This window comes from Aquimarina pacifica, from assembly GCF_000520955.1.
Lineage (GTDB): Bacteria > Bacteroidota > Bacteroidia > Flavobacteriales > Flavobacteriaceae > Aquimarina > Aquimarina pacifica.
In genome coordinates this window covers 1-57,671 of the sequence record NZ_JACC01000010.1, presented here as the reverse complement: position 1 = coordinate 57,671, position 57,671 = coordinate 1, and the positions used below count along the sequence as shown (strand labels likewise).

Below are 57,671 nucleotides of genomic sequence, written 5' to 3'. Positions count from 1 at the left end.
TTGAGTATTCAAATCTTTCCCGCTTACAGAACGAAAAAGAGAAGAAGAAATACGTATTGCATCTTTTCCAGAAACTCGTATCACAGCTATAGCTCCTGCTCCAGAGGGAGTAGCTAAAGCAACAATGGTGTCTTGTAGTATCATACTTTTAGTAAAAGAAACACAAAAGTAGACATTATATATGTCTTACTTTTTAATTTAGACTCCAAACTTTTTGTAGAAGAAGTTTTCTTTCTTACATTTAATATTGGGTTTAAAAAAAACAGATATAATTTTTTATCAAGTAAAGTTCAAAAAAATAAAAGGGAAATAGAGTAAAAAAAGGAGTTCGATGATATATCGAATTTACTTTTTATGGGATTTATGTTTTGATCATTTGTGATCTTGACAGTGGATTTAGTAACTAAATTTAATTTCTATATACTAAACTTTTATTTTTATGTATTATCACAACACAAACTCAATTCATAGTAGGGCGCTACTCTTGAAACGCAAAATTATTATCTTAAGCTGTGCCATGTGTATGGCGTTTCCTTTTATTAATTATTCTCAGACTAATGATTTGGCAAGGCATGAAATTTCTTATGACCTACAATTGACATCTTCTGGTATTACTACTAAAAGTGGAACTGAAACGATTACTAAGGAGATTTCTGAAAAAGGAGCTACTTGGTTACGTTTGTTTTTTAAAGATGTTAATTTAGGAAACAATAGTACAATTACGATCACCTCTCAATTAGATGGCGCTACTCAAACTCTAAATGCCAAAACCATTTCTGAGTGGAATAATTCATCGGCGTACTTTAACGGAGATGCAGTAACTGTAACTCTAAATGTAGCTTCTAATGACAAATCAATAGGAGTGCATATTTCAGAATTAAGTATAGGGGATATAGACCCGTTGATTAAGTCTCAATGTGGTTCTAATGATGATAGAGTCGACTCAAGTGATGCAGCAATAGGAAGAATGGTGCCTGTAGGGTGTACCGGTTGGATTATTACTAATGGAAAATTGGTTACTGCTGGGCATTGTGTAGTTAGTAGTGCTGAGTTAATCGAATTCAATGTGCCTAAATCGAATTCTAATGGAAGTATTGTGCATCCAGGACCAGAAGATCAGTATCCAATTGGTAATTTTGTATCTCCTTATCCAAATAGTCCTAGTCAGGCGAATGACTGGGCGGTTTTTGAGGCAAGCGCTAATTCACAAACTGGTCAAACGCCAATTCAGGCGCAAGGTAAATCGTTTAACGTGGTTCAGAGTGTTCCGGGAAGTAATATAACTATTACAGGCTTTGGTACAGATACTGGTATAGATAATCAAACACAACAAATTCATACAGGACCCCTTAGTTCTGTGACCAATACATTTGTTAGGTACAGAGCAGATACAACACCAGGAAACTCGGGTAGTCCAATTATTGATTCAGCTACAGGAAATGCTGTCGGAGTTCATGCCTATGGCGGTTGTAGTACAAGTGGAGGATCTAATTCTGGAGAAAGAGCAACGATTACTGCATTTTGGGATGCTATGGGATTAGGGGCTACACCACCACCAACAGATGAGTGTTTAGGAGATATCAATTCTTTTCCTTACGAAGAAAGTTTTGAAGGATCTATAGGAGCATGGAGTCAGTCAACGGGTGATGATCTTAATTGGACGGTTGATTCTAACGGAACACCGTCTACAGGAACAGGTCCTAGCAGTGCAATTGATGGTTCTTCTTATATATATGTTGAAGCGTCGGTTGATGGTGTAGGATTTCCTACTAAACAGGCAATCCTTAATTCGCCTTGTTTAGATTTTAGTACAGTGCAATCTCCCAGTCTTAGTTTTCAATATCATATGACGGGTAATGCTGTTGGTACATTAAGTGTAGAAGCCCGAACTAATAATTCTGGCAATTGGGTAAGTATCTTTAATCGATCAGGTGATCAAGGAACAGATTGGAACTTGGCAAGTATTGATCTTTCTTCATATGCTTCAAATGGAAGCGTACAATTAAGACTAAATGTTGTTACAGGTAGCAGTTGGCAAGGAGATATCGTTATTGATGACTTAAATATTACAAATGGTTCGACACCTCCACCGCCACCAACTTGTGAGGCACTTAACTTTAATGACTTTGTAATTAGCCCTTTTTCTAATCAGGATTCCAATACAAGCGGAAACTTTGTGATCGGAAACGGAGGAGCATCAATATCTTTAACAAATAATGCATGGAAATTTATTTCACTTGATTATTCTGTAACGTCTAGTACAGTTGTAGAGTTTGATTTTAGCAGTACTTCTCAAGGAGAAATTCACGGAATTGGTTTTGAAGATGATAATACATTAACCTCTTCTAGGTATTTCAAAGTTCATGGTACTCAAGATTATGGAGTGACCAATTATGATAATTATTCTAATGGAACAACTACATATGTAATTCCTGTAGGTAATTTCTATACAGGAGATATGGACAGATTAGTATTTATTAATGATAATGATAGTGGTTCTGGTAATACTACGGTTATCTCTAATGTAAAGATTTATGAAGGTTCTTGTGATGAATCGGTAGCTACAGAGAGTTTAATGGCTAGTTTAGAATCTGTTGAGCCAAAATTAGGGAAAGAACCTGAAGGTATCTTGGCAGATCTAAAAATTGCACCGAATCCAACAAGTGGTTCTTTTACTATATCACTTAATGCTAATGTGAAAAGAGCCAATGCGGCTATATTTTCTATACTAGGTCAAAAGCAAGCTCAAGTTGAATTACAACCGGGTGTCAATAGTATTTCTACAAAAAAATTATTGCTTGCCAAAGGGATCTATTTGATCAACATAGAAAGTGATGGAGAAACCACCACCAAAAAATTAATAATCAAATAATAACAACTATTTATAGATATTAAATTTAGTAACATAAGAAAGCATCTCAGAAAATCTGAGATGCTTTTTTTAGTAGTAATACCTACTAATTTATTGATTTGGTTCGAGGCTATGTACTCTTTTCTATTTCATCATAAAAAATCACGGGTGTTATTTTGTGGTAAATACAAAGTTTAATAGGTATAAGTAGGTAAGGTTTAGTAAAAGATGTAACAAAAATTAGATGTTTGCGTCATATTAAGTATATAATGCTAATTTTATTAGCAATCATTCATCATCAATCAAAATCAAAAATAAAATGAAAGACAACAGACAACTTTTAGTAATGACTCATTTATCTCAATTATTAGACTTAATTATGGGATTCGGTGGTTTTATTGTTCCCTTAGTAATGTGGTTAAGTCAAAGAGAGAAAATTTATGAGATGGATTCGCATGGTAAGGCTATTATGAATTTTCAAATAAGTATGTTCATATACGCTGCTATCTGCATCCCGTTAACACTTATCTTCGGTTTGGGGTTACTTGGTTTGGCGGTGATAGGAGTGTTATGTGTAGTGTTTCCTATTATTAACGCAGTAAAGGTGAATAAAGGAGAAGAACCCTCTTATCCTTTGGCAATAGAAATTATCAAATAAAAAAAAGCGGGTGATTTAATTAATCACCCGCTTTTCAAAATTTTATATAAAAGAATTTATAAAAATTCTATACTTATATTTTAGTGCTGATTAGTTCTAAAATCAGGGTATGCATCCATACCATGCTCATGACCATCTAATCCATCTATTTCTTCTTTTTCAGAAACTCTTAGTCCTATTGTTTTCTTAAGAGCAAATAAGATGATAAATGAGCTTACCAAACAGAAAACTCCGATAGAACCAACACCGATCAATTGAGAAACAAATTGATCCATTCCTGCTAATTCTCCAAAGATTCCAACAGCTAATGTTCCCCAGATACCACAAATTAAGTGTACTGCGATAGCTCCTACCGGATCATCAAGTTTTAATTTGTCTATCAAAGCAACACCAAATACAATAATGATACCTGCTATAAGTCCTATTAATACAGAATCTGTAGGGCTCATTTGATCTGCTCCTGCAGTAATTCCTACTAATCCACCAAGAATACCGTTTAAGAACATAGTAAGGTCATAGTTTTTGTACATGATTGTAGATACTATAAATGCAGATACACCACCAGCGGCTGCTGCAAGACAAGTAGTAACAAGTGTCAAAGATGTTAAACCTGCATCAGCAGAAAGAACAGAACCACCGTTAAAACCAAACCATCCTAACCAAAGAATAAGTACCCCTGCAGCTGCAAGAGGAATATTATGTCCTGGGATTGCTTGTGCTTTTCCTTCGCTATTAAATTTACCGATTCTAGATCCTAATAAGAATACAGCTACTAATGCTGCCCATCCTCCTACAGAGTGTACAAGAGTTGATCCAGCAAAATCATAGAATCCTAATTTATCTAACCATCCGGCTCCCCATTTCCAAGAACCTACGATAGGATATACAACACCTACATAAATAACGGTAAATATCATGAAGCTACCAAGCTTGATACGCTCAGCAACTGCTCCAGAAACGATGGTTGCAGCAGTAGCGGCAAACATTCCCTGAAACAAGAAATCTGTCCAGTAAGTATACCCTTCGCTATATGCAAGATCAAGAATTTGTTTTCCTGTCTCTGGATCAGTAACTAAGGGAGAGGTTAATCCAAAACCTGCAAAACCAAAGAAACCTGCAGAACCTTCTGCAAATCCTGGGTACATTAAATTAAATCCTACAAGGCAATAAAGTAGCAAGCCTACGCAGATTATAAATACATTTTTAAAAAGTATGTTAATTGTGTTTTTTTGACGCGTTAATCCTATTTCTAAAAAAGAGAAACCTAAGTGCATGAAAAATACAAGTGCTGTACACACCATCATCCATACATTGTTTATAGTTAACATTTCCATTGTGAATTGACTATTAAATTATTTTTTCTAGTTATTAGTGTTTGTGAGGTATATCAATTAATTGTTATGATAATGTTGCCCCACCTTTTTCTGCTGTTCTGATACGATATGCTTCTTTGACATCAGAAACAAATATTTTACCATCTCCAACTTCACCAGTTTTTCCTGCTTCTAATATTGCAGAAATAGCTGCTTCTTCGAATTCGTCGTTAACAACAATAGATAAATAACGTCTCTGGATATCAGTTGTGCTATAGGAAACGCCACGATATACACTTCCTTTTTTTTCATTTCCTACCCCGGTTACATCCCAGTACGAGAAAAATGTAATGCCCTGCTCATGTAAAGCTTCCTTTACCACACGGTATTTTGATCTCCTGATGATTGCTTCTATTTTCTTCATAAAGATTAAAAGTTAAAATTAATGTTAATTGTAGTTCAAAAGTATGTTAATTTGTTTTTTGCATCCAAATTTTCTAGGGTAATTCGGAAATTTTTATGATTTTATAATATTTACCCCCTAAAAAATCAGGGGTATGTATTTTTTTTAAAAAAAACTAATAATTCAATACTGCGGAGTTGCAAAAAATGAATTCTTGCATTTTTTTTAAAAACTGCTTGATAATGAGGGTGATGTAGGTTTCTGCATCCCCTTGTTTTATTAGGTTTTTTAATAAAAAAGCGTATTATCAAATTCGTAATGATTAGAACATTTTTTGTGATTATTACATCCAATTTAAACTTTTTTTACAAAGCCAAGAAAAGTTACACGGAAAGATTCTATTTTCTTCTTCATTCCTTAATCATTTGTTAATTTTACTAACTCGAAACACTTAGATAGGATAAAAGTATGAAGAAACAAGGAATGTATCTACCAGAATTTGAGCATGACGCATGTGGTGCTGGATTTATATGTAGTTTGGAAGGAAAAAAATCTAACGATATTATTCATAAAGCTCTTGAGATTCTCGAAAAATTAGAGCATCGTGGAGCAGTAAGTGCAGATGGTAAAACAGGAGATGGAGCAGGGATTCTTATTGATATTCCTCACGATTTTTTTGTTGAAAAATGTAGTTTTGATTTACCAGCCGCAGGAGAATATGCCGTGAGTAACGTTTTTCTTCCTAAAAAAGATAATCAAAGACAGTTCTGTATAGATACTTTTGAGAAAAATATTACAGACCAAGGTCTTGTTGTATTAGGATGGAGAGATGTTCCTGTTGATCATATACATTTGGGAGAAATTGCAGCTACTACAGAGCCTTTTATCAAACAAATATTTATTGGTAAAGAAACCAAAGATCAAGATTACTTCAACTTTAATCTAAGATTGTTTACTGCAAGAAAAATTACCGAACATACTATATATAGTTCTAAGCTTTCTGAGAGTAAATTCTTTTACTTACCAAGTTTGTCTACCAAGACCCTTATTTTTAAAGGACTTTTGATGCCAGAGGATATTAAGTTATACTATACAGATCTTATGGATCCAAAAGTGGTAACAAGATTAGCATTGGTACATCAGAGGTTTTCTACCAATACATTTCCTACTTGGGACCTTGCCCAACCTTTTAGATATATGTGTCACAATGGTGAGATTAATACCTTAAGAGGTAATGTATCAAGAATGCGATCAAGAGAAGAGTTGTTAGAAAGTGATTGGTTTGGTGAGGATATCAAAAAAATACTTCCTGTAGTTCTTAAAGGAAAATCGGATTCTGCATCTATGGATATGGTAGTAGAATTACTATTAATGACAGGAAGATCATTACCAGAGGTAATGATGATGATGGTACCAGAGGCGTGGGAAAAGAATACGCAAATGTCTGAAGTTAAGAAAGCGTTCTATGAGTACAATTCTTGTGCAATAGAACCTTGGGACGGTCCGGCTTCTATTCCTTTTACAGATGGAAACTATATCGGTGCAGTATTAGATAGAAATGGTTTAAGACCATCGCGATATACCGTTACAAAAGATGGATATGTGATTATGTCTTCTGAAACCGGTGTGGTCGATATAGAACCAAGTAATATCGAATATCATGGTAGATTAGAGCCAGGTAAGATGTTTCTTGTAAACATGGATGCCGGGAGAATAATTAATGATGAAGAAATTAAGGAAGAAATTGCGGCAAAATATCCGTATAAAGAATGGTTAGATACTAATTTAGTTCACCTAAAAGATATTCCTTATAACGATTGTCCATTATTCTTAGGCGAAGAAACCATCGCAAAGCGTAAATCTGTTTTTGGGTATACGCAAGAAGATATCGATACGATTATTGCACCTATGGGGCAATTGGCAAAAGAACCAATTGGTTCGATGGGATCTGATACTCCTATTGCTGTGCTTTCTGAAAGACCACAACTTCTTTATAATTACTTCAAGCAATTATTTGCACAAGTAACAAACCCACCATTAGATGGGATTCGTGAAGAGTTGATTACAGATATTAGCTTAACATTAGGATCAGATCATAATATATTTGATATCAATGAAAAGCATTGTAATAAATTAAAAATACAAAACCCAGTAATATCAAAAGAGGATCTCGATAAAATCAAAACCTATAGTGACAAAGGCTTCAAAGTAACTTCGGTTTCGATGTTGTACAATGTTAATAGAGGTCTTAACGGTTTAGAAGATGCATTAGAATCATTACTTACTAGTGTGTCAGAAACCATCGATGATGGTACTAATGTTATAATTCTTTCTGATAGAAATATTAGCAAACATAAAGCACCGATTCCTGCAATTTTGGCCTGTTCTTATGTTAATAGTGGATTGCAAAGATTAGGTAAGCGTTCAAAAGTGAGTATTATTATCGAGTCTGCAGAGCCAAGAGAAGTACATCATTTTGCATTATTATTTGGTTATGGAGCAAGTGCTATTAACCCATATATGGTTAATGAAATCATTCGAGAGGAAATCGAAGATGATAATATTACAGGACTTACAAGTGAAGAGGCTGTTTCTAACTATAATAAGGCAGTTGGTAAAGGCGTACTAAAAGTGATGAATAAAATTGGAATTTCTACGTTGAATTCCTACAGAAGTTCTCAGTTATTCGAATGTATTGGTATTAACACGAAAGTAGTTGATCAATATTTCCCAAATACTGCGACTCGTATAGAAGGTATCGGATTATACGAAATAGAAAAAGAAATCTCTAAAAGACATAAGAAAGCGTACGTAGGGCAAGAAGTAGCTGCTAATTTAGACCTCGAAACAGGAGGGCAGTACAGATGGAGACGTAATGGAGAGAAACACCAGTTTAATCCATTGTCAGTTGCCAAACTGCAAAAATCAGTTAGGGATAATGATCCTACTACCTATAAAGAATATGCAGAATTGATCAATGAACAATCAAAAAGTTTGATGACAATTCGAGGATTATTAGAATTCTCTAATTATGATCCCATTCCGATAGATGATGTAGAACCTTGGACAGAAATTGTAAAGCGTTTTAAAACAGGAGCAATGTCTTATGGTTCTATTAGTAAGGAAGCACACGAAAACCTTGCAATAGCAATGAATCGTATCGGTGGTAAAAGTAATTCTGGAGAAGGAGGAGAAAATCCATTGCGTTTTTATAAAGATGTAAACGGTGACTGGAAAAATAGTGCGATAAAGCAAGTAGCTTCTGGTAGATTTGGGGTTTCTTCAAATTATCTAACAAGTGCTGCAGAGATTCAGATTAAAATGGCTCAAGGAGCTAAGCCCGGAGAAGGAGGGCAGTTACCAGGACCCAAAGTAAATCCTGAAATTGCAAAAACACGTAACTCTACACCTTATGTAGGGCTGATTTCTCCGCCACCACATCACGATATTTACTCAATAGAAGATTTGTCTCAGTTGATTTATGATCTTAAGTCAGCGAATCGAGATGCAAGAATTAATGTTAAGTTAGTGTCAGAAGTAGGTGTAGGTACTGTTGCTGCTGGGGTTGCCAAGGCAAAAGCTGATGTTGTTTTAGTTTCAGGTTTCGACGGAGGAACAGGAGCATCTCCATTAACATCATTAAAGCATGCTGGTTTACCATGGGAGCTAGGTATAGCAGAGGCGCAACAGACATTAGTAGGTAATAATCTTCGTAGTCGTATCGTGTTAGAATGTGATGGACAATTAAAAACAGGAAGAGATGTAGCAATAGCATGTCTGTTAGGAGCCGAAGAATTTGGTTTTGCAACAGCGCCGCTTGTAGCATCAGGATGTATTATGATGCGTGTTTGTCACCTTAATACATGTCCGGTGGGTATCGCAACTCAGAACCCAGAATTACGTAAAAAATTCAAAGGGAAACCTGAGCATGTAGTAAATTACATGTATTTTATAGCACAGGAACTACGTGAGATAATGGCGCAACTTGGTTTTAGAACTATCGATGAAATGGTAGGGCAAGTAGGTAAACTGAATCATAAAAAAGCTATTGATCATTATAAAGCGGCAGGAATTGATCTTACACCAATTCTTCACCAGGTTGAAGTACCTGAGGGAGTTGCGTTATGTAATACAGAGAGTCAAGATCATGGTTTAGGTAAGTCAATAGATTTTGAAATCATAGAACAAGCACACCCTGCATTGTTCCGTAAAGAAAAAACCACACTTAATTTTGATATTTGTAATACAGATCGAGCAGTTGGTGCAATCCTTAGTAATGAAATTTCTAAAATTTATGGTGCACAAGGATTGCCAGAAAACACTTTGAAACTTAATTTTTCGGGATCTGCAGGACAAAGTTTTGGAGCATTTGCTACCAAAGGATTGACCATGGTAGTTAACGGAAATACCAATGATTACCTAGGTAAAGGTCTTTCTGGAGCTAAACTGGTGATAAAAGTTCCTTATGAAGCCACAATAGTACCCGAGGATAATGTAATTACAGGTAATGTTACTTTATATGGTGCTACCGCCGGAGAAGTATTTATTAACGGAAAAGCAGGTGAACGATTTTGTGTTCGTAACTCAGGAGCTAAAGCTGTAGTAGAAGGAATTGGTGATCATGGATGTGAGTATATGACCGGAGGTGTTGCTGTTATTCTGGGAGAAGTAGGAAGAAACTTTGGGGCAGGAATGTCAGGAGGTATTGCTTATATATACGATGCGAATAATACATTCGAAGCTAATTGTAATAAAGAAGCTTTGAATTTGGACCCACTTGTAGAACAAGAAGATATACAAGAGTTAAAAACTTTAATAGAGAAGCATTATAATGCTACTTTGAGTCCTTTGGCTCAACGAATACTTGAAAACTGGGAAAAAGAATTGCCAAAATTTATTAAAATATTCCCAGAAGAGTATAAGCAAGCATTAAAACGATTAGAAGAAGAAAAATTAGCACAAGCATAAATTACAATTTCAATTAATACTTCTGTTATACCTTTTGTAGGTACATCGGGATATTAAAATTGTAATAAAAAAATAGGTAAATATAATGGGAAAGATAACTGGATTTTTAGAATTTGAAAGAGAGATTGAAAACTACCAACCTGTTGAAGATCGTGTAAAAGGATATAAAGAGTTTACGGTAGCAATGCCAGAAGAAAAACTCAAAAATCAAGGAGCACGTTGTATGGATTGTGGTATTCCATTTTGTCACAGTGGATGTCCATTAGGAAATCTAATTCCAGATTTCAATGATGCAGTATACAGAGGTAAATGGGAGAAAGCAGCTCATATTCTGCATTCTACAAATAATTTCCCTGAGTTTACAGGAAGATTATGTCCTGCTCCTTGTGAAGAAGCTTGTGTTTTGGGGATCAATGAAGACCCAGTAACCATAGAAAATATTGAAAAAAATATTGTAGAAGAAGCTTTTAAGAATGGTTGGGTTAAAGCAACCCCTCCTTCTGACCGAACAGGAAAAACCGTTGCGGTTATTGGTTCTGGTCCTGCAGGGTTAGCAACAGCACAACAATTAAATCGTGCTGGACACCTAGTGACAGTTTTTGAGCGTGACGAAAAAGTAGGAGGTTTACTTCGATATGGTATTCCTGATTTTAAGATGGAAAAACATGTCATTGATCGTCGTGCAGAGGTTCTTGAAGAAGAAGGGATTATTTTTAAAACTAGTACACATATAGGAAAAGATATTACAGCGAATCAGTTAAAAGAAGAGTTTGATGCTGTTGTATTATGTACTGGAGCCACTGTAAGACGTAACTTACCTGTAAAAGGGTCGGACCTAAAAGGTGTGGTGCAAGCAATGGACTTTTTGCCACAAAACAATAGAAGAGTAGATGGTATTAAGGATTTAGGAGAAGAGATATTGGCGACCGATAAAGATGTCATTGTTATAGGTGGAGGAGATACAGGGTCTGATTGTATCGGGACTTCTGTTCGTCATGGGGCTACATCTGTAACTAATTTTGAGATTATGGGCAAAGGAACAACAGAGCGCCCGCAAAATCAACCATGGCCATTCTGGCCTATGCGTTTACGTACAAGTTCTTCTCATGAAGAAGGCGTAGAGCGTAATTGGAGCATTTCTACAAAAGAGTTTATAGGAGATAAAGACGGAAACCTAACGGGATTAATTACTTCTCAAGTAGAATGGGTAAAGGAGAATGGTCGTTTTACTCTAAAAGAAGTTCCTAATACAGAGAAAAAGTGGAAATGTGACCTTGCTTTGCTAGCACTTGGTTTCACGGGTTCTGAGCCAACAATTGCAGAACAATTAGGAATTACTATGGATGCGCGAACAAATATTGAAGCAACCGAAGATAATTACAAAACCAATGTTGCAGGAGTTTTTGCTGCAGGAGATACACGTAGAGGACAATCTTTAATTGTTTGGGCTATTGCCGAAGGTAGACAAGCTGCTTATCATGTTGATACATATTTAATGGGATCATCTAATCTTCCGTTAAAAGGAGATGGTGATTTGCCAAGAGTATAAAAAGAACCTATTGTAATTTCTTCTAATTATTTAGAGAAGTTATAGTATTATTTACAAGTGTTAAGAAAAAAAGAGCTGCTAATATGGGAATTAGCAGCTTTTTTTGATTGGTGACATTAAATACGTTTAATAAAGCTATTATTTATTCGCCATATATTTTTTCTTTTCTCGTTTAGAAAACTCAGAAAACAAGATTTCTTCTGTAAAATCCGAAGTATATTCTTTTTTAGGCTCAAGCTCTAGGATACCCTCTGTTGTTAAAAATTTCGGCGTTATATATGTGTAATGTGCAACTTTGTCCTTCAATTTTGTTGGAGTCTTACGAAACTCTGAACTAGAAAGGTAGGAGATCGTTAACTTTAGCATATTTTTATCCGTCTTTTTTGGGTCTGGCATTATTCCTATTGGTGTATTAGGCAATACCTTATCTCCTGGTTGAACAAGAACGCCATTTTTAATAAAACCACTATATCTCGCAATTGTTCCGTCCTTATGCTCAATATATACTTTATTAGATTCAGAAGTATATGAACTTATTGAATCTAATTCATGATGATGATCTTCTTTTATGCGAACTACCGTTCCTTTTCTGATCGATACTACAGTATCTGTATCTTTTGCTTTAAACCCATATGCTTTCCAATTGGTTGGGAGCTTACTACCAAAGTATTTTTTTGATACGTTACTCAGGTTATAGGATTTAACTGTTTTTCCTTTTTTGAAAGGAAGATTGTATATATAGTCTTTATTAACTTTAGGTTTAAGTCTTCCGCGTATATATACAGTTCTATACGAATCATAGGTAATACTTTTTTCGGGGTCTTTAGCTCTTAGTTTTAGAAGTAATCCTCTTTGACCCTTAATCTTACAGATATGTCTAGCTTGTCTATCTGATACATTTTCTAAACCTGTAAATTCAACAATTGCTGTATAGTTGCCCTCAACAGATTTCTCATATATAATATCTAAGCTTTTATCGCTATTCTTTTTAGTTTTAAATATGACTGCCTTTGTTTGGCAATAAAGATTCATACAAGAGACGATACAGAGTAGTAGCGTAATTTTTTTCATATATAATAGTTTTCTTTTTTTGTTAAAAATAGTTAATTTTTTTAACATAGTTTTTTTTAGTCTAAAAAGAATGAAGATGCATTTTGTTTTTAATGAATCCTATGTCTTAAAAAAGTTTTTGTTTTTTTAATAAGGTATTGGGTGTTTTTTTAATATGTTGTTTCTTAGTGTTTTGAAGTAAAAAGAGCTGTTTTGTTTGTTGCACAAAACAGCTCTTTTATTTTTTTTCGTCAAAAAGTCAGTTAAATAATTTTTACACTATCCAGACTTAATTTACACACTCACCATTATCAGTGATGGTCCAATTATTTTGATTAATTAGCTTTAATCTTGCTGCTATTGCCTCTGTCGAACAATATGTAGAAAGTCCTGCATTAAAACTTATGCCAGATTGTTTTTCCTGTGCCGAAAAATTAATTAATACGTCATCATAATCTACGATTGCGAATGTGGCATCTTGAAACATACCATTCATTTTTTCAACGTTTGTAATTTTCCAGTCTTTGATTTGTGGTTGCGCCATGGCCGCATTTAGAAACATATATGACATATCCTGAACTTTACCTGTATCCCAATTACTAGTATCTGGATTGGCAACGGTAGTATTCTCAAACATATTTCTCATTAGTAAAACATTACTAGTATCCCAATCACTAGTATCTGGATTTGCAACAGGAGCGTTAGCAAACATAAATTCCATAGTTCGAACCATTAAAGTGTTCCAACCACTGGTATCAGGATTCGCGCTTTGTGCATTAGAAAACATGCCATTCATATAAATTACTTGAGATGTGTTCCAATCGGTAGTATTTGGATTTGCCATCTCAGTATCAGCAAACATACTTCTCATCTCTGTTACATTGCCAACATTCCAATTACTAGTATCTGGGTCTGCGATTAGAGCATTAGAGAACATAAAACTCATATTTTCTACTCGAGATGTATCCCAATTGCTCGTATTTGGATTTGCAGCATCAGCAAAAGCAAACATGTTTTCCATCGTTGTTACGTTTGATGTATTCCAGTTTGTTGTATTAGGATTTGCCATAGCAGCATATAAAAACATATCAGATAGATCACTTACTTTAGATAGATTAGGAGCATCTTCTGCAGGTACTTCAAGTTTTGTACATCCAGAAAAAGCTGCTTTCATGGTACTCCACACAATATTTCCCCACTGATTAATAGCGATAATTTTTTCGCGTTCTGTAGTTTCTTCAAAACTAATAGAGGAAAGATCACCTGTAATACGGATGGTATATGTGTCATCGCTTCCAAAATCATGGCTTACAGGTCCTTCTATTCCTGTTTGGTCAATAAACCCATCATTATCCCAATCAACCTTATAGCCATTAGCTCCAGCTGTTGCAGGAATAGTGATTTCTGATCCAGACCATGTGGTTATAAATTCGGTTCCTGCGACTATTTCTTCCTTGTACCCAACAGATATCGTATAGGTATTTGTGTCACCATTTTCTGCAGTTACAATATAGGTTACTGGGTTGGTAAAGTTTTGAGCAGTATTCTCAGAAGGAGAAATACGCTCTCCGTTATGGTTAATAACAGGTGTAAGGGCTGTTAGGTTTGTACCAGGAAACAGTAATATCTGTATGTTATTATCCGTAATATTACCTTCAATTCCATCTATTGTAAATGATATGATTTCGGCGGTAGAATCTTTGAAACCATCTGAGCTATTAGTATCATCATCTTTGCTACACGATACTAACACAATAGTTAGGAAGCCCAATAAGGTATTTGTAATTTTTAAATTTTTCACTTTGACTAATTTTGCTGGCAAAAATAGTAAAAAAAATACTTTTCGTTCTGTTCACTTTTCTATTCTCATACAACACTATTCGTTTGATTATAAATTGGTAATACTAATTTAATTTTAAACGGTTGTATCGAAGTTGTTGTTATTTTTTTTCTCTAAAAATACTGTGATTTGATGGCTGTAGGTAATATGAATAAAAAAAATCGAGGTAAAAAAAGAAGTATCTCTTATGTAATATTTTAGAGTTAATTTAAATAAAACAAGGTATCATCTGTAAAAATTTACTAGCTAGAGAGTATGAGATCAAAAGATTTTAGAAAGGCAGTTTTTCTAAATCTACATTACCACCAGAGAGAATTATGCCTATTTTTTTATTCCTGAAACGTTCTTTTTCTCTTAATAGTGCTGCAAACGGAACTGCGCACGATGGTTCTATGATAATTTTCATTCGTTCCCATATGAGTTTCATGGCTACAATAATTTCACTTTCTTCAACCCGAATAATTTCTGATACATGTTTTTGTATGATAGGAAAATTAACATCACCTAATGGCATTTTGAGACCATCTGCAATGGTATTGGTAGTTTTATTAGTTTCTAGACGACCGCTTAGTAATGAACGGTAAGCATCATCAACTTCAAAAGGTTCTCCTCCTATCACATTACATTCATTTCCGAAATAGTGAGTGTAAATTCCTGTTCCAGCGATCAATCCGCCACCACCCACAGGACAAAAAATATGGTCTAAATCAGGATGGTCTTCTAATAATTCTAAAGCCGCTGTTCCTTGCCCTAATATTACATTAATGTCATTATAAGGGTGTAAGAAGGTGGCTCCTTTCTCTAATTCGATTCGTTTAGCAGTTTCTTCTCGGTCTTTATGTGTCGGGTCACATTCAATAATATGTCCGCCATATCCTTTTACGGCATCTTTTTTTACCTGAGGGGCATTAGAAGGCATCACGATATAAGAGGTTATACCTAGGCTTTGAGAAGCAAGTGCAACTGCTTGTGCAAAATTACCTGATGAGTGTGTAACAACCCCTTTATTGCGTTGTTCGATCGATAATTGAAGAATTGCATTGGTTGCTCCTCGCATTTTGAAAGCCCCCATTTTCTGGAAATTTTCGCACTTAAAAAAAAGGGTGGTACCAGATATTTGGTTAAGCTGACTAGAAGTGAATATTGGAGTTTTGTGTATATATGGTTGAATTCTTTGACTACAGTTTTTTAACTCCGAGATATTCATAATTTTGATAGTTTTTATTGATCTAAATATAAGTCTAATTTTGACTACTTTGGATATTCAAAATTAGAGCTTTCTTCCTACCAAAATTGTATTCGCACCTTCTACTTTTTGATATTCTGTAAATCCTATCTTTGTTTCGAAAGCCAATATTAGATGTTTTATTTTGTTTTGATCGGTTAGGTTTATGCCTGCGTTAAATAGTATGTAGCCTGATGGCGAAAGACGTTTCATTAATTGATTCCAGAATTGTAACGAATAAAATTGTTCTGGGACCTGAGTATCAATAAATATATCAACAATGATAATCTCGAATTGACCTTTACTTTGATGAATATAAGCAAAAGCATCTTCACATATGATTTCTAGAGTGTTTGAATTTGTGATGTTAAATTCAGTTTTGGCAAGTTTTATGATAAGTTCATCAATTTCAACAGCAGTAATCTTTCCATTAAAAATAAACTTTTCTCTAAGTGATCTTATAATACTTCCTCCACCAAGACCTAACAATAGAATTTGATCGTTATTATGAATTTCGATTTTTGAGAGTCCAAAACACAAGAGTTTTTGCAAGGAACCATATGAATAGTTGGCATTCTGGCTATCTAGTACTTTTTTTCCATTGATCCATGTAAGTTCTAAAGTGCCATTGACTTGTGATTTAACCTCTTTGGTAAAAGGCCATAAATAACTAAGCAATTTTTTCATAAAGGCATATTTGACTAATCTAGGGTTTACTAATTCTTTGCAAGGTTTTAATATTATAAATCACAATTAGTAATTCAGTTCCATGTTAATTGTTTTCTTTCATTCCAATACACTTTGGGTTCTGTTTTGTATAAAGATAATAGATGTATTTCTTCTGGATTTAGGTTAAACTCTAGTGCTTTGAGGTTATCCTTAATGTGATTTTCGTTAGAAGCTCCGCTAAGTACTTTGTATGGTTTTAGGCTGTCAATACAAAATCGAATGGCGACTGCATCAATACCTACATTATATTTATCGGCTATTGTTTGTAATAATTTATAAAGCGGAGCATATTTTTTGTATCTCGGATTGGGTAATAGGCGACCATTTGCTAGTGCTTCTTTTACTATAACTTTTTTATTATGCGTATTAAGTATATTGGCTATTTGTAAAATACTATTGTCTAAAATGTTATAAGTAACCTGAAAAGTATCAAATAATGGATCTCCTGATACGGTAATTTGCAATGCTTTCTGTAGTATATCGACTTGGTTGTAACCACTTGTGGTGATACCAATGTCTATATTATATTTTGATTTTAGTTCAGCAAGTCGTTCTAGGACTTCAATATTAGTAAGGATGTTTGACTCAAAAGTAGCAGAATGAACTTGATATATTTTTAGGTTGGATAAAAACTTTTTTGATTGTTGCCATTGCTCATTTAGTTTAGAAAGGCTATGTTCTTTTACTTCATGAATGGTAGCATTTGGGTCAAAATTAGCGGTATAGGTATATCCCCATTTTGTCCCTATTTCTATTGTTGGATCTTGTTTAGATTTTGCCCAATCTATTAGTAGTTCTTCTGCTAGTCCATATCCGGGAGCTGTATCAAAATATCGAATCCCTTTTTTGTAAGCATATTCTATAGTACTCAGACTTCTTTTTCGAAAATCAGCAACAGGCTCAAGTATCTTTTTTTCTTTACGAATATTAATATATTCAGGGCGTCCTAATGCCGCAGTCCCAAGACCTATAGAAGATAGTACCATTAGTTATTTTTTATAAAATCAAAAAAGTCTAAATCCGATCAGAAAAAAATCCAGCTATAAAGATTTGTAGCTGGATTTTATTAATATGCTTTATGTTACCTTTTTTAGCTGTTAAGCATTACAGGCATAACTAACATTGTAACGTGTTCTCCTTCGTCTAATCCATCAATAGGAGTAAGGATTCCTGCTCGATTAGGAAGTGACATTTCTAGTTGTACTTCATCTGCATTCAGATTATTTAACATCTCACTTAAGAAACGAGAATTAAAACCTATTTGCATGTCATCACCTTGATAATCACAAGTTAGTCGTTCTTCTGCTTTGTTAGAATAATCTATATCTTCTGCAGATATATTCAATTCTGCACCTGCTATTTTTAAGCGAATTTGGTGTGTGGTCTTATTTGAGAAAATCGATACTCTTCGCGCAGAGTTTAAAAATTGTGTTCTTGCTATAGTAAGTTTATTTGGATTTTCTTTAGGGATTACCGCTTCATAATTAGGGTATTTACCATCAATTAATCTACAGATCAATTGAGTTTGATCAAAAGAAAATTTTGCATTTGATTCGTTGTATTCTATGAGTACTTCTGTATCACTTCCTGCCAAAATTCCTTTTAATAAGTTCAAAGGTTTTTTAGGCATAATAAATTCTGCCGATTGCGATGCCTGTATATCTTCTCTTGTATATTTGACAAGTTTATGAGCATCAGTGGCTACAAATGTAAGTCCTTCTGTAGAGAGTTGAAAAAACACACCACTCATTACAGGTCTTAGATCATCATTACCAGTGGCAAAAATTGTTTTACTCACGGCAGTAGCCAAAATATCTCCTAAAATATTTGTGGCACTTGGGTCTTCTAATTCTACTGCTTTGGGAAACTCCTCTCCATCTGCATATGCCAAAGCGTACTTACCATGGTTAGAACTAATCTCTACGGTGTTGTTGTCTGAGGCAACAAAAGTTAGTGGCTGCTCAGGAAATGTTTTCAACGTTTCTAGTAAGAGCTTAGCAGGTACGGCCATAATTCCCTGATCACCTGATTCTACTTCCAGTTTTGCAGACATAGTTGTCTCAAGATCAGAGGCAGAAACTGTAAGTGAATTGTTATCTAATTCGAACAGAAAGTTGTCTAAAATCGGTAGGGTATTACTATTACTAATTACCCCGCCTAATACCTGTAATTGCTTAAGTAAGTATGAACTGGATACTATAAATTTCATCTATTTTTTATTTTCTGGTTTTCAGACTGAATTAGCTATCGTTTGTTATTAAGTGCATTTTTATGCATTATTAATGCTTGATTTATGCACTTATATAGCTAATTACTGTACTAGTTTCACGCAAATATAATTGTAATATACTAGGATTTTGGTATGCCCAAAACCATAGTTATTAACAAACAACTAGGAGTTATTGACTATTTTATTAATTCTTAATTTTAGGGTTGATTTCCTTTAATCTGTTTGTCTGTATAATGTGCTTTGTGCTTTGGTTTGGCAAAACTTTCTTGATTATATTCAGAAGATTTTCCTTTTGGGATTGATAAACTTTGCCATTTAGAGGAAGCCATCATTTTGCCTAAATATACAATTTGCCCGATGTGATATGCATAATGCGCCAATTGTCGATTGACTGCTTCTGTAATGCTGTGCTCGATATTTCTGATATATACAGGTTGATCAAAATTAGTTTCATCAATACTCTCTAATGCTTTAAAAAGGCAAGTCCATCCTTCATTCCACTCAGTTAGGATTTCGTCTTTGGTGGTTAGTGTGTTTTCAAATTCAGCATCGCGCTGTCTCCATTCTTTTTCACCATCACTCGTTAGAAAGTCGGTCCATCGAGATAGCATGTTTCCCCATAAATGATGCACGATAATAGCGATACTATTACTCTGGTCATTAAATTGCCAGAAAAGTTTTTCTTCTGGGACTTGAGCAATTGTTTTTTCTCCTAAGACTTGATAATATAAAAACTGTTTTTTAATTCCTTCAATATATGCTATAGACTCCATGATTTTATCTTATTTATATGGTATCAGTATTAAAGACAAACTAGACGTAGCGTTGCAAGCTATACAGTGTTCTTTAGTTCACTTTAAGAATAAATATAAGAAATTTTGGGGGTAGTAACATTTTTATCTAAAGCACTTCTAAAACAGCATTTTTCTTTTTCTAACTAATAACCAGATTACTACAGGAGCACCGATTAGAGAAGTAATTGCATTAATAGGTAGTGTATATTCGCTAGAGGGTAATTGTGAGATACAATCACATATAAGCATGATAACACTTCCTAATAGCATTACTGCCGGAATCAGTGTTTTATGATCAGAAGTGTGAAATAACTGTCTTGTTAGATGAGGAGTTGCCAAGCCAATGAAGGCTATAGGTCCTGCAAAGGCTGTGATACTACCTGCCAATAATCCTGTAGCCGAAATAATTAGGAAACGACTTAATTTGATATTGAGTCCCAGACTCCGGGCATAATTCTCTCCTAACAGTAATGTATTTAGTGGTTTTATGGCAATAATAGATAAAAGGATTCCTAAAAAGAATATTGCAAAAAGTACGGCTACTTCTAACCATGATAGATTTCCTAGGCTACCAAATCCCCAAAAAACATATTGCTGTAACTGATCCGCTGGAGCAAAATAGGAGAGTACACTTACAATGGCTGAGGTAATACTGCCAAACATAAGTCCTATGATCAAAATAGCCATAGTGTCTTTCACTTTTACAGAAACTACCATTGCGGCAAACAATATTAACATGCTTCCTAAACTGGCGGCAATTACAAGCCCCCATTTCGAAATTAAAAATGTAGCGGCGGCGGCTCCCATAAATGTACTTCCTAAAATGAGTAACGCCACTCCCAGAGTAGCTCCAGACGTAATCCCTAAAACAAAAGGCCCAGCTAGTGGGTTCCTGAATAAAGTTTGCATCAGAAGTCCAGAAACTCCCAATCCGCTACCTACGATTATAGCTGTGAGCGCCTTGGGTAATCTATAATCTAGAATAATATGTCTCCATGATTCTTTTTCGACCGAACCTCCTACTAGACTTGCTAAAGTATCTAACCAAGGGATTACAACTGAACCCAAGCTTATATTAGTGATGAAGCAGAGTACTAGAAGTATAGTAATACCAATAAAAACTCGTTTGTATGATTTTGTTGGGGTCAATTAGTTAAGTTTTTCAAAAAAATATGGTTCATATGCTGTTAACAGTTCTGGGTGTGCTATCCGAATAATATCTTTCAGAATCAAATCCGGACGCATTGGACCCAATTCATAATATAGCAATCCACCTGTTGGTCCTGTTTTTAATGCAGAAGAATATACGCTTTTATTTTTAAATGCGTCGAATAAACTATATCGATTGTTTTTTTCTTGTAACTCAGACAATGAAGAGGCTACACCAGATCCAATCCATAATTCTGCCTGTTGTGCCTTTTCAAAAACACTCTCAAAACTCAGTGCTATACTTCCTGTTTTTTTTGTGTCTTCCCATATATAAGTGGTATTAGCATCTTTAAAAAACTTAGCAATATAGCTATCGCCTCCCGGTACATGCCATATATCCTTGAACATATTACCTGATAATACTGTAGGAGAGATAGTTGTTTTTTGAGCAAGGGATTGTGCTTGGGTATAGTCTTTTTTTATGTTCTCAAAAATATTCGAAGCTTCAACTTCTTTACCTACAAAAGCAGCAATAAATTTGATCCACTCAGCCCTACCAAGAGGATGTTGTTCCATCCAAGAACCATTCATAACGACGGGAATTCCTGTCCTCTCTAGCAAATCGTATGTTTTTGTATCCCCGGTGGCAGAATATCCAATAATTAATTCAGGTGCTATTTCTAATGTACGTTCAGTATTGAGATGACCATTGTTGCCTAACTCCTTGATTTTTCCTGAATCAATGAGTGCGCGTGTACGTTTAGAAGAAATGTAGTCCGTATGGGGGAATCCCACCAACATATTTTCGATATCCAAATATTCTAATATCGGGATATCTGTTGTCGAACTTACAACTAAGTTATCTACAGGTACGGCTATAAATTTTGCATCTGGAGTACTAGAAGGTCTTGGTGTTCCTTTTGAATATAAAATATACGTAAACGTATTTTTTGCATCAGGCCAAGGAGATATGATTTGTATTTTTTTATAGGTTTCATGATTTTCTATAGAAAACCCCGAGGCATATTCTATTTTCTGCGAAATTATTGGCGAAGTTTCGGTACTACCAGTTTGTGTTTTTTTTTCGTATTTGCATGAAAAAAACGAAATAAACAATAACAGTATTAGTAGATGATTTTTCATTCTAAAAGTATAGGATACATCAAACTTCGATATTTTTTTTAAAACAATGAACTAATTTGAGTTTTTTGTTTTCTACATAAGTAAGATGCTAATTGTTTTTTTGAATGGTATAACCGATAGCTTTTAGAGGATGTTTTTATTTTTTTTAATAAATATCGGTTTATGGTGTATTGCTTCTCAATTAAAATACCCCTCTTGCATCAAAGATCAAAGAGGGGTATTGCATCAGTCTAGTTACTTCTATAGTAAGAAGTGTTTTTCGGTATTAATTAATTACAAAATGTATAAACTCGTTTGCTCCATTACTGTTTTTCATTTTTAAAACATAAGCTCCTGGTTTGTATTTGCTGGTATCTACAGAAATATCCTCTTTTGATAAAATACGTTGTATGTGCAGTGTTTTTCCCATAAAGTCATTAATTTCTAATGTGTCGTAATTTTCTGAATGTGGGATCGATATAGTAAGTTTTTCTTTTGCAGGAACCGGAAATACTTTCATTTTTGAAATAGGTTTATTGAATGGTTTAGTATTTCTGATAGATGACGATGAATCTACAATCATAAACTGTTCAGATTCTCCGGCGTATAGAGTAGTTGAAGTTTTTACTTTTTTGGCTTCATCGATTTGTAACCTGTTGAGTGAATTTTCAAAAGCAGTTACTAGATAGGTTCCATTCCCTGTAGGAGTCAAATTCCATTGAGCAGATGGTTCGGTAAATAAATTACTTTCCATATCAGCATAAGGAGTATTGTCGCTTCTTAATCTAGGTTTTCTTCTACCACCAACACAATCCAAATAATAATATTCTTCATTATCTGATGGGGTAATTTTCCATTTTACAGCTGCTACGTTTCTAAGGATGGAAGACGCAAATGGCGCTTCACCACCATATGATCCCAAATAAACATCATAATGTGGGTTGGTAATATAATAGGTTTTATTAGCCTCAGGAACAAAAGATTCTGTTTCTATTTCTATTACAATATCTTTGGTTGTTCCTGCTTCATCTATTGCAATGGTTTGTGTGGTGACTTTGCCGTTATATTCGATCTCAACTTCGTATGTTCCCAGAAATCCATTGATTTCTTTTGTGCCTGTATCAGAACTGTAAATAGTTTCGGGAGTCCACCATTTTTCGAAAACCAAAGAGCGATATGCTTCATAATTTGGTCTTGCATTCCATTCTAGATCAAACATTGCGGCATCGGGTTGCCAATGTCTTCCGGTCCAAAATCCCCACATTAAAAAGGAAGAAACGCTAGGATGGCTAAAGACCATTGTCATAAAATCACGGGTGTAGTCTGCCTGAACATCTCTTTGATTAATAGCAATGTCAAATTCAGTAATTTTTATTTCTTTATTCAATTCACTATAGCGTTCAAGTATACTATATAGTCGCACAGGAGCTGTTAATAGGGCTCCAAAGTGGCTTTGCATACCAATACCGTCAATCTGTGCTCCATCTGCCTCTATTCTTTGTATCGTTTCATAATAATGATCTTGGTGTCTTGTATTAATACCACCACTACCTAAAATACCAAAATCATTCATGTACATTTTGGCAATGGTGTCATTTTCTCTTGCCAAATGAAACCACTTGGCCATTTCATCATATCCGAGAATATCCATAAACTCGGTATTGTTAAAAGTTTCATTGATAACATCCCAGTCTAATAATTTGCCCTCATACGTACTTGCTATATCGGTGACGTGTGTATTGATTAACGTTCTTAATCCCTCAGGGTCATTCGCATAGTCTTCTACAAAACTTGGGTTGTATCTAAATGAAGGCCAAACAAGCACATGTCCTCTTACAGGAATACCAAGATCATTAAACGCTTGTATTGTTTGATTAGTAATATCTTTCTGAGTATCATCGGCCCATAATTCCCATTTTAAATTATTTTCTAAAACGACGGTATTAAAAAGAGAACTTATGCTATCTCGATATCTACTATTACTCAAATAGGTTGCCCCATCTACAGCGGTACCAAAACCAAAGTGATGTGATTTCATGGTCACTTTTACATTAGCACCCGACAAAGGAATTTGGTGTTGATTAACAATTGAGATTGCCATATTTCCTTTTCTATATTGTTCGATTCTTTGATCTGCTTCTGCACGCCATGCTGCATCATCTTCTCTACCAACATAGGTTACTTCGGTTAAAGGAAGTTCCTCTACCTCAATGGTATCTTTATAATTTGTTAGACGTACTTGTGCTACTTCTAGCACTTGTTCTGGATATCCTATTTGTAGCCCTATATTTATTTGCGAAGCCTCTAAAGTTTGATTTGCAACAAAAGGAAGGTTGTATAGTTTCCATTCATCGCTGATACTATAATCGCGGCCGAGAGAACTCGTATATATAGTATTTTCCTCAACAATTGCTCTTAGAAACCCTTCTCCACTTTCTAGAGAAGACCGTGTCGTTCTTGCATAAAAAGACATAAGCATTACATCTCCCGTCTTAAATCCTTCCTGCGCAGGGAATGTCAATGCAATACCCCAAGGGCTATCAGGTTGCGAAGTAACGGTAAGTTCTACACCTTCTGTAAAAGGTTGCCCTTCGATTTCAATATTTGTTCTATATCCATAGTCATCTCCATAAAAGCCATAATCTGTAATTTCAGATGAAATTAGCTCTCCATCTTCTTCGTCTATAGCTTCAGAATCTGGTAAATCCTCAAGAGCTAACGAATCTTTATAATTAATTAGACGCACTTCAGAAATTTCTACTATTTGGGCAAGGTGTCCAAGTTGCAATGATATATTAATTTGAGAGGCTTCTAGGGTTTGACTAGCTTCAAAAGGTAGGTAGAAAGCTTTCCAATCAGTTTCAATGTCCAAATTTTTAGAAAGGTCACTAGTGTATACTGTATTTTCCTGAATTACTGCTGTAACTAACCCTTTTCCTGAATCATCAGAAGAGGCTGTCGCTTTAGCATAAAATGTCATTAGCATTACATCGCCGGCTGTATATCCTTCTTCGGCATTAAATGTTACTGCAATTTCCCAAGGGTTAGTAGGTTGTTCAGTAACGGTAATCTCTGCAGCCTCAGTAAAAGGAGGATTGGTTATAGTGACATTATTTACATATCCATATACCTCTCCATAAAAACCATAATCATTTATAGAAGAAGAAATGAGATCGGTACCTCCCTCAGGGATTTGATTATTGGTGTCTAGAAGATCGTCAATAGTCAATGTGTTTTCATAATTAATAAGACGAACTTGTGCAATTTCTACAACCTGTTCTGGAAACCCTGACTGTAGTGCCATATTAATTTGTGATGCCGATAATGTTTGACCAGAAACAAATGGCAAATAGTACAATTGCCAATCTGAACCAATGGTTACATTCTGACCAAGATCGCTTGTGTAAACCGTGTTTTCTTCGACGACCGCTCTTAGTTCGCCTGTACCGGTTCCTAGAGAGGATTCTGTGGTTCTTGCATAAAAAGCCATAAGAAGGACATCTCCTGTGTCGTAGCCGCTCTGTGGACTAAATGTTACTGCAATTTCCCAGGGATTCGTAGGTGCCGTGGTGACTGTGATTTCTGCTGCTTCATCAAAAGGAAGAGGTGTTGCACTAATGTCTGTTTTGTACCCAAAGTCTGATCCATAAAAGCCATAATCAGCGACTGAAGAAATAATTAATTCACTGCCACCAGTTGGAATTTGGGCAGTTACGTTGGTTAATACGAAAAGAAAAAAAAGAAATTTTAAAGTTTTCATGTGTGATTGATATATGAGTTTAATTGTGTATTCCAAATTAATAATTTATCATTAAAAGTTGTGTTTATTTTAAAGGTATTTACTTTATTAAGAAAAAATATTTTTTTTTGATAAAAAATGACACTGTTAGGTTTTAAAAAGCCTGTTGTTAATTTGTTTTATTTTTCGTTGAAAAAAATAAAACAGAGTTTTACCCAGAATTCAGAAATTATAATTTAGAGACGATGTCCCAAATGCAATAAAAAGGACTGTTTTAATTGATTTTATACTGTTGTTGCTATGGTGATATTGTTAGAAACAACATAAATCGGAAGCTTTTATAGTAGTTTTAAGGTGTCATAAATAGGGATCACATCGCCATATGTGATATGGATACTAAAAGAATCTTTGAGGTCAATTTTTCGAATGTAAGAAAGCAATGCTCGCATTGGGCCAGCATGGGTTACAATAACAATTTTTTCTTTTGAAGAGTGCTCCAATTCATTAAAAAATGCTAATATTCTATTTTGGAGTATTATATAGGATTCGCCATTCGTGGTTGGTGTGTGTACAAAATCATTCATCCATGGGTTGATTTCTGAAGGATTGATATCATCCCATGCCATTAACTCCCAATCACCAAAGTTGAGTTCTTTTAGTCGATCGTCGAAAAAGGTAGTGTGATTAAATGTTTTGGCTAATAGTTTACAACGTTGCAACGGGCTACTGTATACTTTAGAAATATCATGTATTGGGATTTGAGAATGAATTTTTTCTACTTCTTTCTCAAAAGTCTCAGTAACTCCTATATCACTTTGTCCGTAACAAATTCCTTTTTCGATATTAGGAGTAGTATGCCTTACCAAATATATTTCCATAACGCCAATAGACTAAGATAAAAGATTACTTCGCTTAGCTGTTGCACAGCACCTGCACAATCCCCTGTTTGCCCACCAATCCATTTTTTGAATTTTGCTGCCAAAAAAAGTTTTGATACATACATCGGGAGTAAGGTAAGATATACTAATGGATTTTTAAAAAGTAATAAAGGAGCAAGTCCTATTAACCCACTTATTAATAACATAGATATGCTCATACTTTTTGCCGCCGGTTTTGCTTTACTATCATCAGTATCTCGCACATATGGATGTGTAAAAATAAGGGTAGTTGCAATAAATCGACTGCTACTATGACCGGCAATGATAATCAAAGGCATATATAAAATCTCAAATTCTCGCAAAGAGGTAAACTTCATAGCAAGGAGAAGAAGGAGGCCTATGGTGCCATACGTTCCTAACCTTGAGTCTTTCATGATGAGTAAGATCTTGTCTTTGGTCCAGCCACCCCCAAAACCATCGCAAACATCAGCAAATCCATCCTCATGAAAAGCACCCGTAACATAGACTGTTGATACCATCGATATTAAAAGGGCAATTTCTAGAGAGAAAAGAAAATGAGTTGCATAAAAAAATAGCGCGCCAATGCTTCCAACGATAATCCCCACTAGTGAAAAATATTTAGAACTTTTCTGTAGATAAATAGGATCATGATCTACCCATTTTGGGCACGGAATACGGGTAAAAAACATTAAAGCTGTAAAGAATATATGAACCTCTTTTTTCATAAGCTTTTTTAAGTAGTTATTGGTTTTAGATGAGGTAAAATTCTTTCGCTGTTTTTGATGGCCTCGATATGTGATGAATCAATCTCATACCTATATTTCCATAAAGGAATAAAAGCCAAGATAATCAATAGTAAAGAAATGAATATTGCAGCCTTACCCATTTTACTTTTTTTTAGATATGCAATCACTCCGAGATAGAGTGCTAGTAAACCTATACAAAGCGTTCCTATTCTATATGTTTTGCCAAAAGCCATAATATCTATAGAAGTATTTACATACGATTGATTTTGTATGTCTTGAATGGGTAATGATTCGATAGCTAATTGATATAAAAAAAGATTCCCTCTGTAGACCAGAAATATCCCAGCCAAAGATATAAGTAATGATAACACTGCCTTGTTCATAATACTTTAGTGGTCATTTTTAGAAATTTCTGCCTCCTCAAAACTAGCCATAGTATTCAGGAAAGCGACAGAGGATTGTAGGATAGGATATACAATTGCCGCACCTGTACCTTCGCCTAATCGCATGTCCAGGTCAACTATTGGCTTTTGACCTAAGAAATCTAACATCTTTTGATGTCCTTGTTCACCAGACGTATGAGCAAAAATACAATAATCCAGTACGTTTTTATTGATTTTATGGGCTATTAATAGCGCGGCAGTAACAATAAAGCCATCAATGAGAATTGTCATTTTATTTTCTGCAGCTTTTAGAATCCCACCAGTGATCATGGCAATCTCAAATCCTCCAAAAATAGCAAGTGCTTCTATTGTTGAGGTCGGATGGTATTTTTTAAAGACGGTTTCTAGAATCTCTCTTTTTCGTAAAATGTCTTTATCAGGTAATCCTGTTCCTGCTCCAACGCAATCAGCAATGTCTAATTTTGTTGTGTATGCCATTAGTAGTGAAGCTGCAGAGGTATTACCAATGCCCATTTCGCCAAAACCAATACAATTACACTCATTAGCTTGAGTATTAGAAACAATTTCTGCGCCTTTGTTAATAGCATCAATACACTGCTCAATAGACATTGCAGGTTCATATTGATAGTTTTTGGTACCCATGTCAATTTTTGCATTGATAAGCCCAGAAACCCCACCAAAAATATGATGTACTCCCGCGTCTATTACTTTGAGTTCAATGTCATTTTGTTTACAAAACACATTAATAGCAGCACCTTCATTCAAAAAGTTGTACACCATTTGTGCGGTTACTTCTTGGGGATATGGGTTAACGACTCCTTCTTTTGAAATGCCATGATCTCCGGCAAAAACAAGAATCGTAGGATTTGATAAGTATGGTTGGTGTGTGCCCTGAATCATTCCTATCTGTAATGCTAGTTTTTCAAGAATACCCAATGCTCCCAAGGGCTTTGTTTTGTTATCTATTTTAGATTGTATTTTTTGTTCTAAAGAGATGTCTAAAATAGATTGTATATCAAAGTGTATCTGGCTCATTTTTTATTTTTTATTTCTACGGGGATTCCCGAAATCATGAGGGTCGCTTTATCAGCGTGTTTGGCTATATATTGATTCATCCAACCTTGTAATTCTGTGAATTTTCTTCCTACTTCTGTAGTTGCATGTACTCCCATACCTATTTCGTTAGATATAATAATAATAGTCGCTTTTATTTTTAGTAGTTTATCAAATTCTTCTTTAGCTTGTTTTAAGGATAATGTTACATCATTTTTTGTGTCGACGAAAAAATTAGTCAACCATAGGGTTACACAATCAATAACGACTATGTCTGATGGTTTAATAACTGTTGAAAGCTCTTTTTCCTCCTCAATAGAGGTCCAGCGTTGATCACGATCATCAATATGCCTATTAATACGTTCTCTATGGTCCTGATCCCAGACTCGGGATGTAGCAAGATAAATTGGGCTGTCGGTAAGTTGTAGTGCAAGGTTTTGGGCAAAACTACTTTTGCCTGATCGTTCGCCCCCAGTAATGTAATATATCATTCGAAATGATTTTTTGATACTTTCTTTGTTGTATGAACCTAAAAAGCTCATGGCACATAGGTTAAAAAAAGCAAAGTTAGGAGTATAAATTATTTATTCGTTAAAGTAATCTCAAATTCGGTAAAATATAATACATTCGCGCAGAATTTTGGTTTTGAAATGCTGTTCTCAGCATTGATAATTAAAAGGGAATCAGGTAAATTAGTTAAGAATCCTCAATTCTGAATTGATAAATCCTGAGCTGTTCCCGCAACTGTATGCTTTGCCAAATCAATGTTAGTGTGTAATTACACATAATTGTAGGAGGTGATTGTTGTTAATTCTTTTAAACCACTGCTTGTGTAGAATTTTATAGAGATTCAATACAAGTGGGAAGGTAAACAACAGTACGCAAGCCAGGAGACCTGCCTTAATTCATGATAGTAAACTTTCGGGATAGAAGTTTAGGTATGGGTAAACTACATACTTTTTTCCGGTAATTGTAAAATTATAAGTCATTTAGGAAATGAACAAAAAAATGTTTTTTGGAGCTGCATTCGCAATGTTTGCAACTCAAATTATTTCGGCGCAGGAAGTAACGTCGGATGAAAAGGTTAATGAATTAGAAGAAGTTGTCCTTTCGGATTCTAAGTTCAAGTTAAAAAGAGAACAAAGTGGTAAGGTAATTACCAAAATTAGTAAAGAAGAGTTAGAGCGTAGCCAGGGACAGTCTGTAGCAACAGTTTTAAATCGTGTCGCGGGAGTATCTATTAATAATAGTACCAGTGCTGCAGGAGAACCACTTGGGGTATATGTTCGAGGGGGGCGTAATCGTCAGGTAGTTATTCGTATTGATGGGATTACGGTAAGTGACCCTTCTTCATCAGCAGGAGATTTTGATCTTAGATTATTAGCGGTTAATCAGATCGAATCTATAGAGGTATTAAAAGGAGCTTCGAGTACGTTATATGGTTCTGGTGCAGCGGCAGCAGTTATTAATATAACTACAACGTCAGAAAGCAAAAAAGAAATAGCAGCACAATTCTCTACCAGTTTAGGGACCAATCAATCTCAAGAAGATCAAGGATATGATATTAATGAGTTTGTTAATTTGGCTTCGGTAAATGGTACAGTGAATAAAGTGAGCTATATGGTAAGTCTAGGAAATCAATTCACTGATGGATTATCTGCTGCAGAGGCAGAAGGAGCAGAAAGTGATTCCTATTCTAAGTACAACGTATATGCCAAAGTAGGGTATAAAGTGAATAAGAATTTTAAATTTCATTTCTTCGGAAATTTGGACACATATAAGTCTGATTTTGATGGTGGTGCAGCCTTTGATGCCGATAATCAATTCGAAAGCACTCAAGAACGAATAGGGAATTTTTTAGAGTTTAACTATAATGAAAACAAGGGGAGTTTTACAGCTGTTACCAGTTTTGCAAACCTAGAAAGAGAATTCATTTCTGGATTTCCATCACAATATGAAGGCAAGATTTTCGCTTTTGACGTATACCATAAATATAAGTTAGAGAATGGGTTGTATACACTAGTTGGGGTGAATGGTTCTAATAGTGATTTTAACCTATTTAGTATTCCGTTTGGAGCCTCTGATTTTGAGCAGACAATCAATGATAATGAAGCAGATTTTGATATCGTTGATCCGTATGTTAATCTCGTATATACTTCAGATTTTGGATTGAATATAAATGCAGGAGCACGATTGAATATGCATAGTGCCTACGGCAACCACTTTGTCTACAGTGTAAACCCATCTTATACCTATACTTTTGGGGGTAATTATATCAAGGGACTAGCTAGTTATAGTACAGCCTACATTACTCCTTCATTGTTTCAATTATACGATACTGCTTTTTTTAGTGGTAACCCAGATCTACAACCAGAAGAGAGTAGAACTATAGAGGTAGGTGCAGAACTTTCTCATGAAAAGAGAGCAATGCTTAGTGTAGTTTACTTTAATAGGAAATCAGAAAATTTCATCACATTCGATCCTGTAACTTTTGTAAACTCAAATTCTTCAGAGGATATTGATGTAGACGGTATAGAAGCAATGGTAGAAACAAAATTTCTAGACGATAAGTTGATTATAACCGGTAATTATACATATACCAATATAGATAAACTCGAGGATAATATTAGAATACCAGAGCATGTAATACAAGCAAGTTTGGGATATCAAGTATGTGATAAAACATACACATCGTTAAGTTATCAATATAGTGGAGAGCGCACGGATTCTAACTTTGACCCTATTACTTTTGCTCCGGTAGCCGTTCCCTTAGATAGTTACGGAATTTTAGATTTTTATGTGAATTATCAGCTCCTTAAAAATCTTACTTTGTTTGGTGCTGTCAATAATATTGCAAACGAAGATTACCAAGAAGTATTCGGATATAATACGAGGGGTAGAAATGCTCGTGTAGGTCTTAATCTTACTTTTTAAGCGAGTATGCCGTCAATATGAATTTGTGAGAATTAGATATAAAAAAGCCCCAAAACTGCTAGGTTTTGGGGCTTTTCTTATAATTTTTTATAGAAAGATAAAACTATGATTTCTATTTCTTAGCGTTTTCAAGATCCAAATACATTCTCTGAAAAATAGGGCTGTTCATTTTACTTTCTCCAAACAGCTTTAATGCTGAGGTTTTAGATTTGTTAAATGACCTTGCAGCTCCCTGAATATCATCTAGAGCGGCTTTTAGTAATGTTTCTTCTGGATCTCCCAGAATTCCTAAATTTGAACGATCTTCAAACACCTCTATATCTGGGGCAAAGCCAGCGTAATAATCTGTAACTCCCAAAGAATTAGAAGATTTAAGAACCAGAGGTTGCATGGCATAGGTATGTCCTGTATTTAGGTTATCACCGCTTCTAAAGAAATTATCCGAATCATATAGTGTGATAGATGCCTGAAATTTTCCTCTAGTCGCTGTACCCACTGTAACCACATCTATATATGGGTCAAGACCATTAATCACTAATTCACTAGCAGAAGCAGAGCTATTAGTAGTTAATACATACAGTCGATCCAGGTTAACACTATTAATAGCATCATTATCTCTTGTGGTAGTAACAAAAGAGTTAATTAAATCTTCATCATTAAACAGTGGGTTTATATCACTATTCCATTCTTCTACAGAAAAAACGTTGTCTGTAGATTGTGCTGAGATCATACTTGCCAGAGCAACAGCAGAGGTTACAGATCCACCACCATTATAGCGTAGATCCAAAACTAACTCTGTAATACCCGCTGCTTTTAACTCACCAAAAGCATTATTAAGTTCTGTATCAAAATCTGCCGTAAAAGAATTATACATAAGATATCCTACTGTATCATCCCCAATATCTAGTGTTTTTGTAATAAAAACTGGGTTTTCAGTATATTCTACCTGTGTTAATTCTATTGATTGTCCTGTAGATGTTACATTTTCACCATCATAATTAGCCAAACCTATCGAATAGGTTGTTGATGCTCCAAAAAGTAAGTCTCTGTAATTATCAACGGTAAGTTGATTACCATTGACACTATTAAACGCATCTCCTCGTTGTATTCCTTTATCTTTTGCATCCGTATTAGGAAGCACATAGCGAACAACGCCAAAAATAGCTGTTTCTGTCTCATCAGCAAAGAACAGGGAGAACTCCATACCGTTGCTAAGAGAAAGGCCATCAAAACTTTCTTCTAATGCAACGTAATCATCTACAAGAAAACTAAAGTCATCAACATTGTAGGTGTCACCATTGACAAACGTGGTTTGTGTAGTTAATAAACCTTCAAAAATAGCTTCGGGTGTAGTAAAAGTGTTTAAAAAATCTGCATACCCTTCATTAGAAGAAAAACGATCATCTGCCAGATCAGGGACTTGGGATTTATATAAGTAAAAACCATTCAGCCCTTTCCAGATAAAATCATTAATTTCAGAGGCGGTTGCTGGTTCAAGAACATCGTCATTGTCTTCTGCACAACTTGTCATAATACTTGCCGAAAAAAGTAAAAGGACAAAATAGAATAAATATTTCATATCAATTTTTGTTTATATAACCCTAAAAATAGGAACTTTATTATAAAATAAAAGAATTGTGTAACAAATTATATAGATAGTCGTCTCCCTTATATAAAGCTAACAGATTAGTTTTATAACGAGCCAAACCAATACTATGAAAGAAAGAGCATTTATAACGCTTACCAATACGTTCAAGGATAAACTATTTAGGTTGTCTAAACGTTTGCTTGTTAGTAGTGAAGAAGCAGAAGATGCAACGCAAGAAGTATTGTTAAAACTCTGGAAAAATAAAAGCAAAATAGGAACGTATAAAAATGTAGAAGCATTTGCGATGACTATGACCAAGAATTATTGCTATGATAAATTAAAGTCAAAGCAGACAGGAAACCTTAAGATTGTACATAACAATTATGAAGACGGACAGGCATCGTTGCAGCGACAGGTAGAAGCAAAAGATAGTCTTGATTGGGTAGGTAAAATTATGGAGAGCCTACCAGAACAACAACGAATGATTATACAATTAAGAGATATAGAACAGTATAATAATGCAGAGATTGCAGAAATGTTAGAAATGAATGAGACGGCGGTAAGAGTAGCGTTGTCACGCGGAAGAAAAGTTATAAGAGAAGAATTATTAAAAAAACACAATTATGGAGTTGTCTAATATAGAAAAGTTACTAGAGAAGTATTTCGAAGGCGAAACGACCATTTCAGAAGAGAAAGAATTAAAGGTATATTTTACCAGCGAAACTGTGCCGTCACACCTTCAGAAGTACCAATATCTTTTTAAGTATTTTTCTGAAGAAAGCACCGTGAGTGCCCGTAGGGATCTAAAGTTAACTGCACATAATAAAAAGAGTTATGCCTGGGTAGGTATGGCAGCTTCTATTGCTTTGATTGTAGGATTGTTCATGGCCAGAACAGGACCATCAGAGCCGGTAGATACTTTTGAAGATCCCGAAATTGCGTTACAAGAAACCAAAAAAATTCTGAATATGGTTTCTCAATACATGAATGAGGGCAAAGAGGGTTTAGTGTACCTCAAAGAATTTGAAAACACTAAAAACAAATTTTTAAAATAAAAAATAATAATACCTCTATATTTTATATGAGGAAAAATAAAAGAATATAAATTATGAAAAAGTTAGCAATTGTTTTAGCACTAATTGTTGCGCCATATATGTCAAATGCTCAAAGTTATTTTGATAAATATGAAGATATGAATGATGTCACTTCTATGGTGATTACGAATAAAATGTTTAAACTTCTTAGCAAAATAGATTTCGAAAGCTCAGACAAAGAAACGCAAGAGTACCTTAATTTGGTAGAGAATATTAATAATATCAAGGTGTTTATTACCGAAAATGAAGGAGTAGGGCAGAAGATGAAAAGTGATGTAGGAAGTTATCTCAAAAAAGCCTCTTTAGATGAATTAATGAGAGTAAAAAGTGATGAAGGTGATAACATAAAGTTCTACTATAAGCCAGGAGCCAGCGATGACTATGTAAAAGAGTTGTTTATGTATCTAGAAGGAAATGATGAGGGTGATGGAGCAAAATCAATTATACTGACAATAACAGGAAAAATTGATTTACGCCAAGTCTCAAAACTTGCAGACGACCTTAATATTCCTGGAGGGAAAGAGTTGAAGAAAGTTAAAAAGAGTAATTAAGAAGCAATAAGTAAGAATAACACGATAACAAATAATATAATGTAACCTGAGTCCGAAAAAATATAAGATTCCTGTTCGTAGTAGCAATGTCATTCTCGTCTTAATCTAGAATACAATAATCTTATTTTTAACGTTACAATCGGCTCGGGTTATATCAATATTGAATAAAGTATTCAATTATAGGAATAGCATTAAAAAAATAGTCAAATAGCTCCTTTTTTCGTGTTATACCATTTTAAGTTAGAAATGGTATTATATAAAATCAATCAATAATCAATCAAAACGAATAGATAATGAGAAGTGTAGTTAAATTAATAGCTTTAGTCGCTATTGCGGTATTAATGAGTTGTAATAGTGAACCATCACTACAACAGTATTTTGTTGATCATCAGGGAGATGCTGATTTTATAGCAGTCGATATACCTTCTAGCCTTTTAGATAAGGAAGGGATTAGCCTTACCACAGAAGAGAAAGAGGCTATCGAGAGTATTAAAAAAGTAAATTTTCTTGGATTACCGCTCAATAAGAGTAATCAACCGAGATTCGAAGAAGAACGTTTGGTCATTAAAAAAATATTAAATGATGATACCTATCAGACTTTAATGAGTTTTGGGTCTAACGGTACCAAAGCGGTATTAAAATATCAGGGAGAAGATGATGATATTGATGAGGTTATAGTATTTGCAACAGATTCAGAAAAAGGGTTGGCTTTGATACGTGTCTTAGGAGACAATATGAGGCCTGAGAAAATGGCAAAATTGGCAAGCTCTTTCGAAAAAGGTAAGCTTAATCTTGATGCGTTTAAGAGTATCGCAAAGACTTTTGAGTAAGAAACACCTCACCTGCTTAGGGTAAGATGTATAAAACAAAAATGCTATGAATCTATAAGGTTCATAGCATTTTTGTTTTGTATAATGTATTTAGATTATATCCCAGTATAATTTGACGGAGTAATTTGTTTCAATTCAGCTTTAATAGTATCAGAAACTTCTAATGTTTCTATAAAATCAGCAATAGATTTTTGATTAATAGCCTCATTGGTACGTGTAAGTCCTTTTAGTGCTTCATATGGGTTTGGGTATGCTTCCCTTCTCAAGATGGTTTGTATCGCTTCGGCAACAACAGCCCAATTGTTTTCTAGGTCTTCAGCGAATTTTGTTTCATTAAGAAGAAGTTTGTTTAACCCTTTTAGGGTTGCCTGAAAAGCAATAATAGTATGCCCAAAGGGCACGCCTACATTTCTCAATACAGTACTATCCGTAAGATCACGCTGTAGTCTACTTACAGGGAGTTTAGCAGACAGATGCTCAAACAATGCATTAGCAATACCGATGTTTCCTTCACTGTTTTCAAAATCAATCGGGTTTACTTTGTGTGGCATTGCCGAAGAACCGACTTCTCCTTTTTTGATTTTTTGTTTAAAGTAATCCATAGATACATACGTCCAGATATCTCTATCAAGATCAAGTATGATTGTATTAATACGCTTCAGTCCATCAAATAAGGCAGCCATATGGTCATAATGCTCTATTTGCGTCGTAGGAAAAGAATGGTGTAATCCTAGTTTTTCTTGAACAAACTGAGTTCCAAAAGCTTTCCAGTCAATAGTTGGGTATGCTACTTTGTGTGCATTATAATTTCCTGTTGCACCGCCAAATTTTGCAGCACTGGGGATATCGTTCAATAAATCAAATTGAGCATCGAGTCGCGTTACATAGACCTGCAGTTCTTTTCCTAATCGTGTAGGAGAGGCAGGTTGCCCGTGTGTACGCGCTAGCATAGAGATGTCTGACCAATCTGATACCAATGAACTTAATTTTTCTTTTAATTCTAGATAGTTAGGGATATAAACATCACCAATAGCTTCTTTGATACTAAGAGGTATTGCAGTATTATTGATATCCTGAGAGGTAAGCCCAAAATGTATAAATTCTTTATATTCTTGCAAACCGAGTAAGTCGAATTTTTCTTTGATAAAATATTCAACCGCTTTTACATCGTGATTAGTTACTTTTTCTATGTCTTTTATTGCTTGCGCATCTTCGGTAGAAAACGAAGTAAAGATGTCACGTAATTGCGAAAAAATAGTAGTATCAATACTTTTTAATTGCGGTAGCGGAATCTCGCACAATGCAATAAAGTACTCAATTTCTACTAATACTCTGTATTTGATTAGTGCCTCTTCACTAAAAAAAGCACTTAACGATTTAGTTTTTGAAGCATACCGTCCATCAATAGGTGAGATTGCTTGCAAAGGAAATGAAGACATAATTTTCTTTTTTGGAAGCTGCAAAGATAAAGAAGTGGTTTAAACTTTTTTCAATTCGCTACTTGTAATTACAGATTCCCGTAAAAAATATTCAAAATAGCACTTTAAATGTATAGCGAAAGAATAATCAAGCCTTAATACTTATAAGCTCTTATGAAAGCAAAATTATATTTATTTGATCGAGAATTCAACATTTCATTTTTTTAATATAAACAATCATAGTTACATTTTTGTTATTGATACGATGGTAGTACAAATATTTCTATTACCAGAGCTACAGAGAGACCAATAGCAGAAGTTTACCAAGGATTCACCTTGACTTTTTGTTTTTAACCGTTTTTTAAGAGCTAGAAAAAGTTAAGATGAGTTCTAATCGAAAAAAGGAGCTTAGACCTAATCTTGGGACAGCTTTTTTTGAAAAATAAGAGGTCGGCTTTATATCGTCTTTATATCATCGAATCCTGCGATATCTGAAAAAGATCCTGATACCTCAAGTTGATTTCATCTTTAACTAAGCATAGCCGTCGCATGTTTTCAGCTTCTTTTTTTTCTAATCCTTTTTCGCTAAAGAAATTACCAAGTGCAATAAGATCATTTTGTACTGCTATGAGACTAGCTTCGGTAAGTTTAGAGAGTGGATTTTTTTCAATTTTTTCAAAGATAATGGGATATTGACTCAAGTTGAAATACTTCAATTTGTTATGTATCCGTATCGCAAATTGTTTTGTGTTCACTTTTTCCACGGCATATTCCTCATTAATTTTGATGTGTTTTGCTTTGGGTAATATGTTGATTACTTTAACAATGTCACCAGGTTCTAAAAATAATTTTGACATAATCAATGATTTGGTATTAAACTCAGTATAAAAATAAGATGGGATTTTTAATAATATTTACAGTTTTCCGTAATCTGGGTGTTTTTTTTAAAGAAAAATAAAAAACTTTGGTATTCATTACTTTAGGTGCCGAGTTGCACATGCTAAGATCGAAGTGCGAAATCATACGAAAGATGTCTATGTTTGTGTGTAGAGGTGTTGAAATACAGTAATTTAAGTCTATGAATCTATGCTAGAGTAGATCAAAATGTCAGAAATTGGGTTGCTTTTAATTTGAGCTGTACATAGATCTGAAATCTAATTTTGAACAAAAATTATAACCATTAAAGTCTTTTCAGGACCATTCTACAGCGTGCTTGGTATGCAGCACTACCATTACTATACGTGTTTTCGAGTATGTTTTTAAGTTCAGGGTGTACCCAATCGAATTCTGTACCTAATAAATATAAAGAAGTCATCGAATATGCTTTTGCGGCTACTTTTTGATCTGTAATTAGCCAGTCAAAGCAAATTTCTATCATTTTTTCTCGATGCAGTCGACTAAGAGCCTGTTGTATTTGGGGATCTTTTTTTTTGTAGTAGCCAAGCGATAGATATTCGAATATTTTAGCCATTGGTCGCACAGCCTGGTGCTGATATACTTTAGGAGTAATAATAAAGAGACGATCGAGATGGGTAAGCAAAGGTGTTATAGAATCCTTACATAAAAATTCTAATCCCCAAGCAGCCCTAAACGAGATTTCGTCATCGACTTGTTCACAAATAGAGAGCAGTTCGGGCAACAATGTTGGTTGTTGCAGTATCATATGTGCAAAAGAACTTCTTTTTTCTCGCGAATGATTAATGGTAGATAAAATCTCTTTTAGCATGCTCATTTGTACAAAGGTTTCCTTATTTAGAGTAAGACGTTTATGGTATAGATAACTGTAATTAGTCTTAAGCTTGGTCAAGTAAAGTGTTCACTATTTTGGGGATCCCTGTAGTAGCTTTTTCTTTGAGAATCGTAAGATGGGGTTTGGGAGCGATAGCAGGGTTTGGATCAACAAAATATATGGGCGTCTGATTAGGTGCATATTGCAACAAACTAGCCGCAGGATATACCTGCATAGAAGTACCAATTATTAGTAGAATGTCTGCTTTTTCTGTTATTGTAATCGCAGTATTAAGTAGAGGTACTTCTTCGCCAAACCATACGATATGTGGTCGCAATTGCGAGTCGTTTGGGCATAAATCTCCTAAGTTCAGATCTTTTTTCCAGTCAAGAACTAGGTCTTGTGTATGCTGACTACGTACCTTCAGAAGTTCACCATGCAGATGTAAAATAGAAGAACTACCAGCCCGCTCATGCAGATCATCTACATTTTGAGTAATGATAGTAACATTGTATTTTTTTTCTAGAGCAACGAGGCTTAGATGTCCTTGATTTGGTGATACAGTAAGTAATTGGCTTCTTCGTTTGTTATAAAAATCGAGGACCAATGCGGGATTTGCTTCCCATCCGATAGGCGAGGCAACCTCCATAATATCATGACCCTCCCAGAGGCCATTTGCATCCCTAAAGGTGTTAATACCACTTTCTGCACTAATTCCTGCACCAGTCAGGACGACAATGTTCTTCATAGCTGTTCTATATTTTTTTGGGGTGAACTCGTGTCAATTATCAGAGTATTACTTCTTTTATCGATGTTTAGATACGTTTAACGAATGCTTCCCCGTTTTTTTTGGAGTAATTTCCAAAAACCATTGGATCCTTAAAACTACACAAATGGGATGACGAAAAATATAAAAAAACACAATTTTTTACACTTTTTGTTATAAAAAAATGAGGCAAATTAGTAAGGGTTTTAAGATTTATTTAAGGTTTTTCCATATTATTTAGGCTTTTTTACCCTCAAAAAAGAGCGTGTTTGATGGCGGTTTTTTAGTTTTTGGTGTTTTTTTAGATAAAACAACCATAAAACACGATGAGTAACCCCGCATTATTACTAGTAAATAAAGTATTAACGTATTAATGGTACGGTTTTACCGCATCCGACTAAGGTCCTAAATGCCGTACCTTGTAAACGGAATAACATATCGCAAGTAAGCCGAAAATAACTTTTTAATATATACCCTATGAAATATCCATATGTTGTCATTGACAATGATGAGAAAATAGCAGATACTATACAAATTTCTCTAGAAGAAAATTCAGATTATATCTGTACAGGAATTGCTAAGGATGAGCAAGATGCATTGGATTTAATTCTAGAAAGAAGACCACGTATTGTTTTTTTAGAGCCAGAAGTACCGGGTGCCCATGGTGACAAAACGAAGTACTCATTAATCACAGAATTATCGAGATATATGTCTCGCTTACCAGAGTTTGTTGTGATAACCAAAACATCAGATTATGCCATCGAAGGAATCCGTAATCGTATCATGGATTATATCTTGAAACCCTTTGGTAAAAGTCAGGTTAACAGAACGTTGATGCGTTTTGAGAAGGATTTTGGGCAGATAGAAGATAACACCTTATGTTTTAAATCTTATGGCGATTATAAGTTTGTTGATGTAGATGAGATTTTGTATCTCAAAGCAGATAATAATACCACGGATTTTATCATGAATAATGGCGACAAGGTAGAAGCCTTTAAAACCTTAAAACATTTTCAGAATTTATTACCCGATCATTTTGTAAGAATTCATAATAGCTACATTATCAATACGCACTATGTTTCGAGGATTCATTTTGGCAAAGCCAAATGTGCAATTAAGAACACCGATGACATGATCCCGTTTTCTAAATCCTATAAGAATAATGTCGAGGAAATAAGGGATGCTTTGGCCAAGAAAAGCTTAATTTATATATAGCCAATCTAGAATATACACACCTTCAAAAAGACCGTTAGTATCACATTACTTTCGGTCTTTTTTTGTGCTAATTTTTATTTTTTTTATCATATCATTAGTAATTTCTTTCCTACAAAAAACATCATTTATTTAAATTCGACCAATGACCCGTATCTTACGTTCATTTACTTCTAATTGACGTTCAGTTACTAAACACTCTTTAATATATTAGGCGCGAAGACAGAATCGAACTACATTTGTAATGTACAAAACGAACAACAAATGCTTCTCTAGCAAAAATAAAATTGAAGAAGTGTAGTTTTAAGAAATAGAAATCGTGAGCGCGACGATGCACAAACATAACAAACAAACGTAAATAGAGTAACTAAACCCCCCGAAGATCAGTAAGATCTTTTAGAAACTGAAAAGTATAACAACTAAAAAAATTAAGAAGATGAAAATGTTAAAAAATATATTCGCTGTATTAGTACTAAGTTCTTTAATCATTGCCTGTGAGGCCGATAATATTAATGATGAGGTAGGAATTGAAGGAATTGATAAATTGAGTGATGAGGATGATACTGCTGAAACGGAACCTCAGGACAAGTCTATGATTGAAGATGATGAAGCTACAACACAACCAACGGAATCTATGGAAGAGGATGATATTGTGGATACGGACCCCACTACTACTAATAATACCATGATTGAAGATGATAGTGCACAAACGAAACCTATCAAAAAGTTTATGAGTGAAGATGATCAAGTTGAAACTTCACCAATACCGGGAAGATTGATGTTGGAAGATGATATTATCGAAATCAAACCTAAAAAATAAAATTCTAAAACGTTAAAAGTTTTCAAAACAATTTTAAAAAGTTCTAATTATGGTTAGGACTTTTTTGTTTTGTTTAAATTGATTATTTTGGAAATAAAATTTTTATGAGGCTTAATTTATGTTTTTTTCTGTTTATTTTGATCTTTTTTGGATGTGTTGATTCTAATGAAGTTATAGAAAGTCAAGAGTTGAAGTCAAATTTGATACAGACATATATTGATAATTCCGAATTGGAAAAAGCAAATGAGGAAGAAATAAGGAATAATCTGGAGAAAGCTTACGGAATAGCCTCCACACTGGAGAATAATTTATTAAAAATTGAAAAAATTCATGAAATAGGGATTGCTTATTATTCATTGAAAGATTTTGAAAATTATAAGAAAATGAATGAAAAGGCATTGGAAATTTCAAAATTGGTTAATGACTCTTTGAGTATCGCTAAATCCTATTTTCATTTAGGAATTCATTATCGGAAATCAGAAATTGAGATGGCCTATAGCAATTTTTATGAAGCAGAAAAGATTTATACAACTATAAGTACCAAAGGTAGGAATGTTAAGAAAATAGCATTCGATCGCGGAACTGTATTAATAGATTTGGCCCAGATCTTACGAAAAGCTAAAGATTATGGGCAAAGTGAATCCCTTACAATTAGGGCAATTGAAAGTTTTGAAGAATCTGAAAACAAAGTTTACTTACCAATTTGTTATACGAATTTAGGAATTCTAGCAAAATTTTCAGAGCGGTACGAAGAGGCAATTGAATATCACAAAAAGGCAATTGAGTTCTCAAAGGGAACTGAAATGGAGGTTTTGCAGACATTAGTTTCTCTTAATAATATAGGAACGGCGTATAAGTCTCAAAAAAGATATATAGATGCTAAGAATTCTTACAACAAAGCTTTGGCATACAAAGATTTTCTGTCTGAAAACCTTAGAAGACATGCTTTATTATTGGATAATTTAGCCTATGTGAATTTTTTGTCTAAAGATCTGGATAGTATTCCCGATCTTTTTTTTCGTTCCCTAGGTATTAGGGAAAAGATTAATGATCAATCAGGAATAGCTACGAATACATTACATTTGGCAGAGTACTACCAATCAATTAACGAAGATAGTATTGCTAGGGCTTATGCAGAGAGATCTAGAGATATATCGATGAATTTACAAAATAATGAGGAGTTATTAAAGGCATATCAGATTTTATCGGAAGTTTCGGATAGCTATACAGGGTTAGGGTATTCAAAAAAATATATTGCGTTAAATGATAGTTTGGTCAAAGAAGAGCGTTTATTTAGAGATAAATTTGCCCGTATTCGTTTCGAAACCGAGGAGATCGTCGAAGAAAATATCCAGATGAGTAAAGAAAATCAGATCCTGATTATTGCGATTTTGGGACTTACTGCCTTATTTCTTTTAGGATACATCATCTTTAGGCAACAACAAAGCAATAAAGAGCTTCTGTTTGCTAAGAGCCAACAAGAATCCAACGAGGAGACCTATCGACTCATGCTTAGCCAACAAATCAAACTCGAAGAAGGTCGCCAACTCGAGCAAAAAAGAATGTCAGAAGAACTACATGATGGGGTATTAGGCCGTTTGTTTGGGGTACGGCTCAGTCTCGATGGGATCAACCAACGGGTAACCGATGAGTTTAATGATGCCCGTAGCAAGTATATCGATGAGCTCAAATCGATAGAAAAAGAAATCCGATTGATCTCGCATGACCTGGGTACAGAGGCGATCCCGACGGATGTAGCCTATACCGATGCCGTAGAAAGCCTGATCAGTGACCTATGCGATGCGCATAAGATTAATTTTGAGTTTAGCAATGATGAGAACATCGATTGGGAAGAAGTAGATCATCAGAAAAAAGTAAACTTTTTTAGAATAATACAGGAGTCGATGCAGAATATTTTTAAGCATGCAAAGGCAGAATCTATAAAAATTAGTTTCGATTATGTCGAAGATAGCATAAAACTTACTATTTTAGATGATGGAATAGGATTTAAGGCCAATAAAGTCAAAAAAGGAATTGGTCTTAAGAATATTGCATCCAGAGTAAAACAAATGAGTGGGGCAGTAGAGTTCTTAAGTGATGATAGCTCGGGCACCACCGTTTCGGTTGTTGTACCACTCAATACAGCTACTGTTAGTGTCTAATTAATAATAGAGAGGCAAACTATCGTTTCTATGTGTATAGTTGATATGGCGGTTTGTTATTTTTTTAAAACCTAAAAAACGCAAAATTTTTAAGATGAAGAAAAAGCTAAAAGTTCTTATGATCGATGATCACCCAATGATTATAGAAGGATATAAGAATACATTACTGGGAGAAAATCAAAAAGAATATCAGATTAAGATAGATATTGCATCAAATTGCGATGATGCCTATGCCAATATCGTAAAATCTTCAGAGACTACCCCGTATGATATGCTTTTTATAGATATAAAATTACCACCATCTACCGATGGTACGATCACATCTGGTGAGGATTTGGCAAAACATGCAAAACAATTACTACCAAAGGCCCGTGTGATTATACTTACCATGCATAGAGAGGATCATAGAATACATAATATCCTTAAGAATATCAATCCAGCAGGGTTTTTGATCAAAAGTGATTTGACTTCTAGTGAGTTGCTGTTAGCCTTTAATAATATTGTAGAAGGAAAAGCATATTACAGTGCAACAGTGAACGATCATTTTAGAAAAATGATGACCAATAAATTCTCTCTAGATGAGAAAAACCTTAAGATTTTATACCATTTATCTCGTGGTGTAAAAACAAAGAACTTACCTAATTATGTGAGTTTGTCATTAAGTGCAATTGAGAAAAGAAAGAATCAGATCAAAGAGATGTTTTCTATTGCCAAAGCCGATGATCAAAAATTATTAGAAGAAGCTCGTAAAAGAGGATTTATATAGACCGTATAGTATCTCATCATTGATTTGTTATAAAGAATCAATGAGACAGCACAAATGCATAAGCAAAAAGGAGTTACCCACACTGGTTAACTCCTTTTTTACTTATGAAAAGTGGTTTAACTTTTTTGATTCTGGCGAAAAATGAAGATTTTTTGATCAATGGAGGTGTTTTTTGAGCTTTATAGCAGCACTACGGAGCAAGAAAAACTTCTATGTTAAAATCCTAAACCATCTCTTAATACATTCGAAATACCCGAATCTCAAAAAAGGTAATTGTAGGTGATATACCGTGATGTATGTTGAGGGGATTTTTTGTTCTAATATTTTTGACTTAGTAGGGGTATTATGAGTAAAGAAGTGAGGAAAAAACAAAAATTAGAGCTAATTTGAGAATTACTTTACAGTATTCTTGTCAATTTTATAAAAATCATCTTTATTTTCTTCTATAATAGACAAAAACTTAATTTTTTGTTAAAAGTAAGGTTTCTCAGTAGTTTTATTGTGTTTTTAAATCATTGTTTTTCAGTATTTTATATTTAATTTAACTTCGTGGAAATATGTGAATTTATCTTCTTTCGATTCACATTCTAATTACCCCATTTCTATGCTTATTTAATTTTTAACCTTATTAGTTTAAAGAAAAATGACTATGGATGTAATTATTGAACACTCTCAAACAAAAATGTACATTAGAACATACCTGATTGTTTTGATTCATAATCGATCAAAGCATAACTAAACGTAGGTTTTCAGTTTGTTTACGGGGGTTGGTATTGCCTCCTTCATGGCAGCTTCTTTGTGGCCTTACCCCGAATAATATCAGTAATATAAATTAAGTACTGCACCGATTACTTTTGTCAAAGGTTCACAGAATATGGCCCTTTACAGAGGTTTGGTGTTGATATACCAATTGTAAATTCTAAACTTTTATTTTATGAAAAAAAGTACCAGATTAGTAATGACACTTTTTATGATTTGTTTTGTAAAAAGTATATCATACGCACAAACACCCTCGCCCAATGTGGTAATTATTATTGCAGATGATATGGGGTGGTCACAGACAAGTTCTGTAGATACAAGCATGAATAATCCGAGTGATTTTTATGAAACACCGAACATTGATTTGCTTGCCAATGAAGGGATTGCTTTTCCGAATTCGTATGTAAACGGCGCAAATTGCGCCCCAACAAGAGCAGCCATTCTTAGTGGTCAGTGGGCATCAAGGCCGACCAATAATGTATTTGCGGTAAATGGTCTTAATAGGGGAGACGCCAATTCCTTATTAGTTGGGCCTAGTCAGGGATTGTCTAACGGAGAAGATGAAATACCTGCAAGTGCTATTACGATTGCAGAAACCGTAAAAACCTCTCCAGAGGGATATACCACCGCACATTTTGGTAAGTATCACTCAGGAGGTAGTTTAAGTAATGGTCCTACAGATCAAGGATTTGATTTTAATTATGGTGGAGATTCTGATGGGGCACCTGGGTCTTATTTTGCTGCCCTTAATGGCACCGACTGGGAGTTTCATGCGCGAATTGGTCCAGAATTAGATGTATATGCAGATCCATATACCGCCCAAGAATCACTTGATTTGGCAGGAGATAATTCTATCGAAGGAACCAATAAGCATGTTACAGATGCTTTAGGAGATGCTGCATTAGATTTTATGGAAACAAATAAGAGCACACCATTCTTTATGCATTTTAGTAATTATGCAATTCATGGTCCTTGGGGACAAGCCAATGCACGACCAGATCTTTATTCAAAATATGTAGCCAAAAACTCGACAAATCCAAGTCAAATAGGACATGATAATGTTGCTCAAGCAGCAATCTTAGAAGGGATGGATCAAAATATTGGTAGAATTATTGATTACCTTAAGACCACCGCCGATCCGCGTAATCCTGGTAATATGTTATCTGCAAATACCTTGGTGTACTTCATCTCAGATAATGGGGGAGCCAATGGCCCAGAAGATAATGTACCGCTCAAAGGAATGAAAGGAGAATATACAGAAGGAGGAATTCGATCCGTTACTTTTGCCTGGTCAGAAGGCTTACTTGCCAATATGGGAACTATTAATAATACACCAATACAAGCGTTTGACTTGTATCCTACATTGGCAGAAATCACAGGAGCTTCGTTACCATCAGGGTATGATATCGACGGAGTGAGTCAGTGGTCAATGCTCACCGGAGTTAATCCAGATCTTGGTCGAGATGCATTGTACTGGCATTTTCCTGGGTATATTGCCAATAGCCAAAGAGATCAAAGACCTGTTTCTATCATAAGAAAAGGTGATTATAAATTAATTCATTACTATGAAACGGCCTCATACGAGTTATATAATTTAGATACAGATATTGGTGAGGCAACAGATTTACTGGCAGGAAGTCCTGATACTGCAACCTTAACTATTGCCAATGATATGAGTACAGATCTTCTGGCATATTTGATCAATGTATCAGCGCCTTTACCCACCTATAGAAGTACAGGAGCTACAGTACCATTGCCAGAGGTAATAGAGATTACAACACCACCAGTAGACGGGTCTTGCGTTGCGCCAGAAACATACCAGGCACTTTGGAGTTTTGATACTACTTCAGGAACAGATGATGTGTCCTCAAATGGAAATGATGCAATTGCTGTAATTGGTACAATAACATACGATGCTGTAGATTTTAAAGAAGGAGATCAAGCTGCTGTATTTGATGGAGCCACAAAAATACAATACAGTCAAAATCCAGGTCCTTTTATGATTACAGCTACATCGGCGAGAACCATTACTATGTGGGTAAAACCATCTTCTTTCTCAGGAATTCAAGATTTGTTTGAAGAGGGAGGAGGATCAAGAGGTTTTGTGATTCGTCTTAACGGAACCAATGTAGAGACTATAGTGCGAAGTAGTAATTCGGCTTCAGATTCATTGAGCGCAGCATTTCCTAATGACGGAGATTGGCATCATATTGCATTAGTATATAATGGTTCACTTAGTAGTCATCAATTATATATTGATGGAGTGTTAACAAGTTCTAGTGGTGCAGCCGCAGCCTCGATTGCCAATCATACCGGTGCTGGTGGATTAGGAGGTGTACAAACAAGGGATAGTTTTGGGGTAACCGCAGATAGTTTTTATACAGGAAAAATGGATGCTGTTGCCGTATATAATGCTGCATTGTCAGGATCACAGGTATTATCAGCAGCCTGTTTAGAAGATAATACAACGCCGTGTACTTATACAGTGATTAATACAGAAGGATTTGAGACCGATTGGGGAATCTGGAATGATGGCGGTGTAGATGCTGATAGAAATATAGCAGATGCCGCTTATGCTAATACGGGTAGCTATTGTATCGAATTACAAGACAATACAGATGAATCTGTAATGACTACAAATACACTAGACTTATCTCCTTACGAAGAGTTAACGGTTGATTTTTCATATATCTGTGTAAGTATGGATAATGTAAATGAAGATTTCTGGGTACAGATATCGACAGATGCAGGAGCTTCTTTTGTAACTGTTGCAGAATGGAACCTTAATGATGAGTTTGTAAATAATCAGCGTAATCCTGGTCAGGCACTTATTGCGGGACCATTTACAACAACTACTCAACTGCGATTTAGAGCAGATGCATCAGGAAATCAGGATTGGGTCTATATAGATGATGTTGTAATTAGTGGTTGTCAAAGTGCAGCTGCACGAATAGCTTCGGGTGTAGAAGAAAATCAAGTAATTTCAGAAAACATAGCGATAACTGAAGAAGGTACTGTACAAAGTAAATTTTCTGCATCAGTATATCCGAGTATGTTTACCGAGGAAATCTTTATTTCGTTAAAAGGTATAAATGCCAAACAAATAGAAGTTCAGATGTTTAACAGTATCGGGCAGAGAGTATACATTAAATCTTTTAATGCAGAAGAAAAAATCAGAATTGCATCTCCATCAATTCCTGCAGGGCAATATTTTATGCAGATACATTCAGGAAATGACGTAGTAATAAAGCAGCTTATTAAAATGTAAGATTGGGTTTATATTAATAAGTGTATTGTGCCAAATGAGTTTGAAAAATATTTCTTACTCATTTGGTTTTTTATATCTTTTCAGTGAAAATCAAAACAGTTCACGCATTACACTGAATTTGTCTATGTGCATAACGAAACAAGGTTTTTGATTACTATAGGCCAATACCAGAAAGTCTAGTCATATGGATGTTTTCTGATTGTTCTCTAAACCCACTTTATGCAGCAGAACTTTGTTGTAAAGCGTTCAAGTGCAATAAAGAAGGGCATTTCTCACTTTCTGCCTAGCACCGCGACAGAAAGTATAAAATGATGCTAAACGTTTGTTTTTGAAGCTATTGAAGGTCGCTGTAGATTTTTTAATGCATACGCTGGGTTTAAGTAATAAAATTGAATCAATTTAATAACAAAGTCGAAATATGAAATATTCACTTGAAAAAAAGTGTTCAGAAATACAACATCAAACCCGTTCCTTCTGTATGTTCGTTTTATTTATAATAGGTAGTATGGTGTGTGCCTGTAAAAATGATAAATCTGAAACTTCTGTAACTAAGGAAAAGGAAAATACAATACGTATAAAAAGTAAAGATAGCATCCCTTCTGGGATGGTTTGGATTCCTGAAGGGACATTTTTTCAGGGAGCGAAGAAATCTGATACATTAGCTATGGCACACGAAATGCCTAGACACTCTGTTCATATAGATAGTTTTTTAATAGATATACATGAAGTAACGAATGCGCAGTTCGATAAATTTGTACAAGAAACAAAGTATATAACATTAGCAGAAAGGCCTGTAGATTGGGAGGAGTTGCGCAAGCAATTACCCCCGGGAACCCCAAAGCCAGCAGATTCAATCCTACAACCGGGATCATTGATTTTTAAGGACCGACCTGATGGAGTAGCTAATTTATATAATTTTTCGCAGTGGTGGGAATGGAAAAACGGAGCAAACTGGAAGCACCCACAAGGACCAGAAAGTGATATCCTCGGAAAAGAAAACTATCCAGTAGTTCATGTAGCATACGAAGATGCTTTGGCATATTGTAAATGGGCAGGTAGAGAATTGCCAACTGAAGCCCAGTGGGAGTACGCCGCAACGGGAGGTGAAAAAAACAAAGTATTTTTTTGGGGAAATCAATTAGAAGCTGTCGCTGCTATGGCCAACACCTACACCGGAGATTTTCCTAAAAATGATGATAAAAGTGATGGGTATAGTAACACTGCACCTGTAAAAACATACCCTGCGAATAACTTTGGGTTATATGACACAGCAGGAAATGTGTGGGAATGGACATCAGATTGGTATGATCCGAACTATTACTCACAAATACACGAACAGGTTTTAAGTAATCCTTCTGGACCCAATCAGCCAATCAATGGTAGACCAGAAAAAGTAATAAAAGGAGGTTCCTTTTTGTGCAATGACACTTATTGCGCAAGTTTCAGAATTTCTGCCAGAATGGGAAATAGCCTAGATTCGTCTTCAGAGCATAAGGGCTTTAGAACGATCATTAATAAATAGTAAGCAAAAAAGGAAAATGTTAATTTGTTAAGGTTTTTAGATAGAAAAACCGTAATAAAAGCAATTTTTTTTGTTTAAAATGTAATTTTATTGTGTTTTTTTAGAGGTATTATGTGTTTTTGTGATAGATATGTCATAAAAACGATTTTTTTCGCAATTTTAATGAGTTTAACAGTGGATATTTTAGTATTACTGTTTTAACGTATAAATTTTGAGTTTGTATGGTATTTATTATCAAAGTTTTATACATAACTTTAACATAATGTTCAGAGATAATGATTGATTTTAGAATTTAGTAAGTAGTTTTTTAATAGTATAAAAGAATCTGTTTGTTTCTAATCTTGCTTTTTTAGCATATTAATTTTAGAAATAAAAGATGAAATACATAAATATACCTTAGTTAAGGAATTTTGGCGAGCCAATTAACTAAGGGAAATGAATAACGATAAATTTTAATAACATCAACTATGATAAAGTTGCTTTCGCATACTTCAAAGGTACTGTTACAACCTATTCTTTCTTTTTGTTTTCTTAGAGTCTTCAAGAATAATTTAGTTTTACCCAATATTAGTCCTATAGATATACGTTTTTTTATATCCGTAAATAGGTGCTTTTTTTCTTTTCTAAAGAAAACTTCCGAAATACATATTAATAGCATAAGAAATATTCAAAATATTTCTAATTCACAAAGAGAAGTATCTGCCTTCTATCCTTGCATATCTTTTTAAACGATTTACCAAATAATCATATTACGTGCTTATGAAAGTTTTTACACGATTATTACTCAATAAACAGTCACATACAAGAAATATCTTTTTTAATATTTTTAGAGATCATAAATGTATTGTAAGTAAGAGTTTTTCTAATAGTCTTAAATCATTACTGTTTCTATGCCTATTAAGTATAGGTAGCACCAGTTACGGACAAGCAACCGTTCCTTTTAATTGTCCTAGTACCTTGTTTCAGGCAATTAACGGAGAATTAAGACCCTATAATCCATCCGATGGTTCTTATGGGACACCGCTTAGTACACTCCAAATATATAACGCAGGGGGGTACAATACTGTCGATGATTACTTATATGCTGTTGTAGAGCTTACAGATACCGGAGGATCTCCGCAAAGTTTAGCAAATCATTTAATTCGTATTGATAGTAATGGTGATTTTGATGATCTGGGAGAATTAGATACCACACCTGCTTCAAGTTACATTGCAGGAGATGTAGCAAATGATAGGTTATATATGAGAGATGGACGAAACCTTCGTTATATAGACAATGTATCAACCTTGACTTCGAATCCTTTAGGAACAGTAACCACGGTATTGTTAAATAATGCTTTTTGGAATAACAATCCAGGAGCAATGGCAGCACTTGATCTTGTATATATCAGTAGTGAAAATTCATTTTATGGAGTCGATGGAGTAGAATTATATATTTGGGACCTGGATATCCCTGACCGAAGTATTGTTCCTATCACAGGAGATCTTCCTACTACAGGTGTTACCAATTATGGTGCTGTGTTTACAGATAATCAGAGTCGTTTATATATCGCTAATAATGGAGGAGGATTATTTCTTGTAGACGGATATGCTACAGGAACTCCTACAGCCGCACTTATTGGTCCTTCTGATAATACACAAAGAAATGATGGTTTTTCTTGTTCAACGACCATTTCGGCAGTAGATCTTGATGAAGATAATATTGTTGATAATACAGATTTAGATGCAGATGGAGATGGTATTCCTAATTTAGATGAATCTCCTTCAGATCCTTATGGCGATGCTGATATGGATAACGTGTTTACATATTTAGATGATGATGATAGTACTGGAGGTATAGGTAATATTGATGGTTTGGTAGAAGTAAGTTTCGATACAGACGGTGATGGTATTCCTGATTTTTTTGATTTAGATAGTGATAATGATGGTATTTATGATGTTGTAGAAGCTGGGCATGGTTTGCCACATACCGATGGAAGAATAACAAATCAAGATACGGGATCAGGAGGTAATGGATTGTTTGATGGTTTAGAGACCCCAGCCGATTCAGGGACAATTAATTATACAATCGCAGATACAGATATTGCAGGAGATCCAGATTTTCAGTCCACCGATGCAGACGGAGACTCATGTCCCGATGCCATAGAAGGTGATGGTACATTTGTAGCAGGTGATCTAGATGGGGATAATAGTTTAGGAGATACAGTTGATGATAATGGCGTACCCACAAATGCAGGCAGTCCGCAGGATACAACTACGGCCGTAACAGATCCATTAGATGCCACTGCATGTCCGTCTAGTTCATTGACACCATTTGATTGCCCAAGTGCGTTTTATCAGATAATATCGGGAGAGTTAAAAACATATGACCCTATTTCGGGAGAATATTCGGATCCAATTGCCACAACAGAAGTATACAATGCCACAGGGTATAATATTGCAGATGATTATGTATATGCAATAGGAAAAGGTGGGGCGAGTAGTCCCATACAGAACCATTTAATTAGGGTAGGAATAGATGGAGCTATTGAGGACCTTGGAGCCATTTCTGGATGGAGTAGTGGCGGAATCTCAGGAGATGTAGATGACGCTGATAATTTATGGATTAATGTGGGTCAAGAATATCATAAAATCGAGAATTTGTCAACACTTCCGGTAGGAGGAACACCACCTTTAGTAAGTGTTACATTTACGGGTATTGGTGGGGGTGCAATTCCTTCAACAACAGTAAATGATGTCGTTTTTATTAACGGAAATCTATACGGTGTAAACGATAATCAAGAATTAGTAGTGTGGGATCTCACATTAGAAGAAAAATATACAGTTCCGGGATTAACAACGCCCACGGCAACTAATTTTGGGGCTGCCTTTACGGATTCAGAAGACAGATTGTACGTTTCTTATAACGATGGTGGATTATATTTGATTAATGATTATACCACGGGAACCCCTTTTGAGTCCTTGCTAAATAATACAATAGTTACTACTAGTAATGACGGGTTTGCATGTCCTCTCGGTGATTCGGCAATTGACGATGATGATGATTTTACCTTAGATCCATTAGATTTAGATGTCGATGGTGATGGGATTACAAATATTGATGAGTCTCCCTCTGATCCATATGCCGATTTAGATGCAGATGGTAATTTTGCATATTTAGATGATGATGATACTATAGGCGGTATAGGTAACGATGATGGTTTGATACAGCCTGAGTTTGATACCGATGGTGATGGCGTGCCTGATTTCTTTGATCTGGATAGTGATAACGATGGGATATATGATGTAGTTGAAGCGGGTCACGGTTTACCTCATACTGATGGTGTCATTACGGGACAAGATACAGGGTCAGGAAGCAATGGTCTTTTTGATGGAGTAGAAACTATGGCTGATTCAGGAACAATTAGTTATACAATAGCGGATACTGATGTAGCAGGAAATCCGAATTTTCAGTCTACAGATTCAGACGGAGATGGCTGCCCAGATGCATTAGAGGGAGCAGGTTTTTTCGAGACTGCTGATCTTGATGTAGATGATAGTTTGGGTGATACAGTAGATGAAAATGGTTTGCCAACAGTGGCAGGTAGTCCTCAGGGTACAACTACTTCAGTTACCGATAGTGGTGATGATAGTATTTGTACCAGCGCCGATGATGGTGATGGCGTAGATCAGGCGGTAGAAGATGCAGGACCTAATGGAGGAGATGCAAACGATGATGGCATATTAGATTCTCAGCAATCTAATGTTGCATCAAGACCGGATGGATCTGGGATGGGAACTTATGTGTCTTTAGAAGTTTCTCAAACAACCCCAGTAAATGGAGACTGTACTTCTATTATTCGAATGGAAATTGAAGAGGAAGAAGATCAGGTCTCTTTAGATCCAACCTATGAATACCCTTTGGGGCTTCTTGATTTTACACTAGAATGTGCAGGAGTAGGAGAAGGTGCGTTTGTAAAATATTATTGGTACGGAATTTCAGGCCTGGCATTACGAGATGTATATCGCAAGTTTGGCCCACCTACTCCTGATGGAGTAAGCACTTATGAAAATTATACGGTCACAGAAGCCATAGAAAGAATTGGTGCAGCAGATGTCTATACTGTTACTTATACATTAACAGATAATGCTCCTGGAGATGAAACTTCTCTAGATGCTATTATTATTGACCCTACAGGTCCCGCCGTATCACCTTCTGATTATGATGGTGATTTAGTGGGGAATCTAGAAGATTTAGATGATGATAACGATGGGATTATAGATACAGATGAATGTGCAGTTCCAGCAGTTGATACAGATTTTAATAATTGGGATAGAACAGGGACTAGTTGGACGATTACAGCTATGGGTGCCAATGCTCAAAATCAATCAAATAGTGCCACAAATGAAGATATATGTTATTCTGTAACTGATGTTTCTTCTATTACTAATGCTACTGAGGTGACCTTAGAGTTGTCGGTGCGTACCAACGGTTCTAGTAATGTAATTTTAAACAACCTCTTTGCAGATCTAGTACTTAATGTAAATGGTACAGACTATGCTACATTCACAAATCCTGATGATAACGTTAGTACTAATACAACAGTTTCTACAAGCAATGGTGCAACAGCTTCGTTAGCATCCTTTCCTATTTCAACAACATCAGGAGCCTTTACGTCTATTTCGGTGACTATTCCTTGGTCAGGAGCAGCAATAATGGATATTTGTTATGTTTTTACTGCAAATGGTGACGATTGGGATGTCTCTACATCTCTTGTTGGAGCAGCAGATGATTATGCTTGTGATACTGATGGGGACACATTGCCGGATCATAGGGATTTTGATAGTGATGCAGATGATTGTGTAGATGCCGATGAGGCATATGGTGCCTCGGGTACAGATAGTAATGCTGATGGAACCTATGGCGGGGTAATTTCGGGAGCAGAGGTAAACGTTAATGGATTGGTTACAGCCGCTGGTATTAATGGTACAGACGATGGATACACAACTACCCCTGCAACCTTAACCACTCCAGTTGGAAATAGTTTTCAAATAGCAACAGAAGTAGATGTAAATGCGATAGCGCTTACAGATCAATTGATATTAGAGGGGGCGGGAACTAGTTTTACAATTACTAGTGCAGGTGCTACAAGCACCACAACCTATACAGTGCCGGGTACTCCAGATTACACAGCAAGTCCAACAGATGTTTCTACAAGTTTGGTATATCAATGGCAGCGTAATGGTGTTGATATTGATGGCACGACAGATGGAGGAGTATATTCAGGGTTCTCAGGAACAGGAGTGGCACCACTGCCAGAATTAACAATATCCGATGTAACAGGATTAGAAGGGAATGTGTATAATTTGGTGATTACTCATCCTGATAATCCATGTATTTTAATAGAACATAGTGCTATACTAGGGGTAGATATCGATACTGATAATGATGATGTAGGAAATTATACAGATTTAGATGATGATAATGATGGTATATTGGATTCAGAAGAGTGCGGTGTATCAACTACTTTGGGATTAGCAGTTTCAGGAAGCGACCCCAATTTTGTATTAACCGATTCGGATGGTGTGGTCTATAATGATGTTGTAAGTACGGGAGGAACTGCGACTCCAACAATTTCAGAAATAGGGGGAAGTAGTATACGAGCTCTTTGGGATATAAGTTCTGGGACAAATGGGGATACCATTTTTGTAACCCATACATTTGATGAAGGGGTTTCTGGAGCAAAAGTTGAAGTGCCTTCTACGACTTTTAGAAATTCAGATGTAATTATCTGGACAATTACTTGGACAGGTGGATTTGCAGGAGCTACAGGAACAGCAATAGATAATAACGCACAAAATGCTACATCAGAGAATATTTATGATCCTTCATCAACCGGATCTTCTCCTATATTCGCTAACACTGTAGTTAGTAATGGATATCAATTTGTTTTAGACAATGATGGGGATCTGTATGAAGCAGTAACCCCTAATGGGGAAGGAACTACCCTAACGAGTAATTATGATTTTGATATTGTTTTACCGAATGGTATTACAGAGGTCACAATAACCGGAACTGTTAGAAACAGTGGAACCTTTGATTATGCTGATGAATTTATGGAGTTGGATTTTTCTGAAGCGGTATTTACTACAGATTGTAGTTTAGATACTGATGGCGATGGTGATCCAGATCGTTTAGATACTGACAGTGATGATGACGGCTGTACTGATGCTGATGAGGCGTATGGAGATCAGGATACTGATTTTGATAACAATGGTACGTTTGGTACAGGGGTGCTGACTAATACAGATGTCGATGGCGATGGTTTGGTAACGGCTGCCGGTGTAACTGCTAGTGCCTATGATACAACACCAGCAACCACTGCTGGGGGGCAAAATACTTTTCAAGAGGCTATAACCACCCAAGTGACTACAGATCCAGTAGATGCCTCAGTTTTTGATGGCGAAACAGCAGATTTTACTGCCATAGTAATTGCATTTGCTGCACCTACTACAGATCCTGCTACGACAGCCAGTACTGATTTAATCTATCAATGGCAAGTAAGTACGGATGATGGAAATACTTTTACTGATGTTGTTGGCGGTAGTGGTGGTTCAGGAACTACTGTATCAGGGGCGCTATTAACCTATACAACTCCTGCATTGACTACAACAGATTCTGGTAATCAATATCAAGTTGTTATTACTAATGAAGCTAATATTTGTGAACAAGTAAGCGGAGCAGCTACACTTTTTGTAGATTCTGATAGCGATAATGATGGTGTAGGGAATAGTGCCGATTTAGATGATGATAATGATGGGATTTTGGATAGTGTAGAATGTCCAACTTTTACAGTTGTAGATAAGCAAATAATTAATTTCCCCGATTTAGCTAGTTCGCAACCAAGTAATGTTGGTGTACTGACAAGTAATGGTGAAACTATTAACGTAAATGCTTTGACTTCTAATAATTTTAGGAATGGCGCAGGCGCGGGTAATTTACGATTATTTGAGAGAAATACTCAAACAATAACGATTACACCTGATGTACCTTTAACAGATATTGAAATTTATATTGGCGATCTATTCTATGAAACATCAGCTTCAGCTAGTAATTTAATAGGTGATTTCACTTTTACCTTTCTTGATGGTTCGATATTATCAAATGCTACATTTGTTATTAACAGTGTTCCAGGAGATTTCCCCACACCTCCAGCTATTTCTGATTTATTAGTTCAAACGAATATAGCAGGTATTGATTACGTAGCTGCTCCCACACCTTCAGGAGGAACTCCCCAAGGATTCGGATACTTAACTTTTAATTCATTATTAAGAAATACGATAGTTTCTAAAGGAGGCGTTACCCAAATTACAATTTCATTAATTGGTAATTCTTCTACTAATGTTACTGCTGAACTAGGTTTAAAAGCTAATATTCTGGCTTCAGAATTTTGTGATTCAGATAACGATGGGCTGCCAAATAATTTAGATACAGATACTGACAACGATGGTTGTAGTGATTCAGATGAGGCGTATGGAGCATCTGGTACG

39 protein-coding genes and 1 riboswitch (1 of these 40 running past the window's edge) are annotated in these 57,671 nt (G+C 35.2%); of the genes, 16 read left to right on the top strand and 23 right to left on the bottom strand.

The genetic code is table 11. From position 1 onward, the window contains the following. Positions 1–144, bottom strand: partial view of a tRNA uridine-5-carboxymethylaminomethyl(34) synthesis GTPase MnmE gene (mnmE, locus tag DZ60_RS0107160; protein WP_025741409.1) — the beginning only. The gene continues 1,254 nt to the left of window position 1, outside the view; only the first 144 of its 1,398 coding nucleotides appear in the window; its start codon is at positions 142–144; the stop codon falls past the left edge of the window. A 295-nt stretch (positions 145–439) separates the two neighbouring features. Between mnmE and DZ60_RS0107155 the strand changes: the two genes are divergently transcribed. Both DZ60_RS0107155 and DZ60_RS0107150 read left to right on the top strand, forming a co-directional pair. After that, positions 440–2,872: a trypsin-like peptidase domain-containing protein gene (locus DZ60_RS0107155; RefSeq protein ID WP_081740422.1), complete on the top strand. Its 2,433-nt coding sequence runs from the start codon at positions 440–442 to the stop codon at positions 2,870–2,872. Between the two features lie 298 nt (positions 2,873–3,170). Further along, positions 3,171–3,509 (top strand): DUF4870 domain-containing protein, encoded by a 339-nt coding sequence (locus DZ60_RS0107150; protein WP_025741407.1) that lies wholly within the window; start codon positions 3,171–3,173, stop codon positions 3,507–3,509. Between the two features lie 80 nt (positions 3,510–3,589). Here the strand turns inward: DZ60_RS0107150 and DZ60_RS0107145 are convergent, their stop codons facing one another. Next, positions 3,590–4,843 carry an ammonium transporter gene (locus DZ60_RS0107145; RefSeq protein WP_025741406.1) on the bottom strand — a complete coding sequence of 418 codons (1,254 nt, stop codon included), beginning with the start codon at positions 4,841–4,843 and terminating at the stop codon, positions 3,590–3,592. 64 nt (positions 4,844–4,907) lie between these two features. Continuing rightward, positions 4,908–5,246 carry a P-II family nitrogen regulator gene (locus DZ60_RS0107140; protein ID WP_025741405.1) on the bottom strand — a complete coding sequence of 113 codons (339 nt, stop codon included), beginning with the start codon at positions 5,244–5,246 and terminating at the stop codon, positions 4,908–4,910. Positions 5,247–5,693: 447 nt separating this feature from the next. Between DZ60_RS0107140 and gltB the strand changes: the two genes are divergently transcribed. Together gltB and DZ60_RS0107130 are read left to right on the top strand one after the other, a co-directional pair. Next, on the top strand, positions 5,694–10,193 hold the full coding sequence (gltB, locus tag DZ60_RS0107135) for a glutamate synthase large subunit (RefSeq protein ID WP_025741404.1): 4,500 nt from the start codon (positions 5,694–5,696) through the stop codon (positions 10,191–10,193). An 85-nt stretch (positions 10,194–10,278) separates the two neighbouring features. Beyond that, the gene (locus DZ60_RS0107130) at positions 10,279–11,742 is read left to right on the top strand and encodes a glutamate synthase subunit beta (RefSeq protein WP_025741403.1); all 1,464 of its coding nucleotides are present in this window, start codon (positions 10,279–10,281) and stop codon (positions 11,740–11,742) included. Between the two features lie 138 nt (positions 11,743–11,880). On the opposite strand, the gene DZ60_RS0107125 is transcribed toward DZ60_RS0107130, so the two are convergent. The 15 genes from DZ60_RS0107125 to DZ60_RS0107055 form a co-directional block, all read right to left on the bottom strand. Then, on the bottom strand, positions 11,881–12,813 hold the full coding sequence (locus DZ60_RS0107125) for a M23 family metallopeptidase (RefSeq protein WP_161634369.1): 933 nt from the start codon (positions 12,811–12,813) through the stop codon (positions 11,881–11,883). A gap of 268 nt (positions 12,814–13,081) precedes the next feature. Next, the gene (locus DZ60_RS24100; protein WP_051477602.1) at positions 13,082–14,593 is read right to left on the bottom strand and encodes a BspA family leucine-rich repeat surface protein; all 1,512 of its coding nucleotides are present in this window, start codon (positions 14,591–14,593) and stop codon (positions 13,082–13,084) included. A gap of 310 nt (positions 14,594–14,903) precedes the next feature. After that, positions 14,904–15,839: a pyridoxal-phosphate dependent enzyme gene (locus DZ60_RS0107115; protein ID WP_025741400.1), complete on the bottom strand. Its 936-nt coding sequence runs from the start codon at positions 15,837–15,839 to the stop codon at positions 14,904–14,906. Positions 15,840–15,902: 63 nt separating this feature from the next. Beyond that, positions 15,903–16,544: a spermidine synthase gene (locus DZ60_RS0107110; protein ID WP_025741399.1), complete on the bottom strand. Its 642-nt coding sequence runs from the start codon at positions 16,542–16,544 to the stop codon at positions 15,903–15,905. Between the two features lie 74 nt (positions 16,545–16,618). After that, positions 16,619–17,572 carry an aldo/keto reductase gene (locus tag DZ60_RS0107105; RefSeq protein WP_025741398.1) on the bottom strand — a complete coding sequence of 318 codons (954 nt, stop codon included), beginning with the start codon at positions 17,570–17,572 and terminating at the stop codon, positions 16,619–16,621. A 104-nt stretch (positions 17,573–17,676) separates the two neighbouring features. Then, the gene (dnaN, locus tag DZ60_RS0107100) at positions 17,677–18,795 is read right to left on the bottom strand and encodes a DNA polymerase III subunit beta (protein WP_025741397.1); all 1,119 of its coding nucleotides are present in this window, start codon (positions 18,793–18,795) and stop codon (positions 17,677–17,679) included. A gap of 218 nt (positions 18,796–19,013) precedes the next feature. Next, complete coding sequence (locus DZ60_RS0107095) at positions 19,014–19,589, bottom strand: DUF1572 family protein (RefSeq protein WP_025741396.1); 576 nt, start codon at positions 19,587–19,589, stop codon at positions 19,014–19,016. Positions 19,590–19,727: 138 nt separating this feature from the next. Further along, entirely contained in the window at positions 19,728–20,759 is a 1,032-nt protein-coding gene (locus DZ60_RS0107090) for a FecCD family ABC transporter permease (RefSeq protein WP_025741395.1), read from the bottom strand. Further along, on the bottom strand, positions 20,760–21,902 hold the full coding sequence (locus DZ60_RS0107085; RefSeq protein WP_025741394.1) for an ABC transporter substrate-binding protein: 1,143 nt from the start codon (positions 21,900–21,902) through the stop codon (positions 20,760–20,762). Between the two features lie 265 nt (positions 21,903–22,167). Next, the gene (locus tag DZ60_RS0107080; RefSeq protein WP_025741393.1) at positions 22,168–25,641 is read right to left on the bottom strand and encodes an endo-1,4-beta-xylanase; all 3,474 of its coding nucleotides are present in this window, start codon (positions 25,639–25,641) and stop codon (positions 22,168–22,170) included. 317 nt (positions 25,642–25,958) lie between these two features. Continuing rightward, entirely contained in the window at positions 25,959–26,498 is a 540-nt protein-coding gene (gene cobC / locus DZ60_RS0107075; RefSeq protein WP_025741392.1) for an alpha-ribazole phosphatase, read from the bottom strand. Beyond that, complete coding sequence (locus tag DZ60_RS0107070; protein WP_025741391.1) at positions 26,480–27,244, bottom strand: adenosylcobinamide-GDP ribazoletransferase; 765 nt, start codon at positions 27,242–27,244, stop codon at positions 26,480–26,482. Before DZ60_RS0107070 ends, cobC begins: the two co-directional genes overlap by 19 nt. A gap of 8 nt (positions 27,245–27,252) precedes the next feature. Then, the gene (locus DZ60_RS0107065; protein ID WP_025741390.1) at positions 27,253–27,648 is read right to left on the bottom strand and encodes a hypothetical protein; all 396 of its coding nucleotides are present in this window, start codon (positions 27,646–27,648) and stop codon (positions 27,253–27,255) included. 6 nt (positions 27,649–27,654) lie between these two features. Beyond that, positions 27,655–28,704, bottom strand: coding sequence for a nicotinate-nucleotide--dimethylbenzimidazole phosphoribosyltransferase (cobT, locus tag DZ60_RS0107060; RefSeq protein WP_051477601.1), 1,050 nt, complete (start codon positions 28,702–28,704; stop codon positions 27,655–27,657). Beyond that, positions 28,701–29,213, bottom strand: coding sequence for a bifunctional adenosylcobinamide kinase/adenosylcobinamide-phosphate guanylyltransferase (locus tag DZ60_RS0107055; RefSeq protein WP_025741388.1), 513 nt, complete (start codon positions 29,211–29,213; stop codon positions 28,701–28,703). Before DZ60_RS0107055 ends, cobT begins: the two co-directional genes overlap by 4 nt. 132 nt (positions 29,214–29,345) lie before the next feature. Further along, a riboswitch (cobalamin riboswitch) is annotated at positions 29,346–29,639 on the top strand. A gap of 79 nt (positions 29,640–29,718) precedes the next feature. Here DZ60_RS0107055 and DZ60_RS0107050 point away from each other — a divergent pair. Beyond that, a complete protein-coding gene (locus DZ60_RS0107050; RefSeq protein ID WP_025741387.1) occupies positions 29,719–31,656 on the top strand; it encodes a TonB-dependent receptor plug domain-containing protein in 1,938 nt (645 codons plus the stop codon). Positions 31,657–31,768: 112 nt separating this feature from the next. Here the strand turns inward: DZ60_RS0107050 and DZ60_RS0107045 are convergent, their stop codons facing one another. After that, on the bottom strand, positions 31,769–33,235 hold the full coding sequence (locus DZ60_RS0107045; protein WP_025741386.1) for a S41 family peptidase: 1,467 nt from the start codon (positions 33,233–33,235) through the stop codon (positions 31,769–31,771). Between the two features lie 136 nt (positions 33,236–33,371). Here DZ60_RS0107045 and DZ60_RS0107040 point away from each other — a divergent pair, with 136 nt between their 5' ends. From DZ60_RS0107040 to DZ60_RS0107025, 4 genes are all read left to right on the top strand, one after another. Continuing rightward, the gene (locus tag DZ60_RS0107040) at positions 33,372–33,881 is read left to right on the top strand and encodes an RNA polymerase sigma factor (protein ID WP_025741385.1); all 510 of its coding nucleotides are present in this window, start codon (positions 33,372–33,374) and stop codon (positions 33,879–33,881) included. After that, the gene (locus DZ60_RS0107035; RefSeq protein WP_025741384.1) at positions 33,868–34,299 is read left to right on the top strand and encodes a hypothetical protein; all 432 of its coding nucleotides are present in this window, start codon (positions 33,868–33,870) and stop codon (positions 34,297–34,299) included. The genes DZ60_RS0107040 and DZ60_RS0107035 overlap by 14 nt, the downstream gene beginning before the upstream one ends. A 53-nt stretch (positions 34,300–34,352) precedes the next feature. Then, complete coding sequence (locus DZ60_RS0107030; RefSeq protein WP_025741383.1) at positions 34,353–34,889, top strand: DUF4252 domain-containing protein; 537 nt, start codon at positions 34,353–34,355, stop codon at positions 34,887–34,889. A gap of 293 nt (positions 34,890–35,182) precedes the next feature. Beyond that, positions 35,183–35,719, top strand: a complete 537-nt coding sequence (locus DZ60_RS0107025; protein WP_025741382.1) for a DUF4252 domain-containing protein — start codon at positions 35,183–35,185, stop codon at positions 35,717–35,719. A 95-nt stretch (positions 35,720–35,814) separates the two neighbouring features. Here DZ60_RS0107025 and purB read toward each other — a convergent pair whose 3' ends face one another. The 4 genes from purB to DZ60_RS0107005 all read right to left on the bottom strand — a co-directional run bounded on the left by purB (position 35,815) and on the right by DZ60_RS0107005 (position 39,614). Further along, positions 35,815–37,158, bottom strand: coding sequence for an adenylosuccinate lyase (purB, locus tag DZ60_RS0107020; protein ID WP_025741381.1), 1,344 nt, complete (start codon positions 37,156–37,158; stop codon positions 35,815–35,817). A gap of 446 nt (positions 37,159–37,604) precedes the next feature. Continuing rightward, a complete protein-coding gene (locus DZ60_RS0107015; RefSeq protein ID WP_025741380.1) occupies positions 37,605–37,994 on the bottom strand; it encodes a hypothetical protein in 390 nt (129 codons plus the stop codon). Between the two features lie 323 nt (positions 37,995–38,317). Continuing rightward, positions 38,318–38,869, bottom strand: coding sequence for a hypothetical protein (locus DZ60_RS0107010; protein WP_034229019.1), 552 nt, complete (start codon positions 38,867–38,869; stop codon positions 38,318–38,320). A gap of 61 nt (positions 38,870–38,930) precedes the next feature. Continuing rightward, positions 38,931–39,614 (bottom strand): SIR2 family NAD-dependent protein deacylase, encoded by a 684-nt coding sequence (locus tag DZ60_RS0107005; RefSeq protein ID WP_025741378.1) that lies wholly within the window; start codon positions 39,612–39,614, stop codon positions 38,931–38,933. 495 nt (positions 39,615–40,109) lie between these two features. On the opposite strand from DZ60_RS0107005, the gene DZ60_RS0107000 reads away from it, so the two are divergent. From DZ60_RS0107000 to DZ60_RS22655, 7 genes are all read left to right on the top strand, one after another. Next, complete coding sequence (locus tag DZ60_RS0107000; protein WP_025741377.1) at positions 40,110–40,847, top strand: LytR/AlgR family response regulator transcription factor; 738 nt, start codon at positions 40,110–40,112, stop codon at positions 40,845–40,847. A gap of 433 nt (positions 40,848–41,280) precedes the next feature. Beyond that, the gene (locus DZ60_RS0106995; RefSeq protein WP_025741376.1) at positions 41,281–41,664 is read left to right on the top strand and encodes a hypothetical protein; all 384 of its coding nucleotides are present in this window, start codon (positions 41,281–41,283) and stop codon (positions 41,662–41,664) included. A 104-nt stretch (positions 41,665–41,768) separates the two neighbouring features. After that, positions 41,769–43,826: a tetratricopeptide repeat-containing sensor histidine kinase gene (locus tag DZ60_RS0106990; RefSeq protein ID WP_025741375.1), complete on the top strand. Its 2,058-nt coding sequence runs from the start codon at positions 41,769–41,771 to the stop codon at positions 43,824–43,826. A 94-nt stretch (positions 43,827–43,920) separates the two neighbouring features. Further along, on the top strand, positions 43,921–44,592 hold the full coding sequence (locus DZ60_RS0106985; RefSeq protein ID WP_025741374.1) for a response regulator: 672 nt from the start codon (positions 43,921–43,923) through the stop codon (positions 44,590–44,592). Between the two features lie 934 nt (positions 44,593–45,526). Next, complete coding sequence (locus DZ60_RS0106980; protein ID WP_034229016.1) at positions 45,527–48,619, top strand: sulfatase-like hydrolase/transferase; 3,093 nt, start codon at positions 45,527–45,529, stop codon at positions 48,617–48,619. Positions 48,620–49,037: 418 nt separating this feature from the next. Further along, the gene (locus DZ60_RS0106975; protein WP_241448728.1) at positions 49,038–50,141 is read left to right on the top strand and encodes a formylglycine-generating enzyme family protein; all 1,104 of its coding nucleotides are present in this window, start codon (positions 49,038–49,040) and stop codon (positions 50,139–50,141) included. 759 nt (positions 50,142–50,900) lie between these two features. Beyond that, positions 50,901–57,671: beta strand repeat-containing protein (locus DZ60_RS22655; protein WP_034229014.1), on the top strand; the 6,771-nt coding region annotated here is incomplete at its 3' end.

What these genes read in the sequence shown, in the direction of transcription:
- DZ60_RS0107155 (WP_081740422.1), top strand. Translation starts at nt 440, where the DNA reads ATGTATTATCACAACACAAACTCAATTCATAGTAGGGCGCTACTCTTG.
- DZ60_RS0107150 (WP_025741407.1), top strand. Translation starts at nt 3,171, where the DNA reads ATGAAAGACAACAGACAACTTTTAGTAATGACTCATTTATCTCAATTA.
- DZ60_RS0107145 (WP_025741406.1), bottom strand. Translation starts at nt 4,843, where the DNA reads ATGGAAATGTTAACTATAAACAATGTATGGATGATGGTGTGTACAGCA.
- DZ60_RS0107140 (WP_025741405.1), bottom strand. Translation starts at nt 5,246, where the DNA reads ATGAAGAAAATAGAAGCAATCATCAGGAGATCAAAATACCGTGTGGTA.
- gltB (WP_025741404.1), top strand. Translation starts at nt 5,694, where the DNA reads ATGAAGAAACAAGGAATGTATCTACCAGAATTTGAGCATGACGCATGT.
- DZ60_RS0107130 (WP_025741403.1), top strand. Translation starts at nt 10,279, where the DNA reads ATGGGAAAGATAACTGGATTTTTAGAATTTGAAAGAGAGATTGAAAAC.
- DZ60_RS0107125 (WP_161634369.1), bottom strand. Translation starts at nt 12,813, where the DNA reads ATGAAAAAAATTACGCTACTACTCTGTATCGTCTCTTGTATGAATCTT.
- DZ60_RS0107115 (WP_025741400.1), bottom strand. Translation starts at nt 15,839, where the DNA reads ATGAATATCTCGGAGTTAAAAAACTGTAGTCAAAGAATTCAACCATAT.
- DZ60_RS0107110 (WP_025741399.1), bottom strand. Translation starts at nt 16,544, where the DNA reads ATGAAAAAATTGCTTAGTTATTTATGGCCTTTTACCAAAGAGGTTAAA.
- DZ60_RS0107105 (WP_025741398.1), bottom strand. Translation starts at nt 17,572, where the DNA reads ATGGTACTATCTTCTATAGGTCTTGGGACTGCGGCATTAGGACGCCCT.
- dnaN (WP_025741397.1), bottom strand. Translation starts at nt 18,795, where the DNA reads ATGAAATTTATAGTATCCAGTTCATACTTACTTAAGCAATTACAGGTA.
- DZ60_RS0107095 (WP_025741396.1), bottom strand. Translation starts at nt 19,589, where the DNA reads ATGGAGTCTATAGCATATATTGAAGGAATTAAAAAACAGTTTTTATAT.
- DZ60_RS0107085 (WP_025741394.1), bottom strand. Translation starts at nt 21,902, where the DNA reads ATGAAAAATCATCTACTAATACTGTTATTGTTTATTTCGTTTTTTTCA.
- DZ60_RS0107080 (WP_025741393.1), bottom strand. Translation starts at nt 25,641, where the DNA reads ATGAAAACTTTAAAATTTCTTTTTTTTCTTTTCGTATTAACCAACGTA.
- cobC (WP_025741392.1), bottom strand. Translation starts at nt 26,498, where the DNA reads ATGGAAATATATTTGGTAAGGCATACTACTCCTAATATCGAAAAAGGA.
- DZ60_RS0107070 (WP_025741391.1), bottom strand. Translation starts at nt 27,244, where the DNA reads ATGAAAAAAGAGGTTCATATATTCTTTACAGCTTTAATGTTTTTTACC.
- DZ60_RS0107065 (WP_025741390.1), bottom strand. Translation starts at nt 27,648, where the DNA reads ATGAACAAGGCAGTGTTATCATTACTTATATCTTTGGCTGGGATATTT.
- cobT (WP_051477601.1), bottom strand. Translation starts at nt 28,704, where the DNA reads ATGAGCCAGATACACTTTGATATACAATCTATTTTAGACATCTCTTTA.
- DZ60_RS0107055 (WP_025741388.1), bottom strand. Translation starts at nt 29,213, where the DNA reads ATGATATATTACATTACTGGGGGCGAACGATCAGGCAAAAGTAGTTTT.
- DZ60_RS0107050 (WP_025741387.1), top strand. Translation starts at nt 29,719, where the DNA reads ATGAACAAAAAAATGTTTTTTGGAGCTGCATTCGCAATGTTTGCAACT.
- DZ60_RS0107045 (WP_025741386.1), bottom strand. Translation starts at nt 33,235, where the DNA reads ATGAAATATTTATTCTATTTTGTCCTTTTACTTTTTTCGGCAAGTATT.
- DZ60_RS0107040 (WP_025741385.1), top strand. Translation starts at nt 33,372, where the DNA reads ATGAAAGAAAGAGCATTTATAACGCTTACCAATACGTTCAAGGATAAA.
- DZ60_RS0107035 (WP_025741384.1), top strand. Translation starts at nt 33,868, where the DNA reads ATGGAGTTGTCTAATATAGAAAAGTTACTAGAGAAGTATTTCGAAGGC.
- DZ60_RS0107030 (WP_025741383.1), top strand. Translation starts at nt 34,353, where the DNA reads ATGAAAAAGTTAGCAATTGTTTTAGCACTAATTGTTGCGCCATATATG.
- DZ60_RS0107025 (WP_025741382.1), top strand. Translation starts at nt 35,183, where the DNA reads ATGAGAAGTGTAGTTAAATTAATAGCTTTAGTCGCTATTGCGGTATTA.
- purB (WP_025741381.1), bottom strand. Translation starts at nt 37,158, where the DNA reads ATGTCTTCATTTCCTTTGCAAGCAATCTCACCTATTGATGGACGGTAT.
- DZ60_RS0107015 (WP_025741380.1), bottom strand. Translation starts at nt 37,994, where the DNA reads ATGTCAAAATTATTTTTAGAACCTGGTGACATTGTTAAAGTAATCAAC.
- DZ60_RS0107010 (WP_034229019.1), bottom strand. Translation starts at nt 38,869, where the DNA reads ATGAGCATGCTAAAAGAGATTTTATCTACCATTAATCATTCGCGAGAA.
- DZ60_RS0107005 (WP_025741378.1), bottom strand. Translation starts at nt 39,614, where the DNA reads ATGAAGAACATTGTCGTCCTGACTGGTGCAGGAATTAGTGCAGAAAGT.
- DZ60_RS0107000 (WP_025741377.1), top strand. Translation starts at nt 40,110, where the DNA reads ATGAAATATCCATATGTTGTCATTGACAATGATGAGAAAATAGCAGAT.
- DZ60_RS0106995 (WP_025741376.1), top strand. Translation starts at nt 41,281, where the DNA reads ATGAAAATGTTAAAAAATATATTCGCTGTATTAGTACTAAGTTCTTTA.
- DZ60_RS0106990 (WP_025741375.1), top strand. Translation starts at nt 41,769, where the DNA reads ATGAGGCTTAATTTATGTTTTTTTCTGTTTATTTTGATCTTTTTTGGA.
- DZ60_RS0106985 (WP_025741374.1), top strand. Translation starts at nt 43,921, where the DNA reads ATGAAGAAAAAGCTAAAAGTTCTTATGATCGATGATCACCCAATGATT.
- DZ60_RS0106980 (WP_034229016.1), top strand. Translation starts at nt 45,527, where the DNA reads ATGAAAAAAAGTACCAGATTAGTAATGACACTTTTTATGATTTGTTTT.
- DZ60_RS0106975 (WP_241448728.1), top strand. Translation starts at nt 49,038, where the DNA reads ATGAAATATTCACTTGAAAAAAAGTGTTCAGAAATACAACATCAAACC.